Here is a 55230-nt window from a genome sequence, read left to right as displayed (position 1 = left end):
ATCTCCACCAGCCTTTCCCCGAGATCGGTCGCGAGCCAGGACAGCCGCACCAGCGCATCGATGACGGCCTCCACGTCGAGCGCCGGGCGGCCGCGCACCCCCTCCAGCACCGGCCACAGCGCCAGCCGTCGCAGCATCGCCCGCGCATCCGCCGGCCGCAGCGGCGCGGGGGCGAGCTGCACGTCGCGCAGCACCTCCACCAGCACGCCGCCGGTGCCGACCAGGACGAAGGCGCCGAGCCCGGGCTCGTGCCGCGCGCCGAGGATCAGCTCCGCCTCGCCGCACGCCATCTCCTGCACCAGCACGCCGTCCAGCGGCAGCGGCGCGGCGCGCAGCGCGGCATGCGCGGCGCGCACCGCACCGGTGTCGCCCAGCCCCAGCTTCACCAGGCCGAGGTCGCTCTTGTGCACCACCGCGCGGCTGACGCCCTTCAGCACCACCGGGAAGCCAATCGCCTCCGCGGCGGCAGCCGCCTCGGCCTCGGTTGCGGCGAAGCTCTCCCGCGTCACCGGGATGCCGTAGCCGGCGGCCAGCCGCTTCGCCTCCGCCTCGGTCAGCGCGCCCGAGGGCAGGCCTTCGGCCAGCGCCAGGCCGGCGGGACGCGCCGGCGGGGCCAGGGTGGCGCGGTCGCGGCCCGCCGCTTCCGCCTCCAGCGCCCGCAGCACCGCCAGCGCCTGGGCGACATGGTCGAACCAGGGGAAGTCGGCGGCGCGCATCGCATCGCGCGCCGCATCTCCCACCTCGCCGGCCATCATCACATAGAGCAGCGGCCGGTCGCCCTCGCGCGCCAGCGGCGGCAGCATCGCGGCGCGCTTCGCCATCGCCGGCTGCGTCGTCATCGGCACCAGCACGGCACCGATATCCGGGTCGGCCATGAAGGCGCGCAGGCACCCGCGCAGCGCCTCCTCGCTGGTATTGTCGTGGAAGCTGCCGGTATCGAGCGGCAGGTGGACGTGGCTCGGCGGCATCCAGCGCGCCATCTCGGCCCGGGTGGCATCCGACATCGTCGCCGTCCGCAGCCCGAACCCGGCCAGCATGTCGGTCGTCGTCACCGTGCTGCCGCCGGAGGAGGCGACCACCGCCACCCCCATCCCGGCCCGCGGCAGCCCGCCCAGCCGGTCCAGCACGTCGGCCGCCAGCACCATCACGGCCGGGTCGTCCAGCAGCACCGCCCCGGCATCGCGGCAGAGCGCGGCGAAGGCGGCATGGCTGCCGGCGAGGCTCGCGGTATGGCTGCGCGCCGCCTGCGCCCCCGCCTCGCTCCGCCCCGCCTTGACGCAGAGCACCGGCTTTCCCGCGGTGCGCGCCCGGCGCAGCAGCGGGGCGAAGCGGGCAGGCTCCTTGAGCCCCTCGACGTACAGGGTGATGACCCGGGTCGCCGGGTCCTCAATCAGGAATTCCAGGAAGTCGCAAAGTTCCAGGTCCGCCTGGTTGCCGACCGAGACGCAGCGGCTGAACCCCGCCCCGTGCCGGTGCCCGAGCGAGACCAGTGCCCCCATCAGCGCGCCGGACTGGCTGACCATGCCGATCCCGCCCGGCTTCACCCGCTCGACCTCGAGCGCGAGGGAGGAGGAGAGCATCGCCGCGTCGGTGACGTTGAAGAGCCCGAGGCAGTTCGGCCCGACCAGCCGCATCCCCGCCGCCCGCGCGACAGCCGTTACCTCGGACTCCAGCGCCGCCCCCGCCTCCCCGGCATCGGCCAGCTTGCCGGTGATGACGACGCAGGCGCCGACCCCGGCCGCGGCGCAGGCCTCGACCTCCCGCAGCAGGGCGGCGGCCGGCACCGCCAGCACCGCCACGTCGATCGGCCCCGGCGCCGCCGCGACGCTCGGCCAGGCCGGCAGGCCGCGGATGGTCGCCCGCACCGGGTTGATCGGCAGCAGCATGCCGGGGAAGCCATGGCGGATCAGGTAGTGGATTACCCGCCCACCGAATTTTCCGGCATCGTCGGACGCGCCGATCACGGCGATCGAGCGCGGGTTCACGATCTGCGCGAGCGGAATCCGGTTCGGCGGAGTCTCTGGCATGGCTTTGGTCGTTCCCTCGACGGCGAGCTTGGCACGCGCAAAGACCATCCGCCCAGCCCCGGCGGCTTTTTCCGCCGCAGTGCTTCATTTTCCCGCGCCTTGCCCCTGAATTACGGCCCGGAACGGTGATATTGCAGTCGCATGTCGGATATCGCCCAGTTGCCCCGCCGCGCCCCCCGCCCGGAACCCGACCCGCACGGGGCCGAACCCCTGCCGGCGCATGGCCGCATCTATGACAGCGTGCTCGACATCGTCGGCTCGACGCCGCTGGTCCGCCTGCAGCGGCTGCGGGCGGCCGACAACCTGGCCGCCGACCTTGCCGTCAAGCTCGAATTCTTCAACCCGCTGGGGTCGGTGAAGGACCGCATCGGCCTGGCGATGGTCGAGGCCGCGGAACGCGATGGCCTCATCGCCCCCGGCCGCTCCACCCTGGTGGAGCCCACCTCGGGCAATACCGGCATCGCGCTCGCCTTCGTCGCGGCGGCCAAGGGCTACCGCCTGATCGTCGTGATGCCCGACGGCGCCAGCATCGAGCGCCGCAAGATGATCCGGCTGATGGGCGGCGAGGTCGAGCTCACCCCCGCCCGCCGCGGCATGGCCGGCGCCATCGGCCGGGCCGAGGCGATCGTCGCCGCCACCCCCGGCGCCTGGATGCCGAAGCAGTTCGACAACCCTGCCAACCCCGATATCCACGCCACCACCACGGCCGAGGAGATCTGGGCCGATACCGGCGGCGCGGTCGACGTGGTCATCGGCGGCGTCGGCACCGGCGGGACGCTGACCGGCATCGCCCGGGCGCTGAAGCCGCGCAAGCCGGGCCTCCGCGTCATCGGCGTGGAGCCCGCCGAATCCGCGGTCCTTTCCGGCGACGAACCCGGCCCGCACGGCATCCAGGGCATCGGCGCCGGCTTCAAGCCGGCGGTGCTCGACCTCGACCTGATCGACGACGTCCTCCGGGTGGGCGAGCGGGAGGCGATCGCCGCCGCCCGCCGCTGCGCCCAGACGGAGGGGCTGCCGGTTGGCATCTCCTCCGGCGCCATGCTGCACGCCGCGCTGCAGGTGGCGCGCGGGATGCCGGGGGGCCTGATCGTCGGGATCGCGCCGTCCTTCGCGGAACGCTACCTGTCCACCGAGCTTTTTGCCGGGTTGTAGGGAAGCAGGGCCGGGGCGGCGCATCCGCCCGGACCTCCCATGTCTCCGATTGAAGAAGGACCCTCGCCATGCCGCATGATGGGCACCATAGCCACGACGTCCCGCCGGACGGCTGGAAGACCTCGGGCGTCAAGGTCATCCCCGGGGACAGCCTCGATACCAATACGGCGCAGACGCCGGGCATGAACCGGGCCGCCGCCATCAACGCCGCCCGCGTCGGCGCGCAGAAGATCTGGGCCGGCACCGTCCATATCCACCCCGATGCCAAGACCGGCGCCCACCATCACGGCGCGCTGGAGTCCGTGATCTACATCGTCTCCGGCCGCGCCCGCATGCGCTGGGGCGAGCGGCTGGAATTCACCGCCGAGGCCGGCCCGGGCGACTTCATCTTCATCCCGCCCTATGTCCCGCACCAGGAGATCAACGCCTCGACCGAGGAGACGCTGTCCTGCGTCCTGGTCCGTTCGGACAACGAGGCGGTCGTGGTGAACCTCGACATCGAGCCGGTGGAGAAACCGGAGCAGGTCCTCTGGATCGACCCGATCCACAAGCATGGCGGCGTCTGAACCAGGGTTCTTGAGGGATATAAACCCACAATTCGGCTCAATTCGCCTCAAGGAAGTTGAGGCCGAAGCGGGCCGGTTCGGCGCCAGGCCGCGCCCGGCCCGGCGTCGCGCCGGGCGGGCTTTTGGATCTCTGGATTTGAGGATTTGAAGTGCCGCCGCCGGCATCAGGCACGGGCCGGCCGCGGCGGCACCGCCGCGATGCAATCCCGCGGGCCGGGGTGACGCGTCCGGGGCATGGCGGGGCCTTGATTATATTCCTATCGCACGCCGCCCATCGGAAGGCAAGCGCCGCGGCTCAGTCCAGCCGCGCTCCGGCCAGCCGCACCACCCCCGGCCAGCGCGGCACGTCCTCGGCCAGCCGCGCCGCCAGCACCTCCGCCGCCCCGCCCACCGGCTCGAAGCCCTGGGCGCCGAGCTGCGCCGCCACCTCCGGCAGCGCCAGGATCCGCGCCACCTCGGCGTTCAGCCGCCGCAGGATCGCGGCGTCCGTCCCCGCCGGCGCCAGCAGCCCCTGCCAGGAGGTCACCTCGAAGCCGGGGAAGCCGCTCTCGGCCAGGGTCGGCACCGCCGGCAGCGCCGGCGACCGGGCCGCGGTGGTGACCGCGATCGCCCGCAGCCGGCCGGCCCGGACATGCTCGGTCGCCGCCGGCAGGGTCAGGCTGACCGCGTCGATATGCCCGGCGATCAGGTCCGCCATGGCCGGCCCGCCGCCGCGATAGGGCACATGCGTCCATTCGGCCCCCGCCCGCGCCTGCAGCATCGCCGCGGCCAGGTGGCCGATGCTGCCGTTGCCCGGCGATCCCAGCGTCAGCCGCCGCCGCCGCGCCAGGTCGAGGAACCCGGCCAGGTCCGCCACCCGGAGCCCCGGCCGCACCACCAGCAGCTGCGCCGTCCGCACCGTCTGGATGATCGGCGCGAAGTCGCGCAGCGGGTCGTAGTCCACCCGTGGGAAGAGCGCCGGGTTGATCGCCAGGCTGTCCCAGCCGACCAGCAGCGTGTTCCCGTCGGGCTTGGCGCGGGCCACCATCTCGAAGGCGATGTTGCCGCCGGCCCCGGCATGGTTCTCCACCACCACGGGCTGGCCCAGCGCCTCCCCCAGGTGGCGGCCGACCAGCCGGGCCAGGGGATCGACGCTGCCGCCGGGCGAGACCGGGACGATGAAGCGGACCGGGCGGTCCGGCCAGGGTTGCGCACCGGCGGGTCCGGCCAGCGCGGCGAGGAAGAGGGCGCGGCGGGGGAAGGCAGGGCCGGGGAAAGGCATTCCCCCGGGCCTCCATCCATTTTTCCGGGTCGGGACGCGTGGCGCGGAGGGTGCCGACCCACAAAAAGGAAGGGTGGGGTCCGGGGAGGGAATGCTTTCCCCTCCCCGGCCTGCCTCAGACATGCCCGTGCAGCGCGAAGATGGCCGCGGCGGTGACCTCCTCCGGCGGCGGCGGCTCGGCCGGGCCGAGGCTTGCCAGGGCGGCCAGGAAGGCCGCCGGCACCATTGGCAGCAGCGCCTCGGCCGGCAGGGCGGCCAGCCAATGCGGCAGGGACAGGGATGCGGTGAGCGCGAGCATGTCGCAAAGCCTCCGTCGGCGGGTCCTCCCCGCCGGCGGATATTTCACGCCTCCAATGCGCAAGTCAATGAATTGGACGATGAACCAAAGCGGTTATGCCGCGCTGCCCGCTCCCATCGCCGCCAGGATGGCGTTCACCATGGGCTTCATGTGGAAGCTGTCCTCCGGCATGACCGAGACGCGGCCGCCCGCCGTCTCCAGCGCCTGGCCGACCAGGGGGCCGACCGCGGCGATCCGGGTGCGGGCCAGCGCCGCCCGCAGCCGCGCCGGCCCCGCCAGCTGGGCGAGGCGCTTGACCTGCGGGGTCGAGGTGAAGACCGCCAGGTCGATCCGCCCCGCCTCCATCTCGCCGAGCATGGCCTCCACCCGGGCATCGTCCTCCCGCGTCGCATAGGCGTAGGGAAGGATGGCGTCCGGCGTGGCGCCGGCGCCGCGCAGGAAGTCCAGCAGCGCGTCGTTCGGGTTGTCCGGGTAGAGCTGCACCCCGACCCGGCGCCCCCTCAGCTCCTGCGTGGACAGCGTGGCGATGACCCCCGCCGTGGTCGGCTCCCCCGCCGAGATGTCGGCCGAGAGCCCGATCGAGCGCAGCCGCGCCTGCGGCTTCGGGCCGCGGACGACCCGCCGGACGCCGGCGAGCGCGGCCCTGAACTCCGCCTCGATCCCCGCCCGCTCCGCGACGCCGATCAGGCGGGACAGCCCCTCCCCGGTCAGCAGGATGAGGTCGTCGGGGGGCGTTGCGATGAAGCGGCGCAGCCAGGCCTCGACCGGGCCCGGGTCGGCGGCGTCGACGATGGCGACCAGCGGGCAGCGCAGCGCCTCGGCGCCGTGGCGTTCCAGCATCTTCGCCAGGACCTCCAGCTCGCGCGTTTCCGGCACCATCACCCGCCGTCCCGCCAGGATCTCGCTCATGCCGCCTTCCTTCTCGTCACCGGCGCCGCCCGGCGCCTGGGCAGGGTCACCCGGTTGCCCTGACGGAACACCACGCAGCTGCCGGGTTCCATCACCGTCCAGGCCTCGTCGCGGGTCAGCGGCCGGGTCGCCACCACGGTGACGACGTCGTCCGGCGTCGTCTCCTGCTCGAAATCCGCGGCGAGGTCGGCATCGACCAGCGTCGCCGGGCCGAAGGGCGCGCGCCGGGTCAGCCAGGCGAGCTTCGTGGAGCAGTGGCAGAACAGGCTCCGCCCGTCCGAGAGCAGCATGTTGAAGACGCCGAGCGCCGCCAGCCGCCGCGCCAGCTCCTCGACCGCCGCCGCCAGCTCGCGGTCCGAGGGCGGTGCGGCGAAGCGGGCGCGCAGCGCATCGAGCAGCCAGCAGAAGGCGTGCTCGGAATCCGTGCTGCCGATCGGGCAATAGGCGCCGAGCCGCCAGCGCTTCACCCCCTTGAGCTGGCCGTTATGCGCGAAGGACCAGGGCCGGCCCCAGAGCTCGCGCTGGAAGGGGTGGGTGTTCTCGAGCGCGATGCGGCCGCGGTTGGCGCGGCGGATGTGGCAGATGACGATGCGCGACTTGATCGGGGTGTCGCGGACGAAGCGGGCGACCTCGGACCGGGCGGAGGGGCGCGGGTCGTGGAAGGCGCGGCAGCCCTTGTCCTCGTAGAAGGCGATGCCCCAGCCATCGGCATGCGGCCCGGTCTCCCCGCCGCGGCGCATCAGCCCGGAGAAGCTGAAGACGATGTCGGTCGGGACATTGGCGCTCATGCCGAGGAGTTCGCACATCGGGCGAGGGTAGAGCCGGGCTGGGCGGGGTGGAAGCCGGGCGGCACGATCGCGTGGCCGGATTGCGCCTTCCCGCCCCTCCTGCGCTAGGCTCGCGCGATGACGCCAGCGGCATGCCTCGGCAGGACGATCGGACGGCGCGCCGTGCTGGCGCTGCCCGCCCTCCTCGCGCGCCCGGCCCGCGCCGCCCCCCTGATCCGCGTCGGCTCGAAGAACTTCACCGAGCAGCTCGTCGTCGCCGAGCTCTTCGCCCAAGGGCTGGAAGGCGCCGGCGCCAGGGTCGAGCGCCGGGTCAACCTCGGCGGCACCGCCATCGCCCAGGCCGCGCTGGTCGGCGGCGAGATCGACCTCTACCCCGAATATACCGGCACCGGCCTCGGCGTGGTGCTGAAGCAGGCGCCGGAGGGCGGCGCGGCCGAGGTGCTGGCCAAGGTCCGCGCCGGCTACCGGGTGCAGTTCGACCTGACCTGGCTCGACCCCTCCGGCGTCGACAACGGCAATGCGCTGCTGCTGCTGCCGAAGACCGCGCGGCGGCTCGGCCTCGTCACCCTGTCCGACCTGGCCCGCGCCGCGCCGCAGCTGACGCTCGCGGCCGGCAACGAATTCGCCGACCGGGCGGACGGGCTGCCGGGCCTCAGGCGGGTCTATGGGATGGAGTTCGGCCGCTTCCGGCAATTCGCGGCACTCGGCCTGCGCTACGCCGCCCTGCAGCACGGCCAGGCCGACGTGGTGAACGCCTATGCGACGGACTGGCAGATCGCGGTCGGCGGCTACGTGGTGATGCAGGACGACCGGCACCTCTGGCCGCCCTACCAGCTCGCCGCCGTGGTGCGGAACCAGGCGCTGGAGGCATGGCCCGGCCTCGCCGCGCCGCTGCTGGCGATCGGCGCGAAGCTCGACAACCCGGTGATGCAGGAGCTGAACCGCCAGGTCGACCAGGACGGCGAGGAGCCGCGCGAGGTGGCCGCCCGCTTCCTCGAGCAGCACGGTCTCGCCTGATGCGCTGGACCGCGCGGAACCTCGACACCATCGGCGCGGCGACATGGACGCATCTCGAACTGGTCGCCGCCGCCCTGGCCCTGGCGCTGGTCGTGGCGCTGCCGCTCGGCCTGCTGGTGGCGCGGCGGCCCTCGGCCCGCGCCGCGGTGCTGGGCACCGCCTCGGTGCTCTACAGCCTGCCGACGCTGGCGGTCTTCGCCCTGCTGGTGCCGGTGCTCGGCCTGGGCTTCTGGCCGGCCCTGCTGGCGCTGGTCAGCTATGCCGTGCCGATCCTGCTGCGGGCGCTGGTCGCCGGGCTCGCCGCCCTGCCGCCGGCGGTGCTCGAGGCCGCCACGGGCATGGGACTGACACCGCTGCAGCGGCTCTGGCGGGTGGAGCTGCCGCTCGCCCTGCCGGCGCTGCTGGGGGGCTTGCGGGTCGCCTCGGTCACGCTGGTCTCGGCGGCCACCGTTGCCGCCTATATCAGCGCCGGCGGGCTCGGCACGCTGATCCTCACCGGCCTCGACCAGGGCCATACCGAGAAGATCCTGGTCGGCGCGGGGCTGGTGACCGCCATGGCGCTGCTGCTGGATGCCGGGATCGGCGCGGTGCAGCGCCGCCTGCCGGCGCTGGCCTGATGGAGGCGCTCTCCGGCGCCGCCGCCTGGCTCGGCGCCCATCCCGGCACATTCCTCGCCGCGGTCGGCGACCACCTGCTGCTCTCGCTGGTCGGGCTCGGCATCGGCATCGCCATCGCCCTGCCGCTCGGCATCGCCGTCGCGCAGCGGCCGCGGCTGGCCGAGGCCGCGATCGCCCTGGCCGGCGCGCTGCGCACCATCCCGAGCCTCGCCGTGCTGGCGGCGCTGCTGCCGCTGCTCGGCGTCGGCTTCACGCCCTCGGTCATCGCGCTGGCCTTGCTGGCGCTGCCGCCGGTGCTGGTGAACACGGTGACCGGGCTGCGCGGCGCCGACCCGGCGGCGCTGGAGGCGGCGCGGGGCCTCGGCATGACGCCGCTGCAGCGGGCGCTTCGGGTGGAACTTCCCCTGGCCGCCCCCCTGGTCTTCGCCGGACTGCGGATCGCGGCGGTACAGGTGGTCTCGGCCGCGGCGCTGGCGACCTTCATCGGCGGCGGCGGCCTCGGCGACCTGGTGACCCAGGGGCTGGCGCTGCTCGATACCGGGCGGATGCTGGTCGGCGCGGTCGCCATCGCCCTGCTGGCGCTGGGGACGGAGGCGGGGTTCGGGCTGCTGGAGCGGCGCCAGCAGCGGATCGCCGGAGGGCGGGAGCGCCCGGAGGCGTGACTCCGCCGCGCAAGCCGAGGCCGGCCGCAAGGGTGCAGGGCGCATGATCGAACTGGATGGGCTGACCAAGCGCTGGCCCGGCGCCGCCACGGATGCGGTGCACGACCTGACGCTGACGGTGCCGGAGGGGACGAGCTGCGCCCTGATCGGCCCCTCCGGCTCCGGCAAGACCACCACCTTGCGCATGGTCAACCGGCTGATCGAGCCGAGCGGCGGCGCCCTGCGGATCGACGGGCAGGACGCGCTGCGGATGGATGCCGTCACCCTGCGCCGGAGCATCGGCTACGTCATCCAGGAGGTCGGGCTCTTCCCGCACTGGAGCATCGCCGAGAACGTCGCCACCGTGCCGAGGCTGCTCGGCTGGCCGGCGGCGCGGATTGCCGCCCGGGTCGAGGAGGTGCTGGCCCTGACCGGGCTCGACCCCGCCGTCTTCGCCCGCCGCCGGCCGCACCAGCTTTCGGGCGGCGAGCGCCAGCGGGTCGGCGTCGCCCGGGCGCTCGCCGGCGACCCGCCGGTGCTGCTGATGGACGAGCCCTTCGGCGCGGTCGACCCGGTGGTGCGGGGCCGGCTGCAGGAGGAGGTGCTGCGGCTGCTGAAGACGCTGCGGAAGACCGTGCTGATCGTGACCCACGACCTGGACGAGGCGGTGCGGCTCGGCGACGCCGTCGCCGTGCTGCGCGACGGCCGGCTGGCGCAGCATGCCCCGGCCGCGGCGCTGCTGGCGCGGCCGGCGGATGGCTTTGTCGCGGAGTTCCTCGGCAGCGACCGGGCGCTGCAGCGGCTGGCGCTGATCCCGGCGGCGCCGGTAGCGGGCGCCGCGGCGGAAGGCGCGCCGCTGGCGGCCGAGGCCTCGCTGCGGGACGCCCTGGCGGCGATGCTGGCACGGGGGACGGATGCGGTGCCGCTGGCCGGCGGCGGGGCGATCAGCCTCGCCGCGGTGCTGGAGCAGGCGAGGGCCTGAGCGGGAAGGTGGCGCGCCCGGAGAGGTTCGAACTCCCAACCCCCAGATCCGAAGTCTGGTGCTCTATCCGGTTGAGCTACGGGCGCCCCGGACCGGAAAGGTTAGAAGGAAAAGTGGCGCGCCCGAAGAGATTCGAACTCCTGACCCCCAGATTCGTAGTCTGGTGCTCTATCCAGCTGAGCTACGGGCGCGCAGGCCGCCTTGCGGCGAGGCGGGCGAAATAGCGGAGGCGGCGGTACCGCGCAACCCCCTTCTCTCGCCCGGAACCGAAGTTCAGGCGGAAAGCTTCTCCAGCTCCCGCACCACGGCCTCTCCCATCACCGAGGTGCCGACGCGGGCGCGGCCCGTCTGCATGATGTCGGCGGTGCGGAGGCCGCCGGCCAGCACCTTCTCGATCGCCGTCTCCAGCAGCTTCGCGTCGTCCTCGAGGCCGAAGGACCAGCGCAGCAGCATGGCGAAGGAGAGCATCTGGGCGCAGGGATTGGCGATGCCGCGGCCGGCGATGTCGGGCGCCGAGCCATGGATCGGCTCGTACAGCGCGTAGCGCTTGCCCGTCGTGGCATCGACCGCGCCGAGCGTAGCGGAGGGCAGCATGCCGAGCGAGCCCGTCAGCGCCGCCGCCAGGTCGGACAGCACGTCGCCGAACAGGTTGGAGCCAAGGATGACGTCGAACTGCCGGGGACGGCTGCAGAGCTGCATCGCGCAGTTGTCGGCATACATGTTCTCGAGCTCGACATCGGCGAACTCGGCCTTGTGGACCTCGCCGACCACGGCCCGCCAGAGCCGGCCGGACTGCATCACGTTGGCCTTCTCGACCGAGGTCACCTTGTTCCGGCGCTTGCGCGCGAGGTCGAAGGCGACGCGGGCGACGCGGGCGATCTCGTCCTCGTGGTAGACGTCGGTGTCGAAGGCGCGGCGCTTGCCGTCGGGCAGCGTCTCGGTGCCGCGGGGCTCGCCGAAATAGACGCCGCCGGTGGATTCGCGCACCACCATGATGTCGACGCCGCGGACGATCTCGGGCTTCAGCGAGGAGGCATCCACCAGCGGCTCCAGCACCACCGCGGGCCGCAGGTTGGCGAAGAGGCCGAGATCCTTCCGCAGCCTGAGGATGCCGAGTTCCGGCCGCTGGTCGAAGGGCAGGCTGTCCCATTTCGGGCCGCCGACGCTGCCGAACAGCACCGCATCCGCCGCGCGGGCCTTGGCCACCGTCTCGTCCGGGCAGGGCGAGCCGACCGCGTCGATGGCAGCGCCGCCGACCAGGCCTTCGTCGATCTCGAAGGAAAGGCTGCGGCGGTGCTGCATCCAGTCGATGACGCGGCGGACCTCGTGCATCACCTCCGGGCCGATGCCGTCGCCCGGCAGGACCAGAAGCTTCTTGTTCGCGGGCATGGACAGTCTCTTCCTATTGCCGCCGGCCACCAGGCTCGGCGTGGCGGCTGGTGGCCGGCAGGATCAGGGGGTCAGCCAGGGCTGGGCGGCGCGCTGCTTCGCCTCGTAGGCGTCGATGGCGGGGGCGTGCTGCAGGGTCTGGCCGATGTCGTCGAGCCCGTTCAGCAGCAGGTGACGGCGCAGCGGGTCGATCTTGAAGGGGATCTCCTCGCCGTTCGGCCGCACCACCACCTCGCGCTCGAGGTCCACGGTGATGCGGGCATTCTCGCCCATGCGCGCATCCTCGATCAGCTGCTCGCAGACCGCGCGCGGCAGCTTCACCGGCAGGACGCCGTTCTTGAAGCTGTTGTTGTGGAAGATGTCGGCGAAGTCGGGCGCGATGACGCAGCGGATGCCGAAGTCCAGCAGCGCCCAGGGCGCGTGCTCGCGCGACGAGCCGCAGCCGAAATTCTCGTAGGCCACCAGGATCTCGGCGCGCCGGTAGGGCTCCTGGTTCAGGACGAAGTCGGGGTTCTCCGTCCCGTCCGGGTTGTAGCGGAAATTGGCGAAGAGGTTCTTGCCGAAGCCGGTCCGCTCGATGGACTTCAGGAACCGCGCCGGGATGATCTGGTCGGTATCCACGTTCGCCTTGGGCAGCGGCGCGGCGATCCCCGTCAGGGTGGTGAAGGCCTGCATCACACACCCTCCTCGTTCGGCTGGTAGTCCCGGACATCGGCCAGGTGGCCGGCGATCGCCGCCGCCGCCGCCATGGCGGGGGACAGCAGGTGGGTGCGGCCGCCGGGGCCCTGGCGGCCCTCGAAGTTGCGGTTCGAGGTGCTGGCGCTGCGCTGGCCCGGCGTCAGCTTGTCCGGGTTCATGCCGAGGCACATCGAGCACCCCGCCTCGCGCCACTCGAAGCCGGCTTCGGTCAGGATGCGGTCGAGCCCCTCGGCCTCCGCCTGCTTCTTCACGAGGCCCGAGCCCGGCACCACCAGCGCCCGGACACCGTCCGCGACCTTGCGGCCGCGGGCGATCGCCGCGGCGGCGCGGATATCCTCGATCCGGCTGTTGGTGCAGGAGCCGATGAAGGCGACGTCGATCTTCAGGTCCTGCAGCTTCTGGCCGGGCGTCAGGCCCATGTATTCGACCATGCGCTGCAGCTGGGCGCGGCGCGCCTCGTCCGCCGCCTCGGCCGGGTCGGGCACCACGCCGGTGATCGGCAGCACGTCCTCGGGGCTGGTGCCCCAGGTGACCTGCGGGATGATGTCCTCGGCCCGCAGCGTGACGACCTTGTCGAACTGCGCGCCGGGATCGCTCGGCAGCGACCGCCACCAGCGCAGCGCCTGCTCGAAGGCCTCGCCCTTGGGGCCGTTCGGGGTGTTGCGGATATACTCGAAGGTGGTCTCGTCCGGCGCCACCATGCCGGCCCGGGCGCCCGCCTCGATCGACATGTTGCAGAGCGTCATGCGCCCGGCCATCGACAGGGCGCGGATCGCCTCCCCCGCATACTCGATCACGTGGCCGGTGCCGCCGGCGGTGCCGATCTTGCCGATGACGGCCAGCGTGATGTCCTTGGCGGAACAGCCGACCGGCAGCGTGCCGTCGACCTGCACCAGCATGTTCTTCGCCGGCTTCTGCAGCAGCGTCTGGGTCGCCAGCACGTGCTCGACCTCGGAGGTGCCGATGCCGAAGGCCAGCGCCCCCATCGCGCCATGCGTCGAGGTGTGGCTGTCCCCGCAGACGATGGTCATGCCGGGCAGCGAGCGGCCGAGCTCCGGCCCGATGACGTGGACGATGCCCTGCCGGTCGTCCAGCAGCGGGATCAGCGGCATGCCGAATTCGGCGGCGTTCTTCTCCAGCGTCTCGACCTGCAGCCGGCTCTCGGGGTCGACGATGCCGGTGTAGCGGGAGCTGTCGGTGGCGATGTTGTGGTCGATGACGCCGAGCGTGGCGTCGGGACGGCGCAGCTTGCGGCCCGCGGCGCGCAGGCCGGCGAAGGCCTGCGGCGTCGTCACCTCATGCGTGAGATGGAGGTCGATGTAGAGAAGCGCCGTGCCGTCCGGGAGGGTATCCACCACATGGGCGTCCCAGATCTTGTCGAATAGCGTGCGCGGCTTCTGCCCTGACATCGTTTTCCCTCGTCCATCTCCAGGCCCCGCGCCCTGCGGCGCGGGGTGGCAGCCAATCAGGCCTGCGCGGCGTCCGCGGCCGGCGCGGCGGCGGCCGGTGCCTCGCGGTTCACCTTCAGCTCGGCGATGCGGGCCGACTTGCCGGTGCGGCCACGCAGGTAATACAGCTTCGCCCGGCGCACCTTGCCGCGGCGGACCACGGCGATCTCGGCGATCGACGGGCTGTAGAGCGGGAAGACGCGCTCCACGCCCTCGCCATAGGACAGCTTGCGGACGGTGAAGTTGCTGTTCACGCCCTTGTTGCTGCGGGCGATGCAGACGCCCTCATAGGCCTGGGTGCGGGTGCGCTCGCCTTCCACCACCCTCACCATCACGCGGACGGTATCGCCCGGCGCGAAGGCCGGCACGGCGCGGGCGGCGAGGAGGCGGGCCATCTGCTCCGCCTCGAACTGCTGCAGCAGGTTCATCGTCTCAGTCCTTTCCTTGATATCTAGGCGGCGGCAGGGCGGCCGTCCATGGCCCCCGGCGCCGCGGCATCGGATGTCGCCGTGACGCAGGGCGCCGAAGGCGCCCGGTCCCGGCCGGCGTTTGCAACATGTTGCGCCCAGAGATCGGGGCGCCGTTCGCGGGTGATCCGTTCCGCCTCGGCCTGGCGCCAGCGCGCCACTTCGGCATGGTGGCCGGAGAGCAGCACCGGCGGCACCGCGCGGCCCTGCCAGTCCGCCGGCCGCGTGTAATGGGGGTATTCCAGCAGGCCGTCGGAGAAGCTTTCCTCGATGCCGCTCTCGGCCGCGCCCATGACGCCGGGCAGCAGCCGCACGCAGGCGTCGAGCAGCACCAGCGCCGCCGGCTCGCCGCCCGAAAGGACGTAGTCGCCGATCGAGACCTCGGCCAGGCCGCGCGCCTCGATGACCCGCTCGTCGATGCCCTCGTAGCGGCCGCACAGCAGCACCAGGCCCGGGCCCGCGGCGAAGTCGCGCACCATGGCCTGGTCCAGCCGGCGCCCGCGCGGCGTCAGGTAGACGGCGGGTCGGGGTGCCGGTGCGGCCGGTTCACGCGCAGCGCCGTCCGGCGCCGCGCGATCGGACGCAGGCCCGGCCGCCAGCGCGGCGGCCAGCGCGGCATCCAGCACGTCCGGCCGCATCACCATCCCCGCCCCGCCGCCGAAGGGCGTGTCGTCCACGGTGCGGTGCCGGTCGGTGGCGAAGCTGCGGATGTCGAGGCTGTCGATTGACCAGCGCCCGTCGCGCAGCGCGCGGCCGGCGAGGGACTGGCCGAGCGGGCCCGGGAACATCTCGGGGAAAAGGGTGAGGACGGAGGCGTGCCAGCTCATGCCGCATCCTCCCCCTCGCCCGATGCGTCGCCGGGCTGCGGCTGCACCACGACCTCCTCCGGCAGCACGACCACCAGCCGGCCGCCGGCGATGTCGACCACCGGCACCACGGCGCGGGTGAAGGGCAGCATCCGCTCGGGCGGGCCGTCGAGCACCAGGAAGGCGCCGGCACCGTGGTCCTCCACCGCGCGCACCGTGCCGAGCGGCTGCCCGGCCTCCGTCGCGGCGGCGAGGCCGACCAGGTCGGCGAGGTAATATTCCTCCTCCTCCGGCGGCGGCAGGCGGTCGCGGTCCACGTAGAGCCGGGTGCCGGTCAGCCGCGCCGCGGCGTCGCGGTCGGCGACGCCCTCGATGCGGCCGAGGCCGTCCGCCAGCACGGTCAGCGCGATGCGCCGCGTGCCGGCCTCGTCCGTCAGCGGGCCATAGGACGCGATGGCAGCCGGGTCGGCGGTGAAGCTGCGCAGCTTCACCAGGCCGCGCACGCCGTGCGGCCTGCCGATCTCACCCACCAGGATGCGCTTGCCCGTCATCGGCTATGGCCCGCCGCGCGTCCCGTCTCAGCCGGCGGCGGCGGCGCGTTCCTGCGCCTTCTTCTTCGGCGCCGACTGCTTCGGCTGCTCCGGGAAGACGGGCATCGGCGCCAGGCCGGCATGGCCGAGGAACTTCGCCACGCGATCGGTGGCCAGCGCGCCGTTGCTCAGCCAATGCGCGATGCGCTCGGCTTCCAGGCGCACGCGGTCGGCGTGGTCGGAGGGCAGCATCGGGTTGTAGCTGCCCACCTTCTCGATGAAACGGCCGTCGCGCGGGCTGCGGCTGTCGGCCACCACGATGTGGTAGTAGGGGCGCTTCTTGGCGCCGGCGCGCGCGAGGCGGATCTTCAGGGCCATGGTCTCAGGTCGCTCCGTGGTTCGATCGGGTTAGAAGGGTTTCCGGCCACCGGGGAGCTGCATCCCCTTGGGCATCAGCGCGCCAAGTCCGCCGCGCATGAGCCCCTTCTGGCCGAGCTTGTTCATCCGCTTCATCATCGCGGACATGTCGTCGAAATTCTTCAGCAGCTTGTTGACCTCCTGCACCGAGGTCCCGCTGCCGGCGGCGATCCGCTTCTTGCGGCTGGCCTTGATGAGGTCCGGCGTGCGCCGCTCCTTCGGCGTCATCGAGCCGATGATCGCCGCCTGCCGCTTCAGCATGGTGTTGTCGAGGTTGGCGCCCTCGATCTGCTGCTTCATCTTCCCCATCCCCGGCAGCATGCCGAGGATGCCGGAGAGCGAGCCCATCTTGCCGATCTGCTTCAGCTGGCTCGCGTAGTCCTCCAGGCTGAACTGGCCCTTCTGCATGCGGGCTGCCATCTTCTCGGCTTCCGCCTGGTCGATGGTCTCGGCCGCGCGCTCGACGAGGGAGACGATGTCGCCCATGCCGAGGATGCGGCCGGCGATGCGGTCGGGGTGGAAATCCTCGAGCGCGTCGAGCTTCTCGCCGGCGCCGAGCAGCTTGATCGGGGCGCCGGTGACGGCGCGCATGGACAGCGCGGCGCCGCCGCGGGCGTCGCCGTCGATGCGGGTCATGACGATGCCGCTGACGCCGACCTGGTCCTGGAAGGCGCGGGCGGTGTTCACCGCGTCCTGGCCGGTCATGGCATCGACCACCAGCAGCGTCTCGTGCGGCCGCGTCGCCGCCTTCACCGCGGCGACCTCCGCCATCAGGATCATGTCGATCGCCAGGCGGCCGGCGGTATCGAGGATGACCACGTCGAAGAGCTCGCGCCGGCCGAGGTCCATCGCCCGCTCGGCGATCTGCAGCGGGGTCTGGCCGGCGACGATCGGCAGGCTGGTCACGCCCACCTGCTTCGCCAGCGTCTCGAGCTGCAGCTGCGCCGCCGGGCGGTGCACGTCGAGCGAGGCCAGCAGCACCTTCTTCTTGTCGCGGTTCTTCAGCCGCAGCGCGAGCTTGCCCGAGGTCGTGGTCTTGCCCGAACCCTGCAGGCCGACCATCAGGATCGGCACCGGGGACGGCGCGTTCAGGTCGATGCCGCGCGCTCCGGTATCGCCCTCGCCGCCGCCCAGCGCCTCGACCAGCGCGTCGTTGACGATCTTGATGACCTGCTGTGCCGGGGAGACGCTCTTCAGCACCTCGACGCCGACGGCGCGCTCGCGCACCTTGGCGGTGAGGTCCTTGACCACGGGCAGGGCGACGTCGGCTTCCAGCAGCGCCACGCGAACCTCGCGCAGCGCTTCCTGGACGTCGGCCTCGGACAAGGCGCCGCGCCGCCGCAGACGGTCGAAGACGCCGTTCAGCTTGCCGGACAGGGCCTCGAACATGCGGCCTGGGTCTTCCTTCGCAGCGGGGCTGGCATGCCCCCAAAACAAAACACGCCGCTGCGCGAGACTTCGCGGAGCGACGGAGCCCCCTGCCCGGCAGGGGACCGCAACCGGGAGAACCCGGGGAGGAGGCTGCTACGCCCGGGCGGGCGCCGCGTCAAGGGAAAGCGGGGCGGCAGGCGGGCGGGGGCGGGCAGGTCCGGGGCGGCGCCCCGGGCCCGCGTGGCCTGCCGATGCGACCCCGGCGCCTTACTTCGGCGCCAGCACCATGATCATCTGCCGGTTCTCGAGCCGCGGCATCTGCTCGACCTTGATGGTCTCGCCCAGTTCCACGCGGATCCGCTCCAGCACCTTGATGCCCAGGTCCTGGTGCGCCATCTCGCGCCCGCGGAACCGCAGGGTGACCTTGACCTTGTCGCCCTCGCCGATGAAGGACTTCATCTGGCGCATCTTCACGTCGTAGTCGTGGTCGTCGATATTCGGACGGACCTTGACTTCCTTGATCTCGACGACTTTCTGCTTCTTGCGGGCCTCGTTGGCCTTTTTCTGCTGCTCGTACTTGAACTTGCCGTAGTCGGTGATCTTGCAGACCGGCGGCACGGCATTCGGGCTGATCTCGAGCAGGTCCAGCCCGACGTCATAGGCGCGCTGCATCGCCTCGCGCGCGGTCATGACGCCGATCATCTCGCCTTCCTGGTCGATCAGCCGCACCTGCGGGACGCGGATGTCCTCGTTGACCCTTGGGCCATCGCGCGTCGGCGGCTGATTGGAAATGGGTCCTCTTGCTATGGTCGGCTCCTGTCGCTGTGGGAACGGCTTGGTCGTCTCTTATGGGGCTTGACTTATCCGACTGCAACCATGCCGGCGTCGCGCAGATCGGGCGGCACCGCCTCCCCCGCCAGGATCGCCACCGCCTCGGCCAGCGGCAGCGTCGCCTGCTCGCGGCCGGGCAGGCGGCGCAGCACCAGGGTGCGCTCCTCCGCCTCCCGCCGCCCCACCACGGCCAGCACCGGCACGCGCTGGTCGATGTGGTCCACCACCTTGCGGTTGATCTTCTCGTTCCGCAGGTCGAGTTCCACCCGCAGCCCGGCCTTCTGCAGCGCCGCCGCCGCCTCCCGCGCATAGTCGTCGGCGTCGGAGACGATGGTGGTCACCACCACCTGCACCGGCGCCAGCCAGAGCGGGAAGCGCCCGGCATATTGCTCGATCAGGATGCCGAGGAAGCGCTCGAAGCTGCCGAAGATGGCGCGGTGGAGCATGACGGGGCGCTTCCGCGTGCCGTCCTCGGCGACGTATTCCGCGTCCAGCCGCTCGGGCAGCACGAAGTCGACCTGCAGCGTGCCGCATTGCCAGTCGCGGCCGATCGCGTCGCGCAGCACGAATTCCAGCTTCGGGCCGTAGAAGGCGCCCTCCCCCGGGTTCAGCGTGTACTCGACGCCGGCCACCCGGCAGGCCTCGCGCAGCGCGCCCTCGGCCTGGTCCCAGACCGCGTCGGTGCCGGCCCGGGTCGGCGGGCGGTCGGAGAACTTCACCCGGAATTCGGGGAAGCCGAGGTCGCGGTAGACCGAGGAGAGCAGCGTCACGAAGGCCACCGTCTCGGACGCGATCTGCTCCTCGGTGCAGAAGATGTGCGCGTCGTCCTGGGTGAACTGCCGCACCCGCATGATGCCGTGCAGCGCGCCCGAGGGCTCGAAGCGGTGGCAGGAGCCGAACTCGGCCATCCGCAGCGGCAGCTCGCGGTAGCTGCGCAGGCCCTGGTTGAAGATCTGCACGTGGCAGGGGCAGTTCATCGGCTTCAGCGCCAGCACGCGGTCCTTCTCCGCCTCGTCCTCGACGCGGGCGATGAACATGGCGTGGCGGAACTTCTCCCAGTGGCCGGACTGTTCCCAGAACTTGCGGTCGAGCAGCTGCGGCGTCTTCACCTCGCGGTAGTCGGTCGCGTCCAGCCGCCGGCGCAGGTAGTCCTCCAGCACCCGGTAGAGCTTCCAGCCCTTCGGGTGCCAGAAGACGCTGCCCGCCGCCTCCTCCTGCAGATGGAAGAGGTGCATCTCCTTCCCTATGCGCCGGTGGTCGCGCTTCTCCGCCTCCTCGACCTGCAGCAGGTAGGCGTCGAGTTCCTTCTGGTCGCGCCAGGCGGTGCCGTAGATGCGCGACAGCATCGCGTTGCGGTGGTCGCCGCGCCAATAGGCGCCGGCCACCTTGGTCAGCTTGAAGGCGGTGCCGACATCGCCGGTGCCGCGCATGTGCGGCCCGCGGCAAAGGTCGATCCAGTCGCCCTGCGAATAAAGCGAGATCTCCTCGCTCACCGGCAGGTCCTGGATCAGCTCGGCCTTGTACTTCTCGCCCTTGTCCTTGAAGAACTCGATCGCCTCGTCGCGCGGCATGACGCTGCGGACGAAGGGGCTGTTCCGCACGACGATCTCCCGCATCTTCGCCTCGATCGCGCCGAAATCCTCGGGCGAGAAGGGCTCGTTGCGGGCAAAGTCGTAGTAGAAGCCGTTCTCGATCGAGGGGCCGATCGTCACCTGGGTGCCGGGATAGAGCGCCTGCACCGCCTCGGCCAGCACATGCGCGGCGTCGTGCCGGATCATCTCCAGCGCCTCGGGGTCGCGCCGGGTGATGAAGCGCACCGCGGCGTCGGCGGCGATCGGCATCGCCAGGTCGCGCGTCACGCCGTCCACCTGCATCGCCAGCGCCGCGCGCGCGAGGCCCGGCCCAATCGCGGCGGCGATCTCGGTGCCCGTGACCGGCGCGTCGAACTGGCGCACGGATCCGTCGGGCAGGGTGATCGCAGGCATGGGCGGGCTCATTCGGTCCAGGGGTCGCGGGGCGCGGACCATGGGCAGGCCGCCCCCCCCGCGTCAAGCGCGGCGCCCGTCGAGGCCCGCGGCGGCCGGGCCTGGACAAGCGCCGCGGTCGGCATAGACAGCACCCAACATGCCCGGAGACACCATGGCCCCCGCCGCCACCCCGCTGCGCGCCGCCCTCTACATCGACTTCGACAACGTCTATTCCAGCCTGGCGGCGATCGACGAATGGGCGGCCTGGAGCTTCGGCGCCGAGCCCGGCCGCTGGCTTTCCTGGCTCGAGGCCGGGGCCGGCGGCGGCCCGCGCCGGCTGCTGGTCAGGCGGTGCTACCTGAACCCGGCCGGCTGGACCGAACCCGCGCATGGCGGCAGCCTGGCCGCCTGGCTGCAGCAGCCGCGGGTCTACTACAGCCGCTTCCGCCCGGCCCTGGTCCGCGCCGGCATCCAGGTGGTGGACTGCCCCCGGCTGTCGCGCCTGAAGAACGGCGCCGACATGGAGATGGCGCTGGACATCCTGGATGCGCTGCACCACCCGACCCGGTTCGAGGAATTCCTCATCCTCTCGGGCGACAGCGACTTCACCCCGCTGCTGCACCGCCTCAGGGCGCATGACCGGCGCAGCCTGGTGGTGGCCCACCCGCTCTCGGCCCAGGCCTTCCGCGCTTCGGCCGATGCGGTGGTCCCCTTCGAGGACTTCGCCGAGGCGGCGCTGGACGGCGAGGCGCCGGCCGATCCGCCGCGCGAGGTGGCCGGCGACACGCGGGCGGAGGCGCGTCCCGCGGGTCCTGCCGCGCGCCCGGCCATCGCCCCGCCGCCGGCGCAGCCCGCCGCCGATGCCGTGCCCGATCCCATGCAGGATCCGGGCGACCCGGCGGCCCAGCGGATCGCCATCCTGGCCATGCTGCGGCAGCTCGTCGCCGGCTCGGCCACGCCGCTGCACCTGCCCGCGCTCGGCAAGCGCATCCACGTGCTCGGCGGCGCCTGGGTCCGGCAATCCCGCTTCGGCGGCGCCGGCACGCTGGCCAGGCTGATCGAGGGCGCCGAGGGGCTGGCCCTGGAAGCCGGTCCCGGCGGCGGCTGGCTCTATGATCCGGCGCGGCACGAACGCCCCTCGCTCGAGCAGCCCGGCGTCTCCTCCGGCCTGGCCGCGGGCCTGCCGGACGATCCGCTCGCCCGCCTGGTGGCCGAATTGCGCGCCGCGATCGGCCCCGGGCCGGAGGTGCCGCTGCTGGCGCCGGAGGCGCTGGACTTCGCGCTGCGCCACCTCGCCGGCATGCTGCCGCTGCAGGCCGCGCCGGGGCCGGAGCAGCGCGGCGCGCTGGCCGCCGAGGCGAGCGCCGCCGGGCTCGAGCTGCCGGCGCGCTCGGTGGAGGCGCTGGTGGCCTGGCTGAACCGCGCCCGCTTCGACTGGGGCGCGACGCCCGACGCGGATACCCCGGCCCGGCTGGCCCGGGCGCTCTTCGCCGAACTGACCCGTGCCGCCGCGGCAGCGGGGGCGCGGCTGCCGCCCGAGATGCTGGCGGCCCTGCGCGATTGGCTCGGCCTCGCCCCCCGCGCCGGGGCCGAGCCGGCGGCCGAGCCGGCGATCCCGGCCCTGCCCGCGCGGCGCGCCGACCAGGAACCGGACCCGCAGCCGGCATGAGCCATGGCCGTGCCCAGCCGTTTGCCGGAGGGGCGCAGCCCGGCCTCTATCCGGCCCACCTCCGGGGCCATGCGGCAAATGGAGAAAAGCCGCCGGCCCGGTAGGGCGCGGCGGCAGGGACAGGTGGACGGGCTCTTGGTTCCGCTATCCCGCGCGAGCCCCGACCGGGCCTGGTGACGGTCGGGGCGGAGCGGTCGCGGCCGATGTCCGGCCCGCGCCGGTGCCGCACTGCCCAAGGGGCCGTACGGCACCGCAGCGGATCAGACGATCAGGCTCACATCGTAGTTGTAGGCATAGAGCACCGTGCCGGTGTAGCCGACCAGCGTGACATCGCCGCTGGACTGGCCGTTGGACCAGGTGATCCTCGTGTCGCCGCCCTCGACCAGGCGGGTGAAGTCGGCGGCACTGGTCACCCCGGTTCCGGTGCCGAAGGCGAGGCTGTTCTTGTCCGACAGCCCACTGATCCGATCGACGCCGTTGCTGCCCGCGATGAGCACGAAGAAGTCGGCGTTGCCGTTGCCGTCGCTCATCGAGTCGTTGCCGGCGCCGCCGATGAGGATGTCGTTATTGGCCCCGCCGGCCAGCGTGTCGTTGCCGTCGCCACCGAAGAGGTAATCGGTGCCGGCGTCACCGTTGAACACATTGTCTCCGCTGCCGCCGAAGACGCTATCGTCGCCACTCAGCAGGTTGAGGCTTACCGGGGCGGTGGTGCCGCGGAAGTCGAAGCGGTCGGCCTGCGTCGTCGGGGTGGGGGCGAGCCCGGTCACGACGCTGAGCCGGAAGGTGTCCTGGACCGAGAAGGTGCCGTCGGAGGCCTGCACCGTGAAGGTGTAGCTGCCGGGTGCGGTCGGCGTGCCGCTGAAGGTGCCGGTCGCCGCGTTGAAGGTCACGCCCGCGGCCGATCCGCTGACCAGCGAATAGGTCGGCGTGGTGCCGTCCGGGTCTGAGAAATTGCCGGCCACGCTGAAGGGGGTGAAGGCCGTGCTGAGGACGACGACCTTGTCGGGGATCAGCGAGGCGACGGTCGGCGCCTCGTTCACGTTGGAGACGTTGAAGCTGACCGCCTTGTCGAAGGAGAGGCCGGCGGCATCGGTGGTGCGGACGGTCAGGCCGACGGTCGGCGTCGCCTCGTAGTCCAGCGAGACGCCGGCGGCCAGCTTCAGGGTGTTGCCGGAGAAGACGTAGTTGCTGTTGCCGACCACGCTGTAGGTGAAGCTATCGCCGGCATCCGGGTCGGTGGTCACGACGGTGCCGATGATGGCGCCGGCGGCGTTCTCGAGCACCGTGCCGGCGGTCAGGGCGAGGTCGGTCGGCGCCTCGTTGACGTTGGTGACGTTGACGGTGAAGGCGCGGGTGATGCTGAGGCCGCTGCCATCCGTCGAGGTGACGTTGAGCGCGACGCTGCTGGCTTCCTCGTAGTTCAGGGACAGGCCGGCCTTCAGCGCGAGCACGCCGGCGACAACCTCGAAGCGGTTGTCATCGACGGTGTAGGTGAAGGTATCGGTCGCGGAGGCATCGGTGGTGGTGAGGGTGCCGATGGTGCCGGCCAGAACAGTCTCGGCAATGGTCGGGGCCGAAAGGGCGATCTCGGTCGGAGCGTAGTTGCCGTCGACCGAGACCATCAGCTGCTCGAAGCGGATGGCGGAAAAGCCGAGGCTGCTTGCGGTATAGGCCTGAGTCTGCCCGAGCGGGCTGGCAAAGCTGGCGGCGAGCCCGGCCAGATCGCCCTGGACGCCCGCGGCCTGCCACTGCGCCAGGGTGAGGGCGACATGCAGGGTGTCGATGCCGTCGCCGCCGTCGAGCACGTCGAGGCCGGCTGACGGCGCCGCGGCCACCGTCTGCTTGACGAGGTCGTCGCCACCGCCGCCGACGACGGTGTCACGGCCGAGGCCACCCTCCAGCCAGTCATCCCCCTCGCCGCCATGGACCAGGTCGTCGCCGTTGCCGGCCATGACGACGTCGTTGTCGGCGCCGCCATCAAGCGTATCGTCGCCGCCGCCACCGTTCAGGGTGTCCAGGCCGGCGCCACCGAGCAGGCTGTCGGCGCCGGCATCGCCGTTCAGCATGTCGGCGCCGTTGCCGCCATCCAGCGTGTCGTCATCGGTGCCGCCCGACAGGGAGTCATTGCCCTCGCTTCCCACGAGCAGGTCACTGCCGGCATTGCCGACGAGCTGGTCGTTGCCGTCCTCGCCGTACAGCGTGTCGTTGCCAGTGCCGCCGACCATGCGGTCGGCGCCGGCGCCGGCATTCACCACACCGGCCACGCCGGCCCCGAGTCGGGCCGCGACGTCCACATAATCGTTCCCGCTCGTCCCGGTCAGCGAAGGCATGACGATCCTCTCAAAAAAACAACCCCTGAGAGGCGGCACGTAACGAACGCGCGATCTTTCGTCTACAAAAAGTAATGTCTAAAAGTTAAAATCGCATAGCAAAACAACGATTTGCTTAAGCATCCTACGTATAATGTATGCAATGCTCCCATCAAGCTCGATTGCCTTCGGCGTATCGGAGCTGAAGGATCGGAACGGCAGAAGCCGAGACGGAGCGATCGTTCCGTTGCGGCTTGCGAAAATCCGCGATGGTTGTTGGCATCACCTCACAAGCCGCAGCCACCGCTGCCGGCCGGCGTGACAGCCAGGCACCAGCGACCCCGGGATCAGGCGGCGCGCAGCGCCGCCAGGGCCGTCCGCGCCTCGGCCACCGTCAGCCCCGCCAGGCTGTCCCGCTGCAGCACCGCCACCGCCCGGCCGCGTGGGGCACAGAGCGCAGGGTCGCTCTCCGGCCCGAACAGCGCCAGGGTCGGGCAGCCGGTGGCGGCGATCAGGTGGGTCGGGCCGGTATCGTTGCCGAGCGCGAATTCGGCCCGCCGGGCGACGGCGCCGAGCGCGGCGTAGCCGGTGCGCCCGGTGAGGTCGACGCCCCCCGGTGCCGCGGCCAGGATCTCGGCCGCCAGCGGCGCCTCCGCCGGGCCGCCGACCACCGCCACCGGCAGGCCGAGCCCGGCGGCGAGCGCGGCATAATGCCCGACCGGCCAGCGCTTGCCGGGCCGCGCCGGGGAAGCGCCGGGGACCAGCAGGACGTAGCGCGGCGGCAGGCCGAGGCCGGAGACGTCGCCATCCAGCCAGCCGAGCTCGGGGGCCGGGAAATCGGCGATGCCGGCCATCACCAGCTGCTCCCGCTGCCGCTCGATCGTGTGCATCAGGTCGCGCCGCGGGTTGGCATGCGGATGGCTGGCGCCGCGGGCGATGCCGGACCACTCCACCCCCCGCCCGAGCAGCCAGCGGTAGCGGGAAGAGCGCGACGAGGTCTGCAGGTCGTAGGCCCGGGCGAAGCCGGCGCCGCGCAGCCGGCGGGCCAGCCGCCAGATCGCCGCCGGGTCGGACCAGGATGGCCGGCCATCGGTCCAGACCCTGTCGAACCAGGGGGAAAGCCGCGCCAGCTCGGCATAGGGCGGCGTGGTCAGCAGGGTGATCTCGGCATCGGCGTGGTGCGCGCGGATGGCGGCGAAGGGGCCGAAGGCCTGCACGAAGTCGCCGAGCGCGGCGAGCTTGATGACGAGGATGCGCGGCCTCATGCGAGTTCCCGGTAGAGGTCGAGCGTCGCCGCCTGCATCGCCGCGGTGGTGTAGGCCTGCAGCACATGCGCCCGCGCCCGGGCGCCGATCCCGGCCCGCGCCGCCGCCGGCAGGTCGAGCACCTGGCGCAGCTGCGCGGCCAGCGCCGCCGGGTCGCCCGGCGTCACCCGCCAGCCGGTGACGCCCTGCTGCACCGTCTCCCGCGGGGCGCCGAGATCGGCGGCGATCACCGGCCGCGCCATGGCCTGGGCCTCGATCACGGTGCGGCCGAAGGCCTCCGGGTCGGTCGAGGCATGCACCACGACATCGGCCAGCAGCAGCGCCGCCGGCATGTCCTCGGCATGGCCGGCCAGCAGGACCCGGTCCTGCAGGCCGAGCGCGGCGATGCGCGCCTCGAGCTCACGCCGATGCGCCGCACCGCCGCCGACCAGCACGGCGACGGCGTCAGGCACCCGTGCCATGGCCTCGACCAGCACGCCCTGGCCCTTCCAGCGGGTGAGGCGGCCGGGGAGCATGATGACGGGGCGGCCCCCGGGCAGCGCCCAGGCGGCGCGCAGCGCCTCCAGCCGCGCCGGCGTCACCAGGGCCGGGTCGAAGAGCGCGGTATCGACGCCGCGCGGGATGACGCGGATGCGGCAGGGCTCGGTCCGGTGGTGCTCGCGGATATGGCCGGCGATGAAGTTGCTGATGGCGATCACCCGCTCGCCGCGCGCCATGACCGAGTTGTACCAGCGCTTGCCCGGGAAGTTCTCGTTGTAGGTGCCGTGATAGGTGGTGACGAAATGCGCGCTTGTCCGCCGCGCCGCCAGCAGCGCCGACCAGGCCGGGGCGCGGGAGCGGGCATGGATGACCCCCACCCGCTCGGCGCGGATCAGCGCCGCCAGGCGGCCGGCGTTGCGGAGGATGCCGAGCGGATTCTTCCGCGTCAGCGGCAGGGTGACGTGGCGGGCGCCGAGCGCTTCCAGCGGCGCGACCAGCGGCCCGCCGGCGGAGGCGACCAGGGCGCGGCCGCCGGCACGGATCACCGCGTCGGCGATCTCCAGCGTGCCGCGCTCCACCCCGCCGGAGACGAGGGCGGGCAGGACCTGCAGGACGGTGGGAACGGCGGGCGCGGCGGGCATGGCAGCGTGGTAGCCGCGGCACCCGGCCGCGTCACCCCTCGCCGATCGGCCGCGGCGCGGCGATCCCGGCCGCGGCCGCCCGGGCCGCCAGCATCGGCGGGATGCCGGGATGCAGCGCCACGCCCTCGGCCAGCGCCCGGGCGCGGCGCCGCCAGGCGCGCTCGCCCGGCAGGCGCGGCGCCGGGCCGCCGGCGACCGGCGGGTTCGCATGCACCGCATCGGCGATCCAGCCGGTCTCGCGCAGGAAGGCCTCCGTCCCGCCGAAGCGGGCCGGGTCGATCACCAGCACCAGGACCGAGGCGCCCCAGCCGGCCGGCGGATCGGCCCGGCCATGGCCGCCCAGCGCCGAGGTCAGCGCCTCCACCATCAGGCCGAGGCCGAACCCCTTGTGCCCCGCCGCCATGCCGCCGAGCGGCAGCAGCGTCCCCGCCGGCTCGGCGAAGAAGACGTTGGGGTCGTCGGTCGGGGTGCCCTCGGCGTCGAGCAGCGCCTGGTAGGGGAAGCGCGTCCCCTCCGCCCGCCGGCGGCCGGTCATGCCGTTCGTCGTGATCGACATCGAGACGTCGACCATCACCGGCCCGCCGGGGCTTGGCCAGCCAGCGGCGAGCGGGTTCGGCGTGATCACCCGCCGCGTCCCGCCCCAGGGCGCGACCGAGGCGGTGCCGGGATCGGAGCAGAGCAGCTGCATCACCTGGCCGCGCTCCACCACCCGCGGCAGGTAGGCGGCGAGGCAGCCGATATGGTGGGCGCGGCGGATGGCCACGGCGGCGAGGCCGAAGATCGCCGCGCGCTCCGAGGCCAGGTCGGCGGCGGTGCGGACCAGCCAGGGGCCGGGCAGCTTGTCGCCCTCCCAGGTCTCGGCCACGGGGGTGGAGGAGAGCACGGTGGGCCGGCCGTCGCCCCGCATGTCGCCGGAGGCGAGGCCATCGAGGTAGGGGGCCAGCAGGGCGAGGCCATGGGTGTCGTGCCCCATCAGGTCGCCCTCGACCAGGATGTCGGCGACGGTCGCGGCCTTGGCCTCCTCCATCCCGCCGGCCTCGAACAGGGCGGCGGCGAAGCCGCGCAGCGCGGCCGGGTCGAACCGGAGGTTCGCGGGGGGATGCGACCGGAGGTTCGCGGGGGAATGCGACCGGAGGTTCGCGGCGGGATCCGACCGGAGGTTCGCGGGGGGATCCTGGCGCAGGCTCACGCCCGGGCCAGCTTGGTGGTGCGGAACGGCTCCAGCGTGTCGATCGCCTCGGGCGCGGCGTGCCGCCAGGTGAAGTATCGCAGGGTCATATCCTCCGGCGTGACGTCGACGATGGTGAAGCCGTTCTCCTCACGGGCGGGGAAGGTTTCGTCAACCACCAGGCCGCCCGGCGCCTGGGGCACCATGCCGCGGAAGGCGGAGGCCCAACCGGCCCCGGCGGTGCCGAGCGTACCCGACAGCACGGAGACCACCGGGTTGGCCGAAAGGTCGTGCGCGCCGCTGCGGGCGATGCGGGTCTCGCCGCTGGCATGCAGGTCGCCGCTGATGAAGAGCGGGATGCGGTCGCGCCTTGCGCTGGCGGCGGCCAGCAGGCGGTCGTGCTGGGCGCGCCAGCCGGGCTGCCAATAGGGCTTCGCCCGCGCCGTCGTCAGGCGGCCCTCGGCCTCGACGTCGCCGTACCATTCGCCCCACTTGCCGGCCGACCAGCCCGGCGGGGTGGAGGGCGCGTTGATCAGGTGGGCGGTCTCGCCCTGCTGGATCCGGCGCAGCAGCCAGTCCTCGGTTGTCTGCGGGACGAAGGCGCCGGTCGGCCCATGCAGCGCCATCCAGCGGCGGCAGTCGTAGAGCAGGACCTCGAGCAGCCGGCCGTAGCGCAGCGTGCCGAAATTCTGCGACACGCCATCCACCCGCGTGCCGCCGAGGCCGAGCGGGCGCGCCGCATCGGGCAGGAATTCGGGGTAGTACAGCCGCTGCGTCGCGCGCGAGGCCGCCCGCATGAAGGGGTCGGGCGGGAAGGTGACCAGCCTGTCGTCGGCCTCGTCGTTGTCGAAGTAGTCGTGGTCGTCCTGCAGGAAGAAGGTGGGGACCGAGCGGCAGCGGGTGCCGTAGAGCGGCACGATCTGCGGCGCCACGGCGCGCTTCAGCACCGCCTCGTTGTGGCCGCCGTCGAGCACCGCGCCTTCGCGGGCGAATTGCCCGACCTCGGCGATGGCGCGGGGATGCTCGCCATAGGCGCCCTTCGCCCGGCTGCGCAGGTCCCAGTAGACATGGTCGCCATTGGCGACGAGGACGTCCGGCGCGAAGGACAGCGCGCGGTCGAGCAGCCGGGTGCGGAGCGCCATGGGCAGCTGCCGGCCCAGCAGGTCGTTGCCACCGGCGCAGGTGTAGAACAGCACCCGCAGCCGGCGCGGCTGGTCGCCCGGCGATGGGAAGGTCGAGAGGGTCCAGGGGTCGCAGAGCGGCTTGTCGTCGGCATCGACCAGCGTGAGGCGGTAGTCCCAGGCCGGCTGCAGCCCCTCCGCATCGAAGGTCCAGCAGGTGCCGACCAGGTCCTGGCGCTCGCCCGGCACCCGGATGCCGTCGAGGTGCAGCACCGGCAGCTGGTGCAGCGGGTCGCGCAGCGAGACCTTGAGCAGGGCGCGGTCGTGGCTGACGGTGGGCAGGATGTGCAGCACGCCGCCGGCGTTCCAGGGCTCGGGCTGGCCGAGTGCCGGCCGGCCCGCGGCCAGCAGGGCGGCGCCCGCGATCAGATCCCTGCGTCGCATTCGATGTCCCCCGTGGCCCATCCAGGGTGCGATCCCGGCCGGCGCGATGCAACCCGGCCGCGCCGCCGCTACCCGCCCTTGACCCCGCCCGCGGTGAGCCCGGTGACGATCTGCTTCTGCGCCACCAGCGTCAGCAGCAGCACCGGCAGGGTCACCAGCAAGGCGGCGGCCGAGAGCGGGCCCCAGGCGATCTGCTCGAAGGTCAGCATGTTGTTGACCGCGACCGGCAGGGTGCGCGTCTCCCGCCCCGCCAGCACCATGGCGAAGACGAAGTTGTTCCAGGAGAAGATGAAGGCGAGGATCGTCGCCACCGTGATCCCCGGCCGCGCCAGGGGCAGCGCGACATGGCGGAAGGCCTGCCAGAGCGTCGCGCCGTCCACCAGCGCCGCCTCCTCCAGCTCGCCGGGCAGCCCCTCGAAGAAGGAGATCATCACCCAGACCACGATCGGCACGGTGATGACCAGGTGGGCGACGACGATCGGCAGCAGCGATCCGGTCAGCTCCAGCCACTGGAACAGCAGGAACAGGGGGATCAGGTAGGACAGGCCCGGGGTGATGCGGGCGATCAGGATCAGCGCCGCGGCCCGCATGGCGCGCATCCGGGCGATGCCGTAGCCCGCGGGGACGCCGACCAGCAGGGCGAAGCCGGTGGCCGAGAAGGACACCACCACGCTGTTCCAGGCATAGAGCAGGAAGTCGTTGCGGGCGAAGACGTCGCGGTAGTTGTCGAGCGTCGGCGGGTCGGGGATGAAGACCGGCGGCCAGGCGGTGTTGTCCAGCTCGTTCTTCAGCGACAGCGAGAGCATCCAGAGGAAGACGAGCACCGCCGGGGAGACGAGCGCCAGGACGGCGAGGCTGAAGCCCAGGCGCTCCAGCGCACGGGTCACGCGCCTCATGTCACGCGCACCCGCTGCCGGGTCCAGAGCAGCAGCGCGGCGAGCAGCATGATGATGGCGAAGAACACCACCACGACGGCGCTCGCATAGCCCACGTTGTAGAAGGCGAAGGCCTGCAGGTAGAGGAAGATGTTGATCGTCTCGCTGGCCTGGCCCGGCCCGCCCTGGGTGATGACGTAGATCGTGTCGAAGGCCTTCAGCGCGTCGATGGTGCGGATGATCAGCGCCACCACGATGAAGGGCGCCAGCAGCGGCAGGGTGATGTGGCGGAAGGCCTGCCAGGGGGAGGCGCCGTCGATCTTCGCGGCCTCGTAGGGGTCGATGGGCAGGGACGCCAGGCCGCCGAGGATCAGCAGCATCACCAGCGGGGTCCAGTGCCAGACCTCCACCAGCACCAAGGTCGGGATAACGGTATCGGCGGAATAGACCCAGAGGCTCGGCGGCAGCCCGACCTGCGTCAGCAGCCAGTTCAGCACGCCGAGCTGCGGGTGGAACATCATGGTCCAGACCAGCGCCACGGCGACCGGCGTCGCCATCATCGGCAGGATGAAGACGGTGCGCGCCAGGCCGCGCAGCGGGAAGCGCCGGTGGAAGCAGAGCGCCGCGGCGAGGCCGAGCAGCATCGGCGCGACCACCGCCAGCGCGGTATAGGCCAGCGTGCGGACCACCGCCCAGCCGAAGCGGGCATCGGTGAAGAGCGTCTCGTAATTGCCGAGGCCCACCCATCGCCGCTCGCCGCCCAGCCGCCAGTCGAAGGCGGACACGTACAGGGTGAAGGCCCAGGGAAAGACGATGACGGCGATGACGACGACCGCCGCTGGCACGACGAACCAGGCATAGCGGCGGGCATAGTTGCGCCGGCGCGGCAGGGCGGCCGAGCCGGCACCGTCGAGCACGGCGGCGTCGCGCGGCATCAGCCCTTCTCCTCCAGCACGCAGTCCGCGGGCAGCGCCACCCAGGGCAGTTTCGACCGGGTCCAGATATGCCGGTCCACCCCGAACCAGCCGGGATCGTCGAAGCAGCCGCCGGCGATGACGCGTCCCTGCGGCGCGCGCTCGACCCGGAGGCCGGTATTGGCGCCGCAGCGCGGGCAGAACTCGACCTCGAGCCAGCGGCCGCTCTCGTCCGAGACATGGCGGTAGGTGGCGGGCGCCGCCCCCGTCATCTCCACCGCCTCGGCCTTGAAGAAGGGCAGCACGGCGAAGGCGCTGCCGGTGCGCCGCTGGCAGAAGGCGCAGTGGCAGACCGAGGTGCGGATGGGCGGGCCGGTGACGCGGAAGCGGACCCGGCCGCAGAGGCAGCCGCCTTCGTGTGCCTCGGCCATCAGCTCTCCCGCTCGGATTGCTCGAGCACCGGGCGGAACTCGGCGGTCGCCCGCTTCAGCTCCGTCGCCACGTCGGCGCCGCCGAGCGTGTTGGTCAGCGCCGAGCCGATCACGTCGCGGAACTGGGTAACGGGGACGATCTCCGGCAGCCCGGCGCGGGCGATCTTCGCGCTGGCCTCCAGCGTCTGGAAGAACTCGCGCGGGAAGTGGCTTTGGCTGATCGCCTCCTCGTTGCGGAAGGGGCTGCTGCGGGCCGGGACGCCGGCGCCGGAGGTCAGCCATTTCAGCTGGTTCGCGCGGCCCAGCGCCCATTGGATGTAGAACCAGGCCGGGCCCTTCTTCCTCGAGGCCTCGGGGATGGCGTAGCCGGCGCCGAACAGCGCGCAATGGTGGTTCGGCCCCGGCCCGCGCGGCACCACGGCATAGCCGACCTTGCCGGCGATGCGCGAGCGCGCCTTGTCCTCGAGCGGGGCGGCGAAGCCGATGCCGTCCACCCACATCGCGGCGCGGCCCTGCATGAAGGTGGTCTGGCACTCGTTCCAGTTGAAACCGATGGAGCCGGGCGGCGAAAGGTCGCGGATGAACCTGCGGTAGGTCTCGCCGGCCCAGATGGCGTCGGGCGTATCGGTGATGAGCTGGCGGTTGGCGTCGATCATGTCGCGCTGCGCGGTGCCGAGCAGGTAGCTCGACCACAGCACCACGTTGGCGTTCTTCACGCCGCGGCCGACATGGCCGTGGATCTGCTTCGACGGGTCGGCCAGGCGCTTGGCGGCCTCTGCCATCTCGTCCCAGGTCTTCGGGATCCCGACGTTCCTCGTCGCGAAGAGCTCCTTGTTGTAATAGAGGATGAAGTAGTCGGCGCCGGCCGGGCAGCTGTCGAGCCGGCCGTCCGCCTGGGTCGCGTAGCTGACCATTCCCTCGCCGTAATCGGCGAAGTCGAAATCCGGCGCGGTCAGGCTGCTATCCGCGATCAGCGCCTTGATGTCGGTGTTCCAGCGCGCCTTGCCGACCTGCCGCTTGTTCACGTGCAGGCTGATCTCGGTGACGTCGAAGGAGGGCCGGCCGGAGGCGTATTCGACGATGATCTTCTGCCGGTGCTGCTGTTCCGGCACCACCTCGAGCCCGACCTTGATGCCGGTCAGCTCCTCGAATTCCGCGTTGTTCTTCTGCAGGAACTGGCCGCGCGGCGAAAGCTGCACCGTCGCCTCGATCCGCTCGCCGCGGAAGCGGCGCCAGTCGAAGCCGCCCTGCGCATTCGCCCGCTCGACCAGGGCCGGGGCGGCCAGTGCCGCCGCGCCCGCCCGCAACGCCTCGCGGCGCGTCATGTCCACCATGGACCTCTCCCCTGTCCGGCGCGGATGCGTGCCCGCGCCTGTGCCCGGGGATGGTCGGCCGAAAGCCGCACCGGCGGCAAGCCCGTTCCGACTCCGCCCCGGGGGGTTCCCGCCCGGCCCGGCTCGGCTAGGCTGCGCCGCAGAAACCTGGGGGAGGATGGGGCGCATGCCGCGGCTCGATGGGATGGCGCTGCCGGAGGACTGGCGGGACGGCTGCTTCGCCGCACGGGTGATGACCAAGGAAGGACCCTCGGCCGTCGCGGTGCTGCGCGGCGCCGCCTTCGACATGACCCCGGCCTTCGGCACGACCAGCGCCTGGCTGAACGAGGCCGACCCGATCGCCGCCATCCGCGCCCGCGGCGTGCCCATGCCGATCGACCTGCCCGCGGCGCTGGCCAACAGCGCGCACAACAAGCGCGATGCAAACAAGTCCTGGCTCCTGGCGCCGGTCGACCTGCAGGCGGTGAAGGCCTGCGGGGTGACCTATGTGCGCTCGATGCTGGAGCGGGTGATCGAGGAACGCTGCCGCGGCGATGCCAGCCAGGCCGAGGCGGTGCGGGCCGAGGTGCGCGGCATCATCGGCGACGACCTCTCGGCGGTGAAGCCCGGCAGCGCCGAGGCGATGCGGCTGAAGTCGGCGCTGGTGCAGAAGGGCTGGTGGAGCCAGTACCTGGAAGTGGGCATCGGCCCGGATGCCGAGATCTTCTCCAAGTGCCAGCCGATGGCCGCGGTCGGGCCGGGCGCGCTGATCGGCGTGCACCCGATCAGCCAATGGAGCAACCCGGAGCCGGAGGCGGTGCTGGCGGTGAACGCCAGGGGCGCCATCCTCGGCGCCATGCTCGGCAACGACGTCAACCTGCGCGACGTCGAGGGGCGGTCCGCCCTGCTGCTGGGGCGCGCCAAGGACAACAACGCCTCCTGCGCGCTCGGCCCGGTGCTGCGGCTCTTCGATGCCGGCTTCGGCCTCGAGGACGTGCGCGGCGCCGACATCACCCTCTCGATCGAGGGCACCGACGGCTTCCGGCTGGAGGAGACGGGCGCGGTCGGGCTGCTCAGCCGCGAGATGAAGGACATCGTCGGCCAGCTGATCGGCCCGCACCACCAGTACCCCGACGGCACGGCGCTCTTCCTCGGCACGCCCTTCTCGCCGAGCAAGGACCGCGGCGCGCCGGGCCAGGGCTTCACCCACAAGCCGGGCGACGTGGTGCGCATCGCTACGCCCCGGCTGGGCGCGCTGGTGAACGAGGTGGCGCGCACCGATGCCTGCCCGCCCTGGAGCTTCGGCACCGGCGCGCTCTTCGCCAACCTGGCGCAGCGCGGGCTGCCGCGGCGGTGAGCGCGTCCGATGACCGCAGCGCCGAGAGGCGCGAAGGTCTGCATCGGCCGGGCCAGACGATGACCGAGGAAGCCGGGCGCCTCGATCGCGGCGACGGCGTCGAACTCGCCTGGCGCCGCCGCGCCGGGCGCGGGCCGGGCGTGGTCTTCCTCGGCGGCTTCAACAGCGACATGACCGGCAGCAAGGCGGAGGATCTCTCGGCCTTCTGCGCCGCGCGGGGCCAGGCCTTCCTGCGCTTCGACTACAGCGGCCACGGCGCCAGCGGCGGCAGGTTCGTCGACGGCACCATCGGCCGCTGGGCGGCGGATGTCGAAGCGGTGCTGGACGCACTGACCGAAGGGCCGCAGATCCTCGTCGGCTCCTCCATGGGCGGCTGGATCTCGCTGCTGCTGGCGCTGCGGCGGCCGGGGCGGCTGGCGGGCCTTATCGGCATCGCCGCGGCGCCCGACTTCACCGTGCGGATCGAGGCGGCGCTGCCGCCCGAACCCCGCGCCGCCATCGAGCGCGACGGCGTCTGGCACCGGCCGAGCGCCTATGGCGACCCCTACCCCATCACCCGGGCGCTGCTGGAGGACGGCCGGCACCACCTGCTGCTGCAGGCGCCCGTGCCGCTCGACGCGCCGGTGCGGCTGCTGCAGGGCCAGCAGGACCCCGACGTGCCCTGGGACACCGCGCTGCGCATCGCCGCCGCCCTCACCGGCCCGGACGTGCAGGTGGTGCTGGTGAAGGACGGCGACCACCGGCTGTCGCGGCCGCAGGACCTGGCGCTGCTACGCCGGACCCTGGCCGCGCTCCTCGGCGAGGATGGCGGCTAGCCCTTCCCGGTAGCCCGGGTAGCGCCAGGCGATGCCGAGCGCAGCCTTGGTCGCGGCATTGGCGACGCGGCGGTTCTCCGACCAGAAGCTGCGCGCCATGGCGGACATGCCGGGCAGCGCCTGCTCGAAGGGGATGGCCGGCGGCGGGGCGATGCCGAGCAGCCGCGCCGCTTCCTCCACCACCGCCGCGCTCTCGGCCGGCTCGTCGTCCACCAGGTGCAGCACCCGCGGCCCGGGCGGCCGGTCCTGGCGCAGGGCGGCGAGCACGGCCAGCGCGATGTCGTCGCGGTGGATGCGGCCGAACAGGTGCCCGGGCTTCAGCGTGCGCCGGGCGGTGCCCTCGCGCAGGTCGTCGAAGCCGCTGCGGCCCGGCCCGTAGATCCCGCCGGTCCGGAAGATGTCGAGCGCGCGCCCCCCAGCCAGGGCGGCCCAGGCCTGCTCGGCCTCCAGCCGCCGCCGGCTGCGCGGCTGGCCCGGGGCGGGCGGCGTCGCCTCGTCCACCTCGGCGCCGCCGCGGTCGCCATAGACGCCGGTGGTGGAGAGGTAGCCGATCCAGCGCAGCCCCGGCGCGGCGCGGACCGCCGCGGCATGGGCGGCGAGGACGGGATCGCCCGCCTCTCCTGGTGGCGCGGTGACCAGCAGGTGGGTGGCGGCGGCGATCGCCGGGCCGGCCGCGTCGAACCGCACCAGCTCGACGCCCGGCGGTGCCGCGGCCCGGGCCGGGTCGCGCGCCGTGCCCTGCACCGTCCAGCCCGCCGCCGCGGCCTGCCGTGCCACGGCGCTGCCGCTATAGCCGAGGCCGGCGACGAGGAGCCTGCTCATGTCCTGATCCATCATCCCGTCGATCTGGCGCAGATTCGCGCATCCGACTAGACTGGCAAGGTGACGCGCATCCGCCCCGTGCTGCTCGGCGCCGCCGCCGGCGCCCTCATCGCCCTCGCGTCGGGGTCGGCGCTGTTCCTGCTGAACGGCCCGGAAGCCGAGGCCGCCGGCGAGCCGCTGCCCCTGCCGCCCGATATCCCGCGGATCGCCAGCGGCCCGCAATACGAGGAATGCCTCGGCCTGCTGCGGCAGGACCCGGACGATGCGTTGACCTTCGCCGAAAGCTGGGAGGCCGCCCAGGGCGGCGAAGGCGCCAGGCATTGCGCCGCGCTCGCCCTGCTCGGCATGGGGGAGACCGAGAAGGCGGCGGAGCGGCTGGAGGCGCTGGGCCGCAGCAGCCAGGGCAGCGCCACGGCGCGGGCGGCGATCTATTCGCAGGCGGTGCAGGCCTGGATGATGGCCAACCAGTCCGGCCGGGCCTTCGGCGCGGCGACCATGGGGCTGACCATCGCGCCGGGCGACCTCGACCTGATGCTGGACCGGGCGGTGGCGCTCGGCACGCTCGGCCGCTACGCCGATGCGCTGGAAGACCTGGCGCGGGTGCTCGACGCCGATCCCGGCCGGGTCGAGGCCTGGGTCTTCCGCGCCGCCTCCCTGCGCCACCTGGACCGGGTCGACCAGGCCTCCACCGCGGTGGACCGGGCGCTGCGCCTGGCGCCCGAGAATGCCGAGGCGCTGCTGGAACGCGGCATCATCCGCCAGCTCCGCGGCGATGTCCGCGGCGCCCGGGCGGATTGGGAACGGACGATCGAGGTGGCGCCGGACAGCGCCGCGGCCGACCTGGCGCAGCAGAACCTGGCGCTGAACGAGGCGGGGCCGAAGCGGCGGTAGTTCCGCGCGGAGGCAGGGCGCGAGGCGCCGGCCCGACCGACCCGGGCTCCTGGCCGGGCGGTCAGAAATCCAGGTCGGCGTAGTGCGCCGGCGGCGTGACCCCGCTCACCCGTTCCGCCAGCAGCGCCCGGAAGCAGGGCCGCGACTTGCAGCGCGCATACCACTCCTTCGCCGCCTCGTTCAGCGACCAGTCGATGTCACCGACATAGTCCAGCGCCGAGAGATGCGCCGCGGCGGCGAAATCGGCGAGGCTCACCGTGGGGCCCGCCAGCCACGCCCGGGTTTCCGCCAGCCAGCCGATGTATTCGAGATGCGGGCGGAGGTTCTGGTAGCCGGCGCGGATCGCCGAGGCATCCGGGTTGCCGCGGCCGAGCAGCCGCTTCATCTGCTTCTCGAACAGCAGGTTGCGGGTGACCTCGGTGGCGAACTTGCCGTCGAACCAGGCGACCAGCCGGCGGGTCTCGGCGCGCTCGGCCAGGGTCCGGCCGAAGAGGCCGGTGTCCGGATAGGCTTCGTCCAGGTATTCGCAGATGGCGTAGCTGTCGGCGATCGACAGGCCGTTCGGCTCCTGCAGCACCGGCACGGTGCAGGCGGCGTTCATCTCGAGGAATTCGGGCCGCCTTTCCCAGACCCGCTCGACGCGGAGCTCGAAGGGGATGCGCTTTTCGGCCAGCGCGAGGCGGACCTTGCGAGCGAAGGGCGAGAGCGGGAGATGGTAGAGGATGCGCACGGCATTGCTTATGCCATCCGCGCCCCGCCGGGAAAAGCGCCGCGGGCGCGACGCCTTCCCTTATCCCCGCTTTATTCCGCCGCGACCGCCGCAGCCTCGGCCATCGGCTGGGCGAGGTAGCGGGCATATTCCTTCGGCACGACGTGCCAGAAATGCTCCCGCTCCTGCGCCCAGTTGTTCAGCAGCCGGGCGGCGAGACGCGAGCCGGTTTCCTGCACGTGGCGTTCCACCAGCCCCTTCAGCACGCCGTCCCAATGGGCCGAGGCGAGCCGCGACCAGAGCAGCGTGTCCGGGTTGACCCGGCGTTCGAAGGTCGCTTCCGGATCGTATATGAAAGCCATGCCGCCGGTGAAGCCGGCGCCGAAATTGTCGCCGACCGCGCCCAGGATCACCACCGTGCCGCCGGTCATGTACTCGCAGCCATTGGCGCCGCAGCCCTCGATCACCGTCGTCGCGCCGCTGTTGCGGACGGCGAAGCGCTCGCCGGCCAGGCCGCCGGCGAAGAGCTCGCCGGCGGTCGCGCCGTAGAGGCAGGTATTGCCGATGATGCTGTTCTCGTTCCAGACGAGGGACGAGGAGGGCGCCGGGCGCACCACGATGGTGGCGCCCGACAGGCCCTTGCCGACATAGTCGTTGGCGTCGCCGAAGACCTCGAGCTTGAGGCCCTGCACCGCGAAGGCGCCGAGCGACTGGCCGGCGGTGCCGCGCAGGCGGACCGTGAGATGCCCCGGCTGCAGGCCGGTCATGCCGAAGGTCCGGGTGATCTTGCTGCTGATCTTGGTGCCGATGGCCCGGTGGGTGTTCCGGATGTTGTACTGCAGCTGCATCTTCTCGCCGCGCTCGAACAGCGCCGCGGCGTCGCGGATCATGTCGGCGTCCAAGGTCTCCGGCACCTCGGTGCGGCCTTCCTGGGTGCAGTAGCGGGCATGCGGGCCGGCATCCGCCTGCACGAGCAGCGGGTTGAGGTCGAGGTCGTCGAGGTCCTCCGACCCCCGGCTGACCTGCTTCAGCAGGTCGGTGCGGCCGATCACGTCGGTCAGCTTGCGGTAGCCGAGCGAGGCCAGGATCTCCCGCACCTCCTCCGCCACGAAGGAGAAGAGGTTGATCACCTTCTCCGGGGTGCCGGTGAACTTCTGCCGCAAGGTCTCGTCCTGGCTGCAGACGCCGACCGGGCAGGTGTTGCTGTGGCACTGCCGGACCATGATGCAGCCCATGGCGACGAGCGAGGCGGTGCCGATGCCGAATTCCTCGGCGCCGAGCATCGCCGCGATCACCACGTCGCGGCCGGTCTTGAGCCCGCCGTCGGTGCGCAGCTTCACCCGGTGGCGCAGCCGGTTGAGCTGCAGCACCTGGTGGGTCTCGGACAGGCCCATCTCCCAGGGCAGCCCGGCATACTTGATGCTGGACTGCGGCGAGGCGCCGGTGCCGCCGGAATGGCCGGAGACCAGGATGGCATCGGCCTTGGCCTTGGCGACGCCGGCGGCGATGGTGCCGATGCCCGAACGGGAGACCAGCTTCACGCAGACCGTCGCATCCGGGTTGATCTGCTTCAGGTCGTAGATGAGCTGCGCCAGGTCCTCGATCGAGTAGATGTCGTGGTGCGGCGGCGGCGAGATCAGCGTGACGCCCGGCGTCGAGTGGCGCAGCCTGGCGATCAGCCCGGTCACCTTGAAGCCGGGCAGCTGCCCGCCCTCGCCCGGCTTGGCGCCCTGCGCCACCTTGATCTCGATCTCCTTGCAGGCGTTCAGGTACTCGGCGGTGACGCCGAAGCGGCCGGAGGCGATCTGCTTGATGGCGCTGTTGGCGTTGTCGCCATTGGCGCGCGGCTTGGCGCGGGCCGGGTCCTCGCCGCCCTCGCCCGAATCGCTGCGGGCGCCGATGCGGTTCATCGCGATCGACAACGTCTCATGCGCCTCGGGGCTGAGCGCGCCGAGCGAGATGCCGGGCGCGACCAGGCGCTTGCGAATCTCGGTGATGCTCTCGACCTCCTCGAGGGCGATCGCCGTCCGGCCCTCGGTGCGGAAGTCGAGCAGGTCGCGCAGCGCCACGGGCGGCAGCTTCCGCACGGCGTCCGAGTAGCGCTTGAAGGTGGTGTAGCTGTCGGTCTCGACCGCGCGCTGCAAGGTATGGATCAGCCCGCCGTCGAAGGCATGGCTCTCGCCGCGCTTCCGCAGCTTGTACAACCCGCCGACCGGCAGCGTCACGGCGTCGGCGTCCCAGGCGGTGCGGTGCAGCGCCAGCACGCGCCGGGCGATGCCCTGCAGGCCGATGCCGGAGATGCGCGACGGGATGCCGGGCAGGAACTCGGCGACGAGGGCGCGCGACAGGCCGATCGCCTCGAAGTTCATGCCGCCGCGGTAGCTGCTGATGACCGAGATGCCGATCTTCGACATCACCTTCAGCAGGCCCTTGTCCACCGCCTTCTTGTAGTGGGCAACGCAGTCCTTCAGCGAGGTCTCGCCGAACAAGCCGCGCCGGTGGCGGTCGGCGATGCTCTCCTGCGCCAGGTAGGCGTTCACCGTGGTGGCGCCGGCGCCGATCAGCACGGCGAAGTAGTGCACGTCGACGCATTCCGCGCTGCGCACGTTGAGGCTGGTGAAGGTCCGCAGCGAGGTCTTGACCAGGTGCGCATGCACGCCGGCCACGGCCAGGATCATCGGGATCGGCGCGCGGTCCGGGCCCTGGTGCTCGTCGGTCAGGATGATGTGGGCGCAGCCGCTGCGTACGCCCTCCTCCGCCTCGCGGCGGATGCGCTCCATGGCGCGGCGCAGGCCAGGCTCGCCATCCGAGACCGCGAAGGTGCAGTCCACCTCGCAGGCCGTGGCGCCCATGTAGTCGCGCATGGCGGCGAACTCGGCCGTGGACAGCACCGGGCTGTCCAGCATCAGCATGTCGCACTGGGTCGGGTCCTCGTCGAGGATGTTCCCGAGATTGCCCAGCCGGGTCTTCAGCGTCATCACCCGCGTCTCGCGCAGGCTGTCGATCGGCGGGTTGGTGACCTGGCTGAAGGTCTGGCGGAAATAGTGGTGCAGGCCGCGATACTGGCCCGACAGCACCGCGATCGGCGTGTCGTCGCCCATCGAGCCGATGGCCTCGGCGCTGTCCTCCACCATCGGGTGCAGGATGGTTTCCAGCTCCTCGAGCGTATAGCCGACCGCGAGCTGGCGGCGGCGCAGCACCTCCCCGGTATAGGTCACCGGCTCGCCCTGCTCGGCCTTGACGATGCCGTCGATGCGGATGGTGCGGTCGGTCCACTGGCCATAGGGTCGGCGCGCCGCCATCATGTCCTTCAGCGCCGCATCGGTGTAGAACTTGCCCTCGGCGAGGTCGACGCCGATGCACTGGCCCGGCCCGACCCGGCCCTTGGCGACGATCGCCTCCTCGGGGATCTTCACCATGCCGGTCTCGGAGCCGACCATCAGCAGCCCATCGGCGGTCTGGGTGTAGCGCAGCGGGCGCAGGCCGTTGCGGTCGAGCCCGGCGACCATCCAGCGGCCATCGGTGCCGCAGATCGCCGCCGGCCCGTCCCAGGGCTCCATGACGGCGTTGCAGTACAAGAAGAATTCGCGGTGCGCCTCGGGCATCGTGGCGTTGTTGCCGATGCTCTCGGGGATCAGCATGGCCTTGGCCATCGGCGCGTCGCGGCCGCCGCGCACCAGCAACTCGAAGACGTTGTCGAGCGTCGCGGTATCCGACCCGCCGGCCTGCACGATCGGCTTGATGTCGTCGAGATAGGGGTCGAGCAGCGGGTGCGACAGCCGCGTCTCGTGGCTCTTCATCCAGTTGGCGTTGCCGTGGACGGTGTTGATCTCGCCGTTATGCGCGATCATCCGGAAGGGCTGGGCCAGGCGCCAGGTCGGGAAGGTGTTGGTGCTGTAGCGCTGGTGATAGACGGCGAAGCGGGAGACGAAGCGCGCGTCGAGCAGGTCCGGGTAGAATTCCGTCAGGCTCTCCGCCAGGAACATGCCCTTGTAGATCAGCGAGCGGCTGGACAGCGAGCAGAGGTAGAGCTCGGGGATCTGCGAGGCGATGGCCTGCTTCTCGATGCGGCGGCGGATGACGTACATGTCCCGCTCGACGACCGACTCCTCGCGCTGCTCCGGGTCGTAGATCAGGATCTGCTCGATCTCCGGCCGCGTCGCATTGGCCTTCTCGCCGATGCAGGCGGTGTTGATCGGCACCTGGCGCCAGGAATAGATGCCGTAGCCCGCCGTCAGGATCTCGGTCTCGACGATCTGCCGGCAGCGCTCCTGCGCGCCGAGATCGGTCTTCGGCAGGAAGACCATGCCGACCGCGATGCGGCCGGGACGCATGCGGTCGCCGCCGCGCTGCACGACCTCGGCGAAGAAGTCCTGCGGCACCTCGATATGGATGCCGGCGCCGTCGCCGGTCTTGCCGTCGGCGTCGACCGCGCCGCGGTGCCAGACCGCCTTCAGCGCGTCGATGCCGGCCTGCACGACGCGGCGATGCGCGCGGCCGTCGAGGGAGGCGACCAGGCCGACGCCGCAGGCGTCGTGCTCGACCGTGTCGATGCCCGCCGATTCGAGGCGGGCCTGGTTCGCCCGGAAGCTTTCGACGAAGGCAGCGCCGCTCTCGTTGATGCCGTCCATGGGTGTCACTCCGCCGCCACGGCCAGCTTGTTGCCGGCCTTTGCCTTCACATAAGCGTCGATCTGGTCGGCCGCGTCGCGGCCGTCGCGGATCGCCCAGACCACCAGGGACGCGCCGCGGACGATGTCGCCGCCGGCGAAGACGCCGGGCAGGTCGGTCATCATGGTGCGGTGGTGCACGCGCAGCGTGCCCCACCTGGTCACCGGCAGCGCCGGCTCGTCGAAGGCGCGCGGCAGGTCCTCGGGGTCGAAGCCCAGCGCCTTGATGGCGAGGTCGCAGGGGATGGTGAAGGCGCTGCCGGGGATCGGCGCCACCTGCTGCCGGCCCGTCGCGTCCGGCAGGCCGAGATGCATCCGCACGGCGCGCACGCCGCTCACCTGGCCCTCGCCCCCGCCGGCGGAGCCGGCATCGCCGACAAAGGCCTCCGGCGCCGCGAGCCAGGCGAATTCCACGCCCTCCTCCTCGGCGTTCTTCACCTCGCGCATCGAGCCCGGCATGTTCGCCTTGTCCCGCCGGTAGAGGCAGGTGACGGCCGCCGCGCCCTGGCGCACCGCGGTGCGGACGCAGTCCATGGCGGTGTCGCCGCCGCCGACCACGACCACCCGCTTGCCCTGGGCATTCAGGGCGCCGGAGGCGAAGTCCGGCACCGCGTCGCCGAGGTTGTCGCGGTTCGACGCGGTCAGGTAGTCGAGCGCGGCGACGATGCCGCCGAGCCCGCTGCCGATGCCCTCGATGTCGCGCGCCTTGTAGACGCCGGTGGCGATGAAGACGGCGTCGTGCCGCTCGCGCAGCTCGGCCAGGGTCACGTCCTGCCCGACGGCGCAGTTCAGGTGGAAGTGAATGCCGCCCGCCTCGTACTGTTGCCAGCGGCGGAGCACGACCTCCTTCTCCAGCTTGAAGTTCGGGATGCCGTAGATCATCAGCCCGCCGACCCGGTCGTAGCGGTCGTAGACATGCACCTGGTAGCCGCGCAGGCGCAGCTTCTCGGCCGCCGCCAGGCCGCCCGGGCCGGCGCCGATGATGCCGACGCTCCAGGGCAGCTCCTGCCGCGGGGTCGGCGGCTTGACCCAGCCCTTCTCCCAGGCGGTGTCGGTGATGTATTTCTCGACCGCGCCGATGGTGACGCTCTCGAAGCCCTTCTCGATGACGCAGTTGCCCTCGCAGAGCCGGTCCTGCGGGCAGATGCGGCCGCAGATCTCGGGGAAGGTATTGGTGGCGGCGGAGACCTCGTAGGCTTCCTCCAGGCGGCCTTCCGCGGTCAGCTTCAGCCAGTCCGGGATGTTGTTGTTCAGCGGGCAGTGCACCGAGCAGAAGGGCACGCCGCACTGGCTGCAGCGGCTGGACTGCTCGGCCGCCGCGTCGGCGGCGAACTCCCGGTAGATCTCGCCGAAATCGGACCGCCGGGCCGCGACGTCGCGCTTCTCCGGCTGGGCCTGGGAGAGACGCACGAATTGCAGCATCCGTTCGGCCATGGCGCGGTCCTTGCATGCACAGAAGCTGGATCGTCGGGCACGGCGCATCGGGAGACCCGCAAGGCACACGCGTCCGGCCACCCAGGAGGGCGTTGGACGCAGCAATAGGACCGCCCGCGGCCGCAGGCGAGTCCTTTTTTGATCATAAGACAGCTTTGCTGCCCTACTGGGCCGGCGGCAATCGCCCCAGCACGGCCCCGGTCAGCCCGGCCCGATTCATTGGGTCCGAATCGGACCAATCAATTCGCGACAGCCGGCCGCCGCCCCCCGCCCGGCCGGAACCGGGAGAGATAGCCCGGCACCACCGCTTCGACGGACTTGGCGGCGATGCCGAGCTCCGCCAGCCCCTTCGTCCCCGGCGCCACCACATTGTCCCGTTGCAGCATGACCAGCTGGTCCCGGGTCAGCGGCGGGTTGGGCAGGAATTCCGACAGCCGCGCCTGCAGCCGCACCAGCCCGTCCGGCATGTCCACCATCGGCCGGCGATGCCCGGTGACGTCCAGGATGAAGCGCAGCAGGTCGCGGAAGCTGATCGCCCGCGGCCCGCCCAGCTCGTAGGTCTGGCCGACCGCGTCGTCCCGCGTCGCCGCCGCCGCCACCGCATCGGCCACGTCGCCGACATAGACCGGCTGGAAGCGCGCGGCGCCGGCCACCACGGGCATGAAGGGCAGCAGCCGTGCCATACCGGCGAAGCGGTTGAAGAACTGGTCCTCAGGCCCGAAGACAATGGAAGGCCGCAGGATCACCGCGCCGGGGAAGGCCGCGCGCACCGCCGCCTCGCCCGCCGCCTTGGTCTTCCCGTACTGGCTCGGGCTGGCCGGGTCGGCGCCGATCGCCGAGACCTGCACCAGACGCTCCACCCCCGCCTCGGCCGAAAGCCGCGCCACCGTGTCGGCGCCCTCCGCCTGCAGCCGCTGGAAGTCGCCGGGCTTCCGCTCGTGCAGGATGCCGACCAGGTTCACCACCAAGTCGGCGCCGGCGACCGCGCGGGCGACGGCGCCGGGATCGGTGACGCTGGCCGCCAGCGGCACGATCTGCCCGACCCGCCCCTGGGTCTGCAGGAAGTGCCCGGCATTCGGGTGGCTGGTGGCGATGCGCACCACGTAATCCATGTTCGCCAGCCGCTGCACCACGTAGCGGCCGATGAAGCCGGTCCCTCCGAAGACCGTGGCGACCTTGCGTACCGTGGTTCCGCGCATGCTCTGGGCTCCCATCGAGGCAGCCGGACGATATGGCGCGCCGGCCGGCAGCGCCAACCGGCGGCCGGATGCAGCCGCCATGGATCACGCCAAAAACCCGGCCCGAGGGCGCTTGACGCCCCCCGGCCAGCGCTCTATTTCCGCGCTCCCGGCGGACGACACCCCGTCGGTGCCGCAGCCTGTGCCCAGGTGGTGGAATTGGTAGACGCGCTGGCTTCAGGTGCCAGTGACCGCAAGGTCGTGAAGGTTCGAGTCCTTTCCTGGGCACCATCCCCTGCAGCGGGCACCGCCCCGGCCATAGGCCGGAACCGGCTCCGCCGAACCAGCCACCGGGCCCCGTGCGAACCTTTCTCTTCCCGCCCGGCCGCCCAAGGAGGCGCCCCGTGATCACCCTGCACCGGCACGATCTGCCCGACGGCCTTTCGCTCGGCCCCCTGGTGGCGATCGATACCGAGACCATGGGCCTGAAGCCGCAGCGCGACCGGCTCTGCCTGGTGCAGCTCTCCTCCGGCGACGGCAACGCGCACCTGGTGCAGATCGTCCCGCCCGCGCTCGGCGGCCGCGGCGCCGATTGCCCGAACCTGAAGGCCATGCTGGCCGACCCGGGCACCACCAAGCTGTTCCACTTCGCCCGCTTCGATTGCGCTGCCCTGCAGCACAACCTCGGCGTCACGGTCGCGCCGGTCATCTGCACCAAGGTCGCCGCCAAGCTGGTCCGCACCTTCACCGACCGGCACGGGCTGAAGGACCTCTGCAAGGAGCTGCTCGGGGTCGAGCTGTCGAAGCAGCAGCAGAGCTCGGACTGGGGCGCGCCGGAGCTGACCGCCGAGCAGATGGCCTATGCGGCCTCCGACGTGCTGCATCTGCATGCGCTCTGGGCGCGGCTGGAAGGCCTGCTGCGGCGCGAGGACCGGCTGGAGCTGGCGCAGGCCTGCTTCGGCTTCCTGCCGACCCGCGGCGCGCTCGACCTGCTCGGATACGCGGAGCCCGACATCTTCGCGCATTGACGGCCGGGCCATGGACGCGGCCCGGCCCGGCTCCCGCCGCCCTTCACCGGGCGGCAACACCCTGGCACGATTCTTGTCCGATACGGGAACGGCTCATTGACCCCTGCGGCACCCCGGCCCATACAGTCGGCCGTGGACCTGACCCAGCGCGCCCCTTCGCCGATCCGTGACCGCCACGCCCGGCGCCCTGCCCGGGCTGCCGCGGTATGCCGCTGGTGATGCCGGACCGCACCCCGCCCCCGCGCCCCGCGCCCCGCAGCCAGGCCGCCGCCCCGCTTGGTCCCGGGGCCGGCCAGGCGCCGCGCCACATGCTGCCGCCCTCCCGCGCCCGGGCTGCCCCGACCGTCGGCCAGATGGCGCGCCGCCGCTTCCTGGTGGCCTGGACCAAGCGGCTGCTGCCGGCCCTCGCCCTGGTGCTGCTCGGCGCCGTGGTCTTCTGGCCGGAGATCGAGGGGAACGAGGATCGTTCCCGCGTCTCCTTCCGCCGCACCGTGCAGCCGCGGGCCGAGGCGCTGCGGGTGGTCAACCCGCGCTACCAGGGGGTGGACGAGCTGAACCGCCCCTTCACCGTCACCGCCCGCGACGGCCAACAGGAAGGCGCCGCCGAGATCCTCAACCTCGAGGAACCGCGCGGCGACATCACCATGAGCGACGGCGCCTGGATCTACGTGCAGTCCCGCACCGGCCGCTACGACAAGCCGGCCGGCAAGCTCGACCTCGCGGGGGATGTCACGATCTACCATGACAACGGCACCATGCTGCTGACCCAAGAAGCGAAGGTGGAGATGGAGGCCGGCACCGCCGAGGGCGACACGCCCGTCGCCGCCCAGGGCGGCTTCGGCACCCTGACGGCCGAGGGCTTCCGCATCCGCGACCGCGGCGCGGTGGTGGTCTTCACCGGCCGCGCCCATGCGGTGCTGGAGGGGGGCCGCTGATGCGCCGCGCCTTTCTCCTCGCCGCGCTCGCCGCCGTGCCGCTGGCCGCGCTCGGCCAGAACATCGACCTGTCGCAGGGCGGCCCGGTGGACGTCACCGCGACCGACGGCATCGAGTGGCGCCAGGCCGAGCAGGTGGTGATCGCCCGCGGCAATGCCCGCGCGGTCCGCGCCGGCGTGACGGTCGAGGCCGACCGGCTGCTGGCCCGCTACCGTCCCGCTCGCCAGCCGGCAGGGGCCGCCGCGCCGCAGCAGGCAGCCGCGCCGATGGATGCCACGCCCGGCGGCAACAACGAGATCTGGCGGCTGGAGGCCGAGGGGCGGGTGAAGATCACCACCGCGACCGACACCGCCCGCGGCGACCGCGCGGTCTACGACATCGACCAGGCGGTGCTGGTGCTGACCGGCCGCGACCTCTCGCTGACCACGGCGCAGCAGGTCATCACCGCCAAGGACAGCCTGGAATACTGGTCGCAGAAGCGCATGGCGGTCGCCCGCGGCGCCGCCGTGGTGACCGAGCCGGCGGAGAACCGCCGGGTCGCCGGCGACACCCTGGTGGCCTATTTCCTGGAAGGTGCCGGCGGCCCGGGCGCGCCGCCCGCGCCCCGCCCGGCGCCGGCGCCCGGGGAGAAGGAGCCGCCCGGCGCCGGCCGGATGGACCGGGTCGAGGCCTATGGCAATGTCGAGATCCGCACCGCGACCGAGGTGGTGCGCGGCGACCGCGGCATCTACAGCGCGCAGACCGGGATGGCGCGGCTGCTCGGCAATGTCCGCATCACCCGCGGCGACAACCAGATCAACGGGCGGGAAGCCATCGTGAACATGCGGACCGGCGTGGCCCGGCTGGTTTCCTCGCCCGGCGCCCGGGTGCAGGGGCTGATCGTGCCGAACCAGCAGGAGGGCGCGGCCGAGAAGGGCCAGCCCGACAAGTCGCAGCCCGCCCCGGGCGCCGGGTCCGTGAGGATCGGCCGATGAGCGAGACGCTGAGCCAGGCGCTGCACGCACCGATGCTGAAATCCCTGCCCGGCGAGGGCGGCCTCGCCGCCTTCGGCCTCGGCAAGCGCTACCGCAAGCGGCCCGTCGTGCGGAACGTCTCGATCAACCTGAAGCGCGGCGAGGCGGTCGGGCTGCTGGGGCCCAACGGCGCCGGCAAGACCACGACCTTCTACATGATCACCGGCCTGGTGCAGCCGGACGAGGGCCGCGTGGTGATGGACGGCCACGACGTCACCACCCTGCCGATGTACCGCCGCGCCCGGCTCGGCCTCGGCTACCTGCCGCAGGAGGCCTCGATCTTCCGCGGCCTGTCGGTCGAGGACAACATCCGCGCCGCGCTCGAGGTGGTCGAGCCGGTGCGCGACCGGCGCGAGCAGATGCTGGACGCGCTGCTGGCGGAGTTCGGCATCGCCCATCTGCGCCGCGCCCCGGCGCTCGCGCTGTCGGGCGGCGAGCGGCGGCGCTGCGAGATCGCGCGCGCCCTCGCCACTCATCCTTCCTACATCCTTTTGGACGAGCCTCTGGCCGGCATCGACCCGATCGCGGTCGGCGAGATCCGCGACCTGGTGAAGCATCTGAAGGACCGCGGCATCGGCGTGCTGATCACCGACCACAACGTGCGCGAGACGCTGGAGATCATCGACCGCGCCTACATCCTGCATGACGGGCAGGTGCTGATGGAAGGCGCGCCGCGCGATATCGTGGCGCATGAGGGCGTGCGCCGGGTCTATCTCGGCGAAAGGTTCAGCCTGTGAACCCGCCAGCGCGCGCGGCGCGCAACCGCCCGGTACGCAGGTTGCGGCAGTGCCGCAACGGTGTGGCGGCTGCGTACCGGGCGGCCTAGGGATGAGCATGGCGCCTCGCCTCGACCTGCGGCAGTCGCAGTCGTTGGTGATGACGCCGCAGCTGCGGCAGGCGATCAAGCTGCTGCAGTCGAGCAACCTGGAAGTCGCCGCCTTCGTCGAGGAGGAGCTGGAGCGCAACCCGCTGCTCGAGCGCGACGAGCGCATCCTGGCCGGCCCGGATGACGGCCACCGCGTCGATCCCCTGCCCGCCGCCGCCGCCGCGCCCGACAGCCACAGCGCGGCGGTCTCGGATGCCCTGCCGCAGGAGCATGCCTCGCCGCTCGATGCGGACTGGAGCAACGTCTACGACGCCGGCGGCGGCTTCGAATCGCCCTATGGCCGCGGCGGCCGGGCCGATTTCGCAGACGACCTCTCGGGGGTCGAGGACTTGGCCGCCGCCGGCCGGACGCTGCGCGAGCACCTGGGCGAGCAGGTCCGCCTGACCTTCCGGGATGCCCGCGACCGGCTGATCGCGGCGCAGCTGCTGGCCATGGTCGATGCCGCCGGCCGCCTGCCGGTCGAGGACGCGGCGATCGCCGAGGCCATGGGCTGCGCGCCCGAGAAGGTGCAGGCGGTGCGCGCCCGCATGCAGCGCTTCGACCCGCCCGGCATGTTCGCGCGCAACCTGGCGGAATGCCTGGCCATCCAGCTCGCCGAGCAGAACCGGCTGGACCCGGCGATGCAGGCGCTGCTCGACAACCTCGACATGCTGGCGCGGCGCGACAGGCCTGGGCTGATGGCGGTCTGCGGCGTCGATGCCGAGGACATGGCGGAGATGATCGCCGAGCTGAAGCGGCTGGACCCGAAGCCCGGCGCCAGCTTCGACCAGCTGCCGGCGGCGGTGGTGGTGCCCGACGTGCTGATGCGCCGCGCCGAGGACGGCAGCTGGCTGCTCGAGCTGAACCCCGAGACCCTGCCGCGCGTGCTGGTCAACCGCGGCTTCTACGCCCGCTGCCAGGTCGGCAGCCGCAGCAGGGACGACAAGGTCTTCCTGGCGGAGAAGCTGCAGAGCGCCAACTGGCTGCTGAAGAGCCTGGAGCAGCGCGCCAGCACCATCATCAAGGTGGCGCAGGAGATCGTCCGCCGGCAGGACGGCTTCTTCCGCCACGGCGTGGAATACCTGCGGCCGCTCATCCTGCGCGACATCGCCGAGGAGGTGCAGATGCACGAGAGCACCGTCAGCCGGGTCACCGCCAACAAGTACATCGCCACGCCCCGCGGCACCTTCGAGCTGAAGTACTTCTTCACCACCGCCATCGCCGGCACCCATGGCGGCGAGCAGCACAGCGCCGAGGCCGTGCGCTGGCGGATCCGCGGCATGATCGCCGCCGAGGACCCCGAGGCGGTCCTCTCCGACGATGCAATTGTTGAGCGATTGCGACAGGAAGGCGTGGACATCGCCAGGCGAACGGTGGCCAAATACCGAGAGGCGTTGCGCATCCCATCATCGGTGCAACGCAAACGGGAGAAGGCCGTCCCGGCCTGATCCTGCCGGACGGCCAAGGGCTTCCGTGGCCGGGCGGCACGCACAGGGTGCGAGACCGTCCTCGCCACCATGGGCCCTGCCGGGCGCCCTTCCCAAACAGGGAAAGGAGGGATTGCCCCCATGCACGTCACCGTTGCCGGCAAGCAGGTCGAGACCGGGGAAGCGCTGCAGACCCATGTCCGGGAAGGCCTGGCCTCCATCACGCAGAAATATTTCGACCATGCGCTGGAGGCGAACGTCACCTTCCGGCGCGACGTGAAGGGGAAAGCCGGCGCCTTCGCCTGCGACATCAACCTGAAGGCCGGGCGCAACCTGTTCATGCGGGGCGAAGGAGAGGGTGTCGACGCGCACCGCGCCTTCGAGGTGGCGGCGGAGCATGTCGCAAAGCGCCTGCGCCGCTACCGGCGGCGGGTGAACGAGCACGCGCGCAGCCTGGCCGAGGTGCGGGCGCCCGAGGCCGAGGCGGAGGTCGAAACCGCCACGCAATACGTGCTGCAGCCGGAGGACGAGGCCGAGGCGGCCGGGGCCGCACCGGCGGACGGCGCGCGGATCGATCACAGCGTCATCGTCGCCGAGCAGCCGACCGCGATCGCCCGGCTGACGGTGAGCGAGGCGGTGATGCGGCTCGACCTCACGCATCAGCCGGTGCTGATGTTCCGCAACAGCGGCTCGGGCGTGCTGAACGTGGTTTATCGCCGCGCCGATGGCTGCGTCGGCTGGATCGACGCGCCGGCAGGCTAGCGCCGCCCCCGCAGGAGGTCCCGGCGCGGCGACCCGCCGCCGCGCCGTGACGCCGCCCCGGTCAATGGACCAGGGCGGGCGCCATCTCGTGCTGCAGGATGGCGGCGATCGCCATCTCGGCATTCGGTGCGGCGCCGATCGGGGTGCCATCCGCGGCATGGATCGCCATGGCATGCACGCCGTTCACCAGAACCGGCCGGATATAGGCGATTTCCTGGGCGCCGAAGCTCTGCCAGTCCGCGACCGACAACTGGCGCAGGGAGAGCGCGGCGTTGCTGGCCTCGACCGGGCCGTTGTTCTGGTTGCTGCTCTTCATGTTGCATTCTCCTTCCGGCATGGCCGAAGCCCATGCGGCGCGGAGCTTCCAAGGACCCTAGCGCCGTGCAGCGCGCCGGGTTCGCTCATCGGCCCCGGATGGTCGTGTGATCCGGCGGGGACCAAGCCTTCATCAAGTCCGGGTCACCCGCCCCTCGACGATCGGTCGGGCGGCGCCGTTCACCTTCGGGCCGCTGGCCTCGCCGTTGGCGGTCCCGCCGCCGATCGGGATGGTCTTCACCCGGACCTCCGGCTGCGGCCGACGCAGGTCGACATGCAGCAGGCCGTTGTCGAGCCAGGCCCCTTCCACGTCGATCCCCTCGGCCAGGACGAAGGCGCGCTGGAACTGCCGCGCGGCGATGCCGCGATGCAGGAAGATCCGGCCGTCGGAATCGTCCTTCTGCCGGCCGCGGATCACCAGCTGGTTGTCCTCCTGCGTGATCTGCAGGTCCTCCATCGCGAAGCCGGCGACGGCCAGGGTGATGCGCAGCCGGTTGTCGCCGGTCTGCTCGATATTGTAGGGCGGGTAGCCGTCGGCGTTCTTGGCGACCCGGTCGAGCATCTGCTCGAGGTGGTCGAAGCCGAGGAACAGGGGCGATCCGAAGACCGATGGGCGGGACATGGTGGCCTCCTCATGCGGAGCGAAGCGGCGGGCCGGGCCCGAAGCACCCGGTCACGCATGGGAATGTCGTCAGCCGGGGCCGCCGTTGCAAGGGGGTCACGCGGGGGCTACTTCCGCCCCATCATGTCCGACCAAGATCTCCTGCCCATCCTCCTGGTGCCCGACCCGCGGCTGCGCGCCAAGGCGAAGCCGGTGGGCCCCGCCGATGCCGATGCCGTCCGCGCCCTCGCGCCGCGGATGCTGGACGCCATGTACAAGGCGCCCGGCATCGGCCTGGCGGCGCCCCAGGTCGGGGCGCTGCTGCGGATGTTCGTGGTCGACATCCAGAAGGGCGACAAGCCGGACCCCATGGTGCTGGTGAACCCGGAGATCGTCGCGGTCAGCGAGGAACTGGCGGAGCGGGAGGAAGGCTGCCTCTCCCTCCCCGGCCAGTATGCCGACGTGACCCGCCCGGCGCGGGTCAAGCTGCGCTACCACGACCTCGGCGGCGCGAAGCGGGAGATCGAGGCGGACGGGCTGCTGGCCACCTGCCTGCAGCATGAATACGACCACCTGGACGGCGTGCTCTTCGTCGACCACATCAGCACGCTGAAACGGAACATGCTGCTGCGGAAGCTGGCCAAGGACCTGAAGAACAAGGCGCGCGAGGGCGCGTGATGCGCCTCGCCTTCATGGGCAGCCCGGATTTCGCCGTGCCGGCCCTGCGGGCGCTGCATGCGGCGGGGCACGAGATCGCGGCGGTCTATTGCCAGCCGCCCCGCCCGGCCGGGCGGGGCCAGCGGGAGACGCCCTGCCCGGTGCACCAGGCGGCGCTGGCGCTGGGGCTGCCGGTGCGGACGCCGGCGCGGGTGCGGAAGGACGCCGCCGAGCACGCCGCCTTCGCCGCGCTCGGCCTCGATGCCGCCGTCGTCGCCGCCTATGGGCTGATCCTGCCGAAGGCCATGCTGGATGCGCCGCGGCGGGGGTGCCTCAACATCCATGCCTCCCTGCTGCCGCGCTGGCGCGGCGCGGCGCCGATCCAGGCGGCGATCCTGGCCGGGGACGCCGAAAGCGGCGTCACCATCATGCAGATGGAGGAAGGGCTGGATACCGGCCCGATGCTGCTGAAGGGCGCCACCCCGATCGGCCCGCGCACCACGACGCCCGAGCTGCACGACGCGCTCGCCGGGATCGGCGCGGCGCTGATCCTGCGCGCGCTGGCCGAGCCGCCGGCGCCGGTGCCGCAGCCGGAGGCGGGCGTCACCCATGCCGCGAAGCTGACCAAGGCCGACGGCGTGCTGGACTGGGCAGAGGACGCGGCCTCACTGGATCGCCGGGTGCGGGCGCTGAACCCCTGGCCGGGCACCTTCTTCGGCCATGCCGGGGAGCAGATCCGGGTTCTCGCGGCCGAGCCTTCGCCGGGGGCAGGCCCGCCGGGCACGGTGCTGGACGATGCCGCGACCATCGCCTGCGGATCGGGCGCGCTGCGCCTGCTGCGGCTGCAGCGCCCGGGCCGCGGGCCGCTGCCGGCGGCGGATTTCCTGCGCGGCTTCCCGCTGGCGCCGGGGACGCGGCTCCGGGGCGGCGCCGTTGCTTCCGCTTAGGAAAATGGAAGGCCGGGGAGAAAGTATTCTCCCCGGACCCCTCATCTACTTTTCTGGGTCTGGCACCCGCCGCGCGGCGAGCGCCAAGCCCACAAAAAGGAAGGGAGGTGTTCGGGAAGGGAAGACTTTTCCCTCCCCGACCTTGCAGCACCGGCGCCCGGCCTGATGCCGCTCTACGCCCTCACCCTCGAATACCACGGCGGTCCCTTCGTCGGCTGGCAGCGGCAGGCGAATGGCCTCTCGGTCCAGCAGGTGCTGGAGGAAGCCGCGGCAAAGCTCAACGACGGCATCCCGCCCGCCAGCATCGCCGCCGGCCGCACCGATGCCGGGGTGCATGCCGAAGGCCAGGTGGCGCAGATCGAGCTTGTCCGGAAGATCGCCCCCGACCGGCTGCGGGAGGCGCTGGACTTCCACACCCGGCCCTACCCGATCGTCATCCGCCGCGCCGCCCTCGCCCCGCCGGGCTGGAATGCGAGGTTCTCCGCGATCAGGCGCGGCTACCGCTACCGCATGCTCAACCGCCGCGCCCGGCCGGCGCTCGACGATGGCCTGGTCTGGCACGTCAAGGCGCCGCTCGATGCCGGCGCCATGCATGCCGCGGCGCAGGGCCTGCTGGGCCGGCACGACTTCTCCGCCTTTCGCGCCGCCGCCTGCCAGGCGAAGTCGGCGCTGCGGACGCTGGACCGGCTGGACGTCGCCCGGCTGGGGGAGGAGCTGGTCGTTACCGCCGAGGCCCGCAGCTTCCTGCACCACCAGATCCGCAACCTGGTCGGCACGCTGCTGGAAGTCGGCCAGGGCCGCCGCGGGGTGGAATGGCCGCGCCGGGTGCTGGAAGGCCGTGACCGGGCCCAGGCGGGCATGACGGCGCCGCCGGAGGGGCTGTGCTTCACCTTCGTCCGCTATGCCGAGGAGCCGGACTGGGCCTGAGGACTGGGTCTGAGGACTGGGCCTGAAGCCGGAACCGCTGCCGCCTTGGCCTTCCCGGCGGCGCCGGCCTCGCGCCGCCGGTCAGGCCGGCAGCATCGCCACGGCCTCCGCCAGCAGCGGCCGGGCCGCGACCGCCGGCTGCACGCAGGCCCGCTCCACCGCCCGGGCAGCCTCCGGCACGGCTGCCTCGCAGCGATCCAGCAACTCGCCCAGCAGCAGGCCCCAGGCCCGCACCTCCAGGCGTTGCAGCGTCGCGCCCATCGGACCGGGCGGCAGGAAGGCCGCGGCGCCGAGATCGCTGAGCACCGCCGCCCCCGCCGCGCCGTCCCAGAGCACGTTGTGCGCGTAGAGGTCGCCATGCAGCAGCCCCTGGCCATGCAGGTGCGCCGCCGCCGCGCCGATGCCGCGGGCGATGCGCAAGGCCACCGGCGGCGCCAGCCGCAGGGCCGGATCGTAGACATCGCGGCTGCAGCTCTCGAGGCTGGGCGGCCCGGCGAGGACCCGCCAGTCCGGCGGCAGCAGCGGCATCACCAAGCCCTGCAGCGCCTCGGGGTGGCCCTCCAGCCGGCCCAGCGCGCCGACGAGGTGGGGATGCGTGCCGGCGGCGAGGCAGGCGGCCATCTCGCGCTCCGGCAGGCCGTCGCTGGTCATGGCACCCTTGAAGAGCTTGAGCGCGACCGGGCGGCCCGCCCAGCGCGCGGCATGGACGCGGCCCGAGGCCCCCTCCCCCAGCAAGGCACCCGGGGCCAGGGCCGACCACGCCGCCGCCGGGGCGGCCGGGACCAGGCCCTCGCCCTCGCAGGGATTGCCGGCCATGGCCAGCCAGGCGAGCCGGGGCAGCCCGGCCAGCCAGGGCGGCAGGGCCTCGAAGCGGTTGGCGGCGATGCGCAGCAATTCGAGCCTGCCGGCGCCGGCCAGCCCCGCCGGCAGTTGCTGCAGCCGGTTGCCGGAGAGCATGAGCTTCTGCAGCGCGGGGCGCTCCCCCAGCGCCGGCGGCAGCGCGGCGAGCTGGTTGTCGGTCAGGGTCAGCCAGCGCAGCCCGGGCGGCAGGGCCTCGGCCGGAAC

At 72.3% G+C, this 55230-nt stretch carries 51 protein-coding genes and 3 tRNA genes (2 of these 54 only partly in view); 20 read left to right on the top strand and 34 right to left on the bottom strand.

Annotation, left to right across the window (positions count from 1 at the left end; genetic code table 11):
* Positions 1 to 2027, bottom strand: the 5' portion of a protein-coding gene (locus E2C06_RS10975) for an acetate--CoA ligase family protein (protein WP_165982325.1). It extends 76 nt beyond the left edge of the window; 2027 of the gene's 2103 nt are visible here — the first part of the coding sequence; it begins with the start codon at positions 2025 to 2027; the stop codon falls past the left edge of the window.
* 141 nt (positions 2028 to 2168) lie between these two features.
* Here E2C06_RS10975 and cysK point away from each other — a divergent pair, with 141 nt between their 5' ends.
* Both cysK and E2C06_RS10965 read left to right on the top strand, forming a co-directional pair.
* Positions 2169 to 3179, top strand: coding sequence for a cysteine synthase A (cysK, locus tag E2C06_RS10970; protein WP_133288643.1), 1011 nt, complete (start codon positions 2169 to 2171; stop codon positions 3177 to 3179).
* A 68-nt stretch (positions 3180 to 3247) separates the two neighbouring features.
* Positions 3248 to 3745: a cupin domain-containing protein gene (locus E2C06_RS10965; protein WP_133288642.1), complete on the top strand. Its 498-nt coding sequence runs from the start codon at positions 3248 to 3250 to the stop codon at positions 3743 to 3745.
* Between the two features lie 295 nt (positions 3746 to 4040).
* Here E2C06_RS10965 and E2C06_RS10960 read toward each other — a convergent pair whose 3' ends face one another.
* The 4 genes from E2C06_RS10960 to E2C06_RS10945 all read right to left on the bottom strand — a co-directional run bounded on the left by E2C06_RS10960 (position 4041) and on the right by E2C06_RS10945 (position 7019).
* Complete coding sequence (locus E2C06_RS10960) at positions 4041 to 5006, bottom strand: tripartite tricarboxylate transporter substrate binding protein (RefSeq protein ID WP_165982324.1); 966 nt, start codon at positions 5004 to 5006, stop codon at positions 4041 to 4043.
* A gap of 115 nt (positions 5007 to 5121) precedes the next feature.
* Positions 5122 to 5304, bottom strand: a complete 183-nt coding sequence (locus E2C06_RS10955; RefSeq protein ID WP_133288640.1) for a hypothetical protein — start codon at positions 5302 to 5304, stop codon at positions 5122 to 5124.
* Positions 5305 to 5397: 93 nt separating this feature from the next.
* Complete coding sequence (locus E2C06_RS10950; RefSeq protein WP_133288639.1) at positions 5398 to 6213, bottom strand: uroporphyrinogen-III synthase; 816 nt, start codon at positions 6211 to 6213, stop codon at positions 5398 to 5400.
* Positions 6210 to 7019: a class II glutamine amidotransferase gene (locus E2C06_RS10945; RefSeq protein ID WP_133288638.1), complete on the bottom strand. Its 810-nt coding sequence runs from the start codon at positions 7017 to 7019 to the stop codon at positions 6210 to 6212. Before E2C06_RS10945 ends, E2C06_RS10950 begins: the two co-directional genes overlap by 4 nt.
* A gap of 99 nt (positions 7020 to 7118) precedes the next feature.
* Between E2C06_RS10945 and E2C06_RS10940 the strand changes: the two genes are divergently transcribed.
* The 4 genes from E2C06_RS10940 to E2C06_RS10925 are packed head-to-tail and all read left to right on the top strand — an operon-like array spanning position 7119 to position 10258.
* A complete protein-coding gene (locus E2C06_RS10940; protein ID WP_133288637.1) occupies positions 7119 to 8018 on the top strand; it encodes a glycine betaine ABC transporter substrate-binding protein in 900 nt (299 codons plus the stop codon).
* Positions 8018 to 8635, top strand: coding sequence for an ABC transporter permease (locus tag E2C06_RS10935; protein WP_133288636.1), 618 nt, complete (start codon positions 8018 to 8020; stop codon positions 8633 to 8635). The genes E2C06_RS10940 and E2C06_RS10935 overlap by 1 nt, the downstream gene beginning before the upstream one ends.
* The gene (locus E2C06_RS10930) at positions 8635 to 9297 is read left to right on the top strand and encodes an ABC transporter permease (protein WP_133288635.1); all 663 of its coding nucleotides are present in this window, start codon (positions 8635 to 8637) and stop codon (positions 9295 to 9297) included. The genes E2C06_RS10935 and E2C06_RS10930 overlap by 1 nt, the downstream gene beginning before the upstream one ends.
* A gap of 43 nt (positions 9298 to 9340) precedes the next feature.
* The gene (locus tag E2C06_RS10925) at positions 9341 to 10258 is read left to right on the top strand and encodes an ABC transporter ATP-binding protein (RefSeq protein WP_133288634.1); all 918 of its coding nucleotides are present in this window, start codon (positions 9341 to 9343) and stop codon (positions 10256 to 10258) included.
* Positions 10259 to 10267: 9 nt separating this feature from the next.
* Here E2C06_RS10925 and E2C06_RS10920 read toward each other — a convergent pair.
* From E2C06_RS10920 to thrS, 12 genes are all read right to left on the bottom strand, one after another.
* Positions 10268 to 10344 (bottom strand) — tRNA-Arg (locus E2C06_RS10920).
* A 28-nt stretch (positions 10345 to 10372) separates the two neighbouring features.
* Positions 10373 to 10449 (bottom strand) — tRNA-Arg (locus E2C06_RS10915).
* Between the two features lie 82 nt (positions 10450 to 10531).
* Complete coding sequence (leuB, locus tag E2C06_RS10910) at positions 10532 to 11647, bottom strand: 3-isopropylmalate dehydrogenase (protein WP_133288633.1); 1116 nt, start codon at positions 11645 to 11647, stop codon at positions 10532 to 10534.
* A 63-nt stretch (positions 11648 to 11710) separates the two neighbouring features.
* A complete protein-coding gene (gene leuD, locus E2C06_RS10905) occupies positions 11711 to 12322 on the bottom strand; it encodes a 3-isopropylmalate dehydratase small subunit (protein WP_133288632.1) in 612 nt (203 codons plus the stop codon).
* Positions 12322 to 13755: a 3-isopropylmalate dehydratase large subunit gene (leuC, locus tag E2C06_RS10900; RefSeq protein ID WP_133288631.1), complete on the bottom strand. Its 1434-nt coding sequence runs from the start codon at positions 13753 to 13755 to the stop codon at positions 12322 to 12324. The genes leuD and leuC overlap by 1 nt, the downstream gene beginning before the upstream one ends.
* Before the next feature lie 56 nt (positions 13756 to 13811).
* The gene (gene rplS / locus E2C06_RS10895) at positions 13812 to 14222 is read right to left on the bottom strand and encodes a 50S ribosomal protein L19 (protein ID WP_133288630.1); all 411 of its coding nucleotides are present in this window, start codon (positions 14220 to 14222) and stop codon (positions 13812 to 13814) included.
* Positions 14223 to 14245: 23 nt separating this feature from the next.
* Entirely contained in the window at positions 14246 to 15088 is an 843-nt protein-coding gene (gene trmD, locus E2C06_RS10890; protein ID WP_133288629.1) for a tRNA (guanosine(37)-N1)-methyltransferase TrmD, read from the bottom strand.
* The gene (rimM, locus tag E2C06_RS10885) at positions 15085 to 15618 is read right to left on the bottom strand and encodes a ribosome maturation factor RimM (RefSeq protein ID WP_133288628.1); all 534 of its coding nucleotides are present in this window, start codon (positions 15616 to 15618) and stop codon (positions 15085 to 15087) included. The genes trmD and rimM overlap by 4 nt, the downstream gene beginning before the upstream one ends.
* Positions 15619 to 15645: 27 nt before the next feature.
* Positions 15646 to 15975, bottom strand: coding sequence for a 30S ribosomal protein S16 (rpsP, locus tag E2C06_RS10880; protein WP_133288627.1), 330 nt, complete (start codon positions 15973 to 15975; stop codon positions 15646 to 15648).
* Between the two features lie 30 nt (positions 15976 to 16005).
* On the bottom strand, positions 16006 to 17403 hold the full coding sequence (ffh, locus tag E2C06_RS10875; RefSeq protein ID WP_133288626.1) for a signal recognition particle protein: 1398 nt from the start codon (positions 17401 to 17403) through the stop codon (positions 16006 to 16008).
* 249 nt (positions 17404 to 17652) lie between these two features.
* On the bottom strand, positions 17653 to 18177 hold the full coding sequence (infC, locus tag E2C06_RS10870) for a translation initiation factor IF-3 (protein ID WP_133288625.1): 525 nt from the start codon (positions 18175 to 18177) through the stop codon (positions 17653 to 17655).
* Positions 18178 to 18245: 68 nt separating this feature from the next.
* On the bottom strand, positions 18246 to 20201 hold the full coding sequence (thrS, locus tag E2C06_RS10865) for a threonine--tRNA ligase (RefSeq protein ID WP_133288624.1): 1956 nt from the start codon (positions 20199 to 20201) through the stop codon (positions 18246 to 18248).
* Positions 20202 to 20355: 154 nt separating this feature from the next.
* Here thrS and E2C06_RS10860 point away from each other — a divergent pair, with 154 nt between their 5' ends.
* Entirely contained in the window at positions 20356 to 21852 is a 1497-nt protein-coding gene (locus tag E2C06_RS10860; RefSeq protein ID WP_165982323.1) for an NYN domain-containing protein, read from the top strand.
* A 260-nt stretch (positions 21853 to 22112) separates the two neighbouring features.
* Here E2C06_RS10860 and E2C06_RS10855 read toward each other — a convergent pair whose 3' ends face one another.
* The 9 genes from E2C06_RS10855 to E2C06_RS10815 form a co-directional block, all read right to left on the bottom strand.
* The gene (locus tag E2C06_RS10855) at positions 22113 to 24146 is read right to left on the bottom strand and encodes a calcium-binding protein (protein WP_165982322.1); all 2034 of its coding nucleotides are present in this window, start codon (positions 24144 to 24146) and stop codon (positions 22113 to 22115) included.
* Positions 24147 to 24508: 362 nt separating this feature from the next.
* A complete protein-coding gene (locus E2C06_RS10850) occupies positions 24509 to 25426 on the bottom strand; it encodes a glycosyltransferase family 9 protein (RefSeq protein ID WP_133288621.1) in 918 nt (305 codons plus the stop codon).
* On the bottom strand, positions 25423 to 26547 hold the full coding sequence (locus E2C06_RS10845) for a glycosyltransferase family 4 protein (protein WP_133288620.1): 1125 nt from the start codon (positions 26545 to 26547) through the stop codon (positions 25423 to 25425). Before E2C06_RS10845 ends, E2C06_RS10850 begins: the two co-directional genes overlap by 4 nt.
* Positions 26548 to 26578: 31 nt before the next feature.
* Entirely contained in the window at positions 26579 to 27736 is a 1158-nt protein-coding gene (locus E2C06_RS10840; RefSeq protein WP_241671211.1) for an Ldh family oxidoreductase, read from the bottom strand.
* Positions 27733 to 29280, bottom strand: coding sequence for a metallophosphoesterase family protein (locus E2C06_RS10835; RefSeq protein ID WP_133288619.1), 1548 nt, complete (start codon positions 29278 to 29280; stop codon positions 27733 to 27735). Before E2C06_RS10835 ends, E2C06_RS10840 begins: the two co-directional genes overlap by 4 nt.
* A 68-nt stretch (positions 29281 to 29348) precedes the next feature.
* Complete coding sequence (locus E2C06_RS10830) at positions 29349 to 30176, bottom strand: carbohydrate ABC transporter permease (RefSeq protein WP_133288618.1); 828 nt, start codon at positions 30174 to 30176, stop codon at positions 29349 to 29351.
* Positions 30173 to 31090, bottom strand: a complete 918-nt coding sequence (locus E2C06_RS10825; protein ID WP_133288617.1) for a carbohydrate ABC transporter permease — start codon at positions 31088 to 31090, stop codon at positions 30173 to 30175. Before E2C06_RS10825 ends, E2C06_RS10830 begins: the two co-directional genes overlap by 4 nt.
* Positions 31090 to 31500: a GFA family protein gene (locus E2C06_RS10820; protein ID WP_133288616.1), complete on the bottom strand. Its 411-nt coding sequence runs from the start codon at positions 31498 to 31500 to the stop codon at positions 31090 to 31092. The genes E2C06_RS10825 and E2C06_RS10820 overlap by 1 nt, the downstream gene beginning before the upstream one ends.
* The gene (locus E2C06_RS10815) at positions 31500 to 32834 is read right to left on the bottom strand and encodes an extracellular solute-binding protein (protein WP_133288615.1); all 1335 of its coding nucleotides are present in this window, start codon (positions 32832 to 32834) and stop codon (positions 31500 to 31502) included. The genes E2C06_RS10820 and E2C06_RS10815 overlap by 1 nt, the downstream gene beginning before the upstream one ends.
* A 166-nt stretch (positions 32835 to 33000) precedes the next feature.
* Between E2C06_RS10815 and E2C06_RS10810 the strand changes: the two genes are divergently transcribed.
* Together E2C06_RS10810 and E2C06_RS10805 are read left to right on the top strand one after the other, a co-directional pair.
* On the top strand, positions 33001 to 34170 hold the full coding sequence (locus E2C06_RS10810) for a fumarylacetoacetate hydrolase family protein (RefSeq protein ID WP_133288614.1): 1170 nt from the start codon (positions 33001 to 33003) through the stop codon (positions 34168 to 34170).
* Entirely contained in the window at positions 34167 to 34985 is an 819-nt protein-coding gene (locus E2C06_RS10805) for an alpha/beta hydrolase (protein WP_456305176.1), read from the top strand. The genes E2C06_RS10810 and E2C06_RS10805 overlap by 4 nt, the downstream gene beginning before the upstream one ends.
* Here the strand turns inward: E2C06_RS10805 and E2C06_RS10800 are convergent.
* Positions 34941 to 35807 carry a Rossmann-fold NAD(P)-binding domain-containing protein gene (locus tag E2C06_RS10800; protein WP_133288613.1) on the bottom strand — a complete coding sequence of 289 codons (867 nt, stop codon included), beginning with the start codon at positions 35805 to 35807 and terminating at the stop codon, positions 34941 to 34943. The genes E2C06_RS10805 and E2C06_RS10800 overlap by 45 nt on opposite strands.
* A gap of 60 nt (positions 35808 to 35867) precedes the next feature.
* On the opposite strand from E2C06_RS10800, the gene E2C06_RS10795 reads away from it, so the two are divergent.
* The gene (locus E2C06_RS10795; RefSeq protein WP_133288612.1) at positions 35868 to 36698 is read left to right on the top strand and encodes a tetratricopeptide repeat protein; all 831 of its coding nucleotides are present in this window, start codon (positions 35868 to 35870) and stop codon (positions 36696 to 36698) included.
* 61 nt (positions 36699 to 36759) lie between these two features.
* Here the strand turns inward: E2C06_RS10795 and fzlA are convergent, their stop codons facing one another.
* The 4 genes from fzlA to E2C06_RS10775 all read right to left on the bottom strand — a co-directional run bounded on the left by fzlA (position 36760) and on the right by E2C06_RS10775 (position 44709).
* A complete protein-coding gene (fzlA, locus tag E2C06_RS10790; protein ID WP_133288611.1) occupies positions 36760 to 37428 on the bottom strand; it encodes an FtsZ-binding protein FzlA in 669 nt (222 codons plus the stop codon).
* 71 nt (positions 37429 to 37499) lie between these two features.
* The gene (gene gltB / locus E2C06_RS10785; RefSeq protein ID WP_133288610.1) at positions 37500 to 42038 is read right to left on the bottom strand and encodes a glutamate synthase large subunit; all 4539 of its coding nucleotides are present in this window, start codon (positions 42036 to 42038) and stop codon (positions 37500 to 37502) included.
* Positions 42039 to 42043: 5 nt separating this feature from the next.
* On the bottom strand, positions 42044 to 43510 hold the full coding sequence (locus tag E2C06_RS10780) for an NAD(P)-dependent oxidoreductase (protein WP_133288609.1): 1467 nt from the start codon (positions 43508 to 43510) through the stop codon (positions 42044 to 42046).
* Positions 43511 to 43749: 239 nt separating this feature from the next.
* Positions 43750 to 44709 carry a complex I NDUFA9 subunit family protein gene (locus E2C06_RS10775; protein WP_133288608.1) on the bottom strand — a complete coding sequence of 320 codons (960 nt, stop codon included), beginning with the start codon at positions 44707 to 44709 and terminating at the stop codon, positions 43750 to 43752.
* Positions 44710 to 44892: 183 nt separating this feature from the next.
* On the opposite strand from E2C06_RS10775, the gene E2C06_RS10770 reads away from it, so the two are divergent.
* From E2C06_RS10770 to hpf, 7 genes are all read left to right on the top strand, one after another.
* Positions 44893 to 44979: transfer RNA gene (locus tag E2C06_RS10770), tRNA-Leu, on the top strand.
* Positions 44980 to 45092: 113 nt separating this feature from the next.
* Complete coding sequence (locus tag E2C06_RS10765) at positions 45093 to 45716, top strand: ribonuclease D (protein WP_241671210.1); 624 nt, start codon at positions 45093 to 45095, stop codon at positions 45714 to 45716.
* A 206-nt stretch (positions 45717 to 45922) separates the two neighbouring features.
* Complete coding sequence (gene lptC, locus E2C06_RS10760) at positions 45923 to 46651, top strand: LPS export ABC transporter periplasmic protein LptC (RefSeq protein WP_241671209.1); 729 nt, start codon at positions 45923 to 45925, stop codon at positions 46649 to 46651.
* The gene (locus tag E2C06_RS10755) at positions 46651 to 47625 is read left to right on the top strand and encodes an LptA/OstA family protein (protein ID WP_133288607.1); all 975 of its coding nucleotides are present in this window, start codon (positions 46651 to 46653) and stop codon (positions 47623 to 47625) included. The genes lptC and E2C06_RS10755 overlap by 1 nt, the downstream gene beginning before the upstream one ends.
* Positions 47622 to 48401 (top strand): LPS export ABC transporter ATP-binding protein, encoded by a 780-nt coding sequence (lptB, locus tag E2C06_RS10750; protein WP_133288606.1) that lies wholly within the window; start codon positions 47622 to 47624, stop codon positions 48399 to 48401. The genes E2C06_RS10755 and lptB overlap by 4 nt, the downstream gene beginning before the upstream one ends.
* Before the next feature lie 91 nt (positions 48402 to 48492).
* Positions 48493 to 49977 (top strand): RNA polymerase factor sigma-54, encoded by a 1485-nt coding sequence (rpoN, locus tag E2C06_RS10745; protein ID WP_133288605.1) that lies wholly within the window; start codon positions 48493 to 48495, stop codon positions 49975 to 49977.
* A gap of 120 nt (positions 49978 to 50097) precedes the next feature.
* Positions 50098 to 50718: a ribosome hibernation-promoting factor, HPF/YfiA family gene (gene hpf / locus E2C06_RS10740; RefSeq protein ID WP_133288604.1), complete on the top strand. Its 621-nt coding sequence runs from the start codon at positions 50098 to 50100 to the stop codon at positions 50716 to 50718.
* Positions 50719 to 50779: 61 nt separating this feature from the next.
* On the opposite strand, the gene E2C06_RS10735 is transcribed toward hpf, so the two are convergent.
* Entirely contained in the window at positions 50780 to 51034 is a 255-nt protein-coding gene (locus tag E2C06_RS10735) for a DUF1150 family protein (RefSeq protein ID WP_133288603.1), read from the bottom strand.
* 132 nt (positions 51035 to 51166) lie between these two features.
* Positions 51167 to 51655: an Hsp20 family protein gene (locus E2C06_RS10730; protein WP_133288602.1), complete on the bottom strand. Its 489-nt coding sequence runs from the start codon at positions 51653 to 51655 to the stop codon at positions 51167 to 51169.
* A gap of 123 nt (positions 51656 to 51778) precedes the next feature.
* On the opposite strand from E2C06_RS10730, the gene def reads away from it, so the two are divergent.
* The 3 genes from def (at position 51779) to truA (ending at position 54165) form a co-directional block, all read left to right on the top strand.
* On the top strand, positions 51779 to 52312 hold the full coding sequence (gene def / locus E2C06_RS10725; protein ID WP_133288601.1) for a peptide deformylase: 534 nt from the start codon (positions 51779 to 51781) through the stop codon (positions 52310 to 52312).
* The gene (gene fmt, locus E2C06_RS10720; RefSeq protein ID WP_133288600.1) at positions 52312 to 53238 is read left to right on the top strand and encodes a methionyl-tRNA formyltransferase; all 927 of its coding nucleotides are present in this window, start codon (positions 52312 to 52314) and stop codon (positions 53236 to 53238) included. The genes def and fmt overlap by 1 nt, the downstream gene beginning before the upstream one ends.
* 165 nt (positions 53239 to 53403) lie before the next feature.
* A complete protein-coding gene (gene truA / locus E2C06_RS10715; RefSeq protein WP_133288599.1) occupies positions 53404 to 54165 on the top strand; it encodes a tRNA pseudouridine(38-40) synthase TruA in 762 nt (253 codons plus the stop codon).
* Positions 54166 to 54246: 81 nt separating this feature from the next.
* Here truA and E2C06_RS10710 read toward each other — a convergent pair whose 3' ends face one another.
* On the bottom strand, positions 54247 to 55230 hold the 3' portion of the coding sequence (locus tag E2C06_RS10710; RefSeq protein WP_206664508.1) for a leucine-rich repeat-containing protein kinase family protein. It continues 303 nt past the right edge of the window; 984 of the gene's 1287 nt are visible here — the last part of the coding sequence; its start codon lies off the right edge, out of view; the stop codon is at positions 54247 to 54249.

The organism is Dankookia rubra, from assembly GCF_004355005.1.
GTDB lineage: Bacteria > Pseudomonadota > Alphaproteobacteria > Acetobacterales > Acetobacteraceae > Paracraurococcus > Paracraurococcus ruber_A.
Note: the sequence above shows the minus strand (reverse complement) of the source record. Positions and strands in the feature narration are given on the sequence as shown.

What these genes read in the sequence shown, in the direction of transcription:
- cysK (WP_133288643.1), top strand. Translation starts at nt 2,169, where the DNA reads ATGTCGGATATCGCCCAGTTGCCCCGCCGCGCCCCCCGCCCGGAACCC.
- E2C06_RS10965 (WP_133288642.1), top strand. Translation starts at nt 3,248, where the DNA reads ATGCCGCATGATGGGCACCATAGCCACGACGTCCCGCCGGACGGCTGG.
- E2C06_RS10960 (WP_165982324.1), bottom strand. Translation starts at nt 5,006, where the DNA reads ATGCCTTTCCCCGGCCCTGCCTTCCCCCGCCGCGCCCTCTTCCTCGCC.
- E2C06_RS10955 (WP_133288640.1), bottom strand. Translation starts at nt 5,304, where the DNA reads ATGCTCGCGCTCACCGCATCCCTGTCCCTGCCGCATTGGCTGGCCGCC.
- E2C06_RS10950 (WP_133288639.1), bottom strand. Translation starts at nt 6,213, where the DNA reads ATGAGCGAGATCCTGGCGGGACGGCGGGTGATGGTGCCGGAAACGCGC.
- E2C06_RS10945 (WP_133288638.1), bottom strand. Translation starts at nt 7,019, where the DNA reads ATGTGCGAACTCCTCGGCATGAGCGCCAATGTCCCGACCGACATCGTC.
- E2C06_RS10940 (WP_133288637.1), top strand. Translation starts at nt 7,119, where the DNA reads ATGACGCCAGCGGCATGCCTCGGCAGGACGATCGGACGGCGCGCCGTG.
- E2C06_RS10935 (WP_133288636.1), top strand. Translation starts at nt 8,018, where the DNA reads ATGCGCTGGACCGCGCGGAACCTCGACACCATCGGCGCGGCGACATGG.
- E2C06_RS10930 (WP_133288635.1), top strand. Translation starts at nt 8,635, where the DNA reads ATGGAGGCGCTCTCCGGCGCCGCCGCCTGGCTCGGCGCCCATCCCGGC.
- E2C06_RS10925 (WP_133288634.1), top strand. Translation starts at nt 9,341, where the DNA reads ATGATCGAACTGGATGGGCTGACCAAGCGCTGGCCCGGCGCCGCCACG.
- leuB (WP_133288633.1), bottom strand. Translation starts at nt 11,647, where the DNA reads ATGCCCGCGAACAAGAAGCTTCTGGTCCTGCCGGGCGACGGCATCGGC.
- leuD (WP_133288632.1), bottom strand. Translation starts at nt 12,322, where the DNA reads ATGCAGGCCTTCACCACCCTGACGGGGATCGCCGCGCCGCTGCCCAAG.
- leuC (WP_133288631.1), bottom strand. Translation starts at nt 13,755, where the DNA reads ATGTCAGGGCAGAAGCCGCGCACGCTATTCGACAAGATCTGGGACGCC.
- rplS (WP_133288630.1), bottom strand. Translation starts at nt 14,222, where the DNA reads ATGAACCTGCTGCAGCAGTTCGAGGCGGAGCAGATGGCCCGCCTCCTC.
- trmD (WP_133288629.1), bottom strand. Translation starts at nt 15,088, where the DNA reads ATGAGCTGGCACGCCTCCGTCCTCACCCTTTTCCCCGAGATGTTCCCG.
- rimM (WP_133288628.1), bottom strand. Translation starts at nt 15,618, where the DNA reads ATGACGGGCAAGCGCATCCTGGTGGGTGAGATCGGCAGGCCGCACGGC.
- rpsP (WP_133288627.1), bottom strand. Translation starts at nt 15,975, where the DNA reads ATGGCCCTGAAGATCCGCCTCGCGCGCGCCGGCGCCAAGAAGCGCCCC.
- ffh (WP_133288626.1), bottom strand. Translation starts at nt 17,403, where the DNA reads ATGTTCGAGGCCCTGTCCGGCAAGCTGAACGGCGTCTTCGACCGTCTG.
- thrS (WP_133288624.1), bottom strand. Translation starts at nt 20,201, where the DNA reads ATGCCTGCGATCACCCTGCCCGACGGATCCGTGCGCCAGTTCGACGCG.
- E2C06_RS10860 (WP_165982323.1), top strand. Translation starts at nt 20,356, where the DNA reads ATGGCCCCCGCCGCCACCCCGCTGCGCGCCGCCCTCTACATCGACTTC.
- E2C06_RS10850 (WP_133288621.1), bottom strand. Translation starts at nt 25,426, where the DNA reads ATGAGGCCGCGCATCCTCGTCATCAAGCTCGCCGCGCTCGGCGACTTC.
- E2C06_RS10845 (WP_133288620.1), bottom strand. Translation starts at nt 26,547, where the DNA reads ATGCCCGCCGCGCCCGCCGTTCCCACCGTCCTGCAGGTCCTGCCCGCC.
- E2C06_RS10835 (WP_133288619.1), bottom strand. Translation starts at nt 29,280, where the DNA reads ATGCGACGCAGGGATCTGATCGCGGGCGCCGCCCTGCTGGCCGCGGGC.
- E2C06_RS10830 (WP_133288618.1), bottom strand. Translation starts at nt 30,176, where the DNA reads ATGAGGCGCGTGACCCGTGCGCTGGAGCGCCTGGGCTTCAGCCTCGCC.
- E2C06_RS10825 (WP_133288617.1), bottom strand. Translation starts at nt 31,090, where the DNA reads ATGCCGCGCGACGCCGCCGTGCTCGACGGTGCCGGCTCGGCCGCCCTG.
- E2C06_RS10820 (WP_133288616.1), bottom strand. Translation starts at nt 31,500, where the DNA reads ATGGCCGAGGCACACGAAGGCGGCTGCCTCTGCGGCCGGGTCCGCTTC.
- E2C06_RS10815 (WP_133288615.1), bottom strand. Translation starts at nt 32,834, where the DNA reads ATGGTGGACATGACGCGCCGCGAGGCGTTGCGGGCGGGCGCGGCGGCA.
- E2C06_RS10810 (WP_133288614.1), top strand. Translation starts at nt 33,001, where the DNA reads ATGCCGCGGCTCGATGGGATGGCGCTGCCGGAGGACTGGCGGGACGGC.
- E2C06_RS10800 (WP_133288613.1), bottom strand. Translation starts at nt 35,807, where the DNA reads ATGAGCAGGCTCCTCGTCGCCGGCCTCGGCTATAGCGGCAGCGCCGTG.
- gltB (WP_133288610.1), bottom strand. Translation starts at nt 42,038, where the DNA reads ATGGACGGCATCAACGAGAGCGGCGCTGCCTTCGTCGAAAGCTTCCGG.
- E2C06_RS10780 (WP_133288609.1), bottom strand. Translation starts at nt 43,510, where the DNA reads ATGGCCGAACGGATGCTGCAATTCGTGCGTCTCTCCCAGGCCCAGCCG.
- E2C06_RS10775 (WP_133288608.1), bottom strand. Translation starts at nt 44,709, where the DNA reads ATGCGCGGAACCACGGTACGCAAGGTCGCCACGGTCTTCGGAGGGACC.
- lptC (WP_241671209.1), top strand. Translation starts at nt 45,923, where the DNA reads ATGCCGCTGGTGATGCCGGACCGCACCCCGCCCCCGCGCCCCGCGCCC.
- E2C06_RS10755 (WP_133288607.1), top strand. Translation starts at nt 46,651, where the DNA reads ATGCGCCGCGCCTTTCTCCTCGCCGCGCTCGCCGCCGTGCCGCTGGCC.
- lptB (WP_133288606.1), top strand. Translation starts at nt 47,622, where the DNA reads ATGAGCGAGACGCTGAGCCAGGCGCTGCACGCACCGATGCTGAAATCC.
- rpoN (WP_133288605.1), top strand. Translation starts at nt 48,493, where the DNA reads ATGAGCATGGCGCCTCGCCTCGACCTGCGGCAGTCGCAGTCGTTGGTG.
- hpf (WP_133288604.1), top strand. Translation starts at nt 50,098, where the DNA reads ATGCACGTCACCGTTGCCGGCAAGCAGGTCGAGACCGGGGAAGCGCTG.
- E2C06_RS10735 (WP_133288603.1), bottom strand. Translation starts at nt 51,034, where the DNA reads ATGAAGAGCAGCAACCAGAACAACGGCCCGGTCGAGGCCAGCAACGCC.
- E2C06_RS10730 (WP_133288602.1), bottom strand. Translation starts at nt 51,655, where the DNA reads ATGTCCCGCCCATCGGTCTTCGGATCGCCCCTGTTCCTCGGCTTCGAC.
- def (WP_133288601.1), top strand. Translation starts at nt 51,779, where the DNA reads ATGTCCGACCAAGATCTCCTGCCCATCCTCCTGGTGCCCGACCCGCGG.
- fmt (WP_133288600.1), top strand. Translation starts at nt 52,312, where the DNA reads ATGCGCCTCGCCTTCATGGGCAGCCCGGATTTCGCCGTGCCGGCCCTG.
- truA (WP_133288599.1), top strand. Translation starts at nt 53,404, where the DNA reads ATGCCGCTCTACGCCCTCACCCTCGAATACCACGGCGGTCCCTTCGTC.